At 70.3% G+C, this 55,885-nt stretch carries 52 protein-coding genes (1 of these 52 cut by a window edge); 33 read left to right on the top strand and 19 right to left on the bottom strand.

The genetic code is table 11. The features are described from left to right. Positions 1 to 85 precede the first annotated feature (85 nt). Positions 86 to 2,044, top strand: coding sequence for a BTAD domain-containing putative transcriptional regulator (locus AB0I66_RS10280; RefSeq protein ID WP_363207321.1), 1,959 nt, complete (start codon positions 86 to 88; stop codon positions 2,042 to 2,044). 3 nt (positions 2,045 to 2,047) lie between these two features. On the opposite strand, the gene AB0I66_RS10275 is transcribed toward AB0I66_RS10280, so the two are convergent. The 3 genes from AB0I66_RS10275 to AB0I66_RS10265 form a co-directional block, all read right to left on the bottom strand. Then, positions 2,048 to 2,473 carry a MarR family winged helix-turn-helix transcriptional regulator gene (locus AB0I66_RS10275; RefSeq protein WP_363207320.1) on the bottom strand — a complete coding sequence of 142 codons (426 nt, stop codon included), beginning with the start codon at positions 2,471 to 2,473 and terminating at the stop codon, positions 2,048 to 2,050. A 64-nt stretch (positions 2,474 to 2,537) separates the two neighbouring features. After that, a complete protein-coding gene (locus tag AB0I66_RS10270) occupies positions 2,538 to 3,500 on the bottom strand; it encodes an electron transfer flavoprotein subunit alpha/FixB family protein (protein WP_363207319.1) in 963 nt (320 codons plus the stop codon). 78 nt (positions 3,501 to 3,578) lie between these two features. Beyond that, positions 3,579 to 4,364 (bottom strand): electron transfer flavoprotein subunit beta/FixA family protein, encoded by a 786-nt coding sequence (locus tag AB0I66_RS10265; RefSeq protein ID WP_363207318.1) that lies wholly within the window; start codon positions 4,362 to 4,364, stop codon positions 3,579 to 3,581. A gap of 109 nt (positions 4,365 to 4,473) precedes the next feature. Here AB0I66_RS10265 and AB0I66_RS10260 point away from each other — a divergent pair, with 109 nt between their 5' ends. After that, entirely contained in the window at positions 4,474 to 5,184 is a 711-nt protein-coding gene (locus tag AB0I66_RS10260; protein ID WP_363207317.1) for a TetR family transcriptional regulator, read from the top strand. 204 nt (positions 5,185 to 5,388) lie between these two features. After that, on the top strand, positions 5,389 to 5,718 hold the full coding sequence (locus tag AB0I66_RS10255; RefSeq protein WP_363207869.1) for a zinc ribbon domain-containing protein: 330 nt from the start codon (positions 5,389 to 5,391) through the stop codon (positions 5,716 to 5,718). Between the two features lie 25 nt (positions 5,719 to 5,743). Here the strand turns inward: AB0I66_RS10255 and AB0I66_RS10250 are convergent, their stop codons facing one another. The 3 genes from AB0I66_RS10250 to AB0I66_RS10240 form a co-directional block, all read right to left on the bottom strand. Beyond that, entirely contained in the window at positions 5,744 to 7,279 is a 1,536-nt protein-coding gene (locus tag AB0I66_RS10250; RefSeq protein ID WP_363207316.1) for an AMP-binding protein, read from the bottom strand. Between the two features lie 74 nt (positions 7,280 to 7,353). Then, positions 7,354 to 8,760, bottom strand: a complete 1,407-nt coding sequence (locus tag AB0I66_RS10245) for a cysteine desulfurase (RefSeq protein ID WP_363207315.1) — start codon at positions 8,758 to 8,760, stop codon at positions 7,354 to 7,356. Continuing rightward, positions 8,747 to 10,135, bottom strand: a complete 1,389-nt coding sequence (locus AB0I66_RS10240; RefSeq protein ID WP_363207314.1) for a family 2B encapsulin nanocompartment shell protein — start codon at positions 10,133 to 10,135, stop codon at positions 8,747 to 8,749. The genes AB0I66_RS10245 and AB0I66_RS10240 overlap by 14 nt, the downstream gene beginning before the upstream one ends. 334 nt (positions 10,136 to 10,469) lie before the next feature. On the opposite strand from AB0I66_RS10240, the gene AB0I66_RS10235 reads away from it, so the two are divergent. After that, complete coding sequence (locus tag AB0I66_RS10235) at positions 10,470 to 11,336, top strand: GNAT family N-acetyltransferase (protein WP_363207313.1); 867 nt, start codon at positions 10,470 to 10,472, stop codon at positions 11,334 to 11,336. A gap of 84 nt (positions 11,337 to 11,420) precedes the next feature. Here AB0I66_RS10235 and bglX read toward each other — a convergent pair whose 3' ends face one another. Next, the gene (gene bglX, locus AB0I66_RS10230; RefSeq protein WP_363207312.1) at positions 11,421 to 13,712 is read right to left on the bottom strand and encodes a beta-glucosidase BglX; all 2,292 of its coding nucleotides are present in this window, start codon (positions 13,710 to 13,712) and stop codon (positions 11,421 to 11,423) included. 199 nt (positions 13,713 to 13,911) lie between these two features. Here bglX and AB0I66_RS10225 point away from each other — a divergent pair, with 199 nt between their 5' ends. Further along, on the top strand, positions 13,912 to 15,786 hold the full coding sequence (locus AB0I66_RS10225; RefSeq protein ID WP_363207868.1) for an ABC transporter ATP-binding protein: 1,875 nt from the start codon (positions 13,912 to 13,914) through the stop codon (positions 15,784 to 15,786). Between the two features lie 208 nt (positions 15,787 to 15,994). Here the strand turns inward: AB0I66_RS10225 and AB0I66_RS10220 are convergent, their stop codons facing one another. Further along, entirely contained in the window at positions 15,995 to 16,390 is a 396-nt protein-coding gene (locus AB0I66_RS10220; RefSeq protein ID WP_363207311.1) for a hypothetical protein, read from the bottom strand. Between the two features lie 62 nt (positions 16,391 to 16,452). Then, complete coding sequence (locus AB0I66_RS10215; RefSeq protein ID WP_363207310.1) at positions 16,453 to 16,905, bottom strand: hypothetical protein; 453 nt, start codon at positions 16,903 to 16,905, stop codon at positions 16,453 to 16,455. A gap of 295 nt (positions 16,906 to 17,200) precedes the next feature. Here AB0I66_RS10215 and AB0I66_RS10210 point away from each other — a divergent pair, with 295 nt between their 5' ends. The 9 genes from AB0I66_RS10210 to AB0I66_RS10170 all read left to right on the top strand — a co-directional run bounded on the left by AB0I66_RS10210 (position 17,201) and on the right by AB0I66_RS10170 (position 23,119). Next, a complete protein-coding gene (locus AB0I66_RS10210) occupies positions 17,201 to 18,037 on the top strand; it encodes a helix-turn-helix domain-containing protein (RefSeq protein WP_363207309.1) in 837 nt (278 codons plus the stop codon). 247 nt (positions 18,038 to 18,284) lie between these two features. After that, entirely contained in the window at positions 18,285 to 19,040 is a 756-nt protein-coding gene (locus tag AB0I66_RS10205; protein WP_363207867.1) for an ABC transporter substrate-binding protein, read from the top strand. A 41-nt stretch (positions 19,041 to 19,081) separates the two neighbouring features. Further along, on the top strand, positions 19,082 to 19,867 hold the full coding sequence (locus AB0I66_RS10200; protein ID WP_363207308.1) for an amino acid ABC transporter permease: 786 nt from the start codon (positions 19,082 to 19,084) through the stop codon (positions 19,865 to 19,867). Positions 19,868 to 19,872: 5 nt separating this feature from the next. Further along, a complete protein-coding gene (locus tag AB0I66_RS10195) occupies positions 19,873 to 20,706 on the top strand; it encodes an amino acid ABC transporter ATP-binding protein (protein WP_363207307.1) in 834 nt (277 codons plus the stop codon). Between the two features lie 138 nt (positions 20,707 to 20,844). Next, positions 20,845 to 21,264 carry an aspartate 1-decarboxylase gene (gene panD / locus AB0I66_RS10190; RefSeq protein WP_363207306.1) on the top strand — a complete coding sequence of 140 codons (420 nt, stop codon included), beginning with the start codon at positions 20,845 to 20,847 and terminating at the stop codon, positions 21,262 to 21,264. Between the two features lie 44 nt (positions 21,265 to 21,308). Next, complete coding sequence (locus AB0I66_RS10185) at positions 21,309 to 21,659, top strand: GNAT family N-acetyltransferase (protein ID WP_363207305.1); 351 nt, start codon at positions 21,309 to 21,311, stop codon at positions 21,657 to 21,659. After that, the gene (locus AB0I66_RS10180) at positions 21,656 to 22,312 is read left to right on the top strand and encodes an aspartate/glutamate racemase family protein (protein ID WP_363207304.1); all 657 of its coding nucleotides are present in this window, start codon (positions 21,656 to 21,658) and stop codon (positions 22,310 to 22,312) included. The genes AB0I66_RS10185 and AB0I66_RS10180 overlap by 4 nt, the downstream gene beginning before the upstream one ends. Before the next feature lie 71 nt (positions 22,313 to 22,383). Then, complete coding sequence (locus AB0I66_RS10175; protein ID WP_363207303.1) at positions 22,384 to 22,824, top strand: nitroreductase family deazaflavin-dependent oxidoreductase; 441 nt, start codon at positions 22,384 to 22,386, stop codon at positions 22,822 to 22,824. Positions 22,825 to 22,924: 100 nt separating this feature from the next. Further along, positions 22,925 to 23,119 carry a hypothetical protein gene (locus tag AB0I66_RS10170; protein ID WP_363207302.1) on the top strand — a complete coding sequence of 65 codons (195 nt, stop codon included), beginning with the start codon at positions 22,925 to 22,927 and terminating at the stop codon, positions 23,117 to 23,119. A gap of 75 nt (positions 23,120 to 23,194) precedes the next feature. On the opposite strand, the gene gndA is transcribed toward AB0I66_RS10170, so the two are convergent. Beyond that, positions 23,195 to 24,637, bottom strand: coding sequence for an NADP-dependent phosphogluconate dehydrogenase (gene gndA / locus AB0I66_RS10165; RefSeq protein WP_363207301.1), 1,443 nt, complete (start codon positions 24,635 to 24,637; stop codon positions 23,195 to 23,197). 98 nt (positions 24,638 to 24,735) lie between these two features. On the opposite strand from gndA, the gene AB0I66_RS10160 reads away from it, so the two are divergent. Both AB0I66_RS10160 and AB0I66_RS10155 read left to right on the top strand, forming a co-directional pair. After that, positions 24,736 to 25,707: an acetylxylan esterase gene (locus AB0I66_RS10160; protein ID WP_363207300.1), complete on the top strand. Its 972-nt coding sequence runs from the start codon at positions 24,736 to 24,738 to the stop codon at positions 25,705 to 25,707. A gap of 115 nt (positions 25,708 to 25,822) precedes the next feature. After that, entirely contained in the window at positions 25,823 to 27,022 is a 1,200-nt protein-coding gene (locus tag AB0I66_RS10155; protein WP_363207299.1) for a transglycosylase family protein, read from the top strand. Positions 27,023 to 27,052: 30 nt separating this feature from the next. Here AB0I66_RS10155 and AB0I66_RS10150 read toward each other — a convergent pair whose 3' ends face one another. Continuing rightward, positions 27,053 to 28,075, bottom strand: a complete 1,023-nt coding sequence (locus tag AB0I66_RS10150; protein WP_363207298.1) for a DMT family transporter — start codon at positions 28,073 to 28,075, stop codon at positions 27,053 to 27,055. A 263-nt stretch (positions 28,076 to 28,338) separates the two neighbouring features. Here AB0I66_RS10150 and AB0I66_RS10145 point away from each other — a divergent pair, with 263 nt between their 5' ends. The 4 genes from AB0I66_RS10145 to glgC are packed head-to-tail and all read left to right on the top strand — an operon-like array spanning position 28,339 to position 32,289. Next, positions 28,339 to 29,076, top strand: a complete 738-nt coding sequence (locus tag AB0I66_RS10145) for a class I SAM-dependent methyltransferase (protein WP_363207297.1) — start codon at positions 28,339 to 28,341, stop codon at positions 29,074 to 29,076. A gap of 11 nt (positions 29,077 to 29,087) precedes the next feature. Beyond that, complete coding sequence (locus AB0I66_RS10140; protein ID WP_363207296.1) at positions 29,088 to 29,828, top strand: (2Fe-2S)-binding protein; 741 nt, start codon at positions 29,088 to 29,090, stop codon at positions 29,826 to 29,828. A 51-nt stretch (positions 29,829 to 29,879) separates the two neighbouring features. Beyond that, positions 29,880 to 31,046: a glycogen synthase gene (gene glgA / locus AB0I66_RS10135; protein ID WP_363207295.1), complete on the top strand. Its 1,167-nt coding sequence runs from the start codon at positions 29,880 to 29,882 to the stop codon at positions 31,044 to 31,046. A gap of 22 nt (positions 31,047 to 31,068) precedes the next feature. Continuing rightward, complete coding sequence (gene glgC, locus AB0I66_RS10130) at positions 31,069 to 32,289, top strand: glucose-1-phosphate adenylyltransferase (protein ID WP_363207294.1); 1,221 nt, start codon at positions 31,069 to 31,071, stop codon at positions 32,287 to 32,289. A gap of 20 nt (positions 32,290 to 32,309) precedes the next feature. Here the strand turns inward: glgC and AB0I66_RS10125 are convergent, their stop codons facing one another. The 5 genes from AB0I66_RS10125 to AB0I66_RS10105 form a co-directional block, all read right to left on the bottom strand. After that, positions 32,310 to 33,299 (bottom strand): ABC transporter permease, encoded by a 990-nt coding sequence (locus AB0I66_RS10125; RefSeq protein ID WP_363207866.1) that lies wholly within the window; start codon positions 33,297 to 33,299, stop codon positions 32,310 to 32,312. Between the two features lie 29 nt (positions 33,300 to 33,328). Further along, positions 33,329 to 34,303, bottom strand: coding sequence for an ABC transporter permease (locus AB0I66_RS10120; protein WP_363207293.1), 975 nt, complete (start codon positions 34,301 to 34,303; stop codon positions 33,329 to 33,331). After that, positions 34,296 to 35,825: a sugar ABC transporter ATP-binding protein gene (locus AB0I66_RS10115; RefSeq protein WP_363207292.1), complete on the bottom strand. Its 1,530-nt coding sequence runs from the start codon at positions 35,823 to 35,825 to the stop codon at positions 34,296 to 34,298. The genes AB0I66_RS10120 and AB0I66_RS10115 overlap by 8 nt, the downstream gene beginning before the upstream one ends. Before the next feature lies 1 nt (position 35,826). Further along, positions 35,827 to 36,924 (bottom strand): ABC transporter substrate-binding protein, encoded by a 1,098-nt coding sequence (locus AB0I66_RS10110; RefSeq protein WP_363207291.1) that lies wholly within the window; start codon positions 36,922 to 36,924, stop codon positions 35,827 to 35,829. Positions 36,925 to 37,079: 155 nt separating this feature from the next. Beyond that, the gene (locus AB0I66_RS10105; RefSeq protein ID WP_363207290.1) at positions 37,080 to 38,093 is read right to left on the bottom strand and encodes a LacI family DNA-binding transcriptional regulator; all 1,014 of its coding nucleotides are present in this window, start codon (positions 38,091 to 38,093) and stop codon (positions 37,080 to 37,082) included. Positions 38,094 to 38,287: 194 nt separating this feature from the next. Between AB0I66_RS10105 and AB0I66_RS10100 the strand changes: the two genes are divergently transcribed. The 5 genes from AB0I66_RS10100 to AB0I66_RS10080 all read left to right on the top strand — a co-directional run bounded on the left by AB0I66_RS10100 (position 38,288) and on the right by AB0I66_RS10080 (position 47,297). Continuing rightward, a complete protein-coding gene (locus AB0I66_RS10100) occupies positions 38,288 to 40,906 on the top strand; it encodes a PA14 domain-containing protein (protein WP_363207289.1) in 2,619 nt (872 codons plus the stop codon). A 67-nt stretch (positions 40,907 to 40,973) separates the two neighbouring features. After that, positions 40,974 to 41,678, top strand: a complete 705-nt coding sequence (locus AB0I66_RS10095) for a hypothetical protein (protein WP_363207288.1) — start codon at positions 40,974 to 40,976, stop codon at positions 41,676 to 41,678. A gap of 110 nt (positions 41,679 to 41,788) precedes the next feature. Beyond that, on the top strand, positions 41,789 to 44,131 hold the full coding sequence (locus AB0I66_RS10090) for a GH92 family glycosyl hydrolase (RefSeq protein WP_363207287.1): 2,343 nt from the start codon (positions 41,789 to 41,791) through the stop codon (positions 44,129 to 44,131). Positions 44,132 to 44,335: 204 nt separating this feature from the next. Next, positions 44,336 to 45,709 (top strand): wax ester/triacylglycerol synthase family O-acyltransferase, encoded by a 1,374-nt coding sequence (locus AB0I66_RS10085; RefSeq protein WP_363207286.1) that lies wholly within the window; start codon positions 44,336 to 44,338, stop codon positions 45,707 to 45,709. A 70-nt stretch (positions 45,710 to 45,779) separates the two neighbouring features. Further along, complete coding sequence (locus AB0I66_RS10080) at positions 45,780 to 47,297, top strand: SDR family NAD(P)-dependent oxidoreductase (protein WP_363207285.1); 1,518 nt, start codon at positions 45,780 to 45,782, stop codon at positions 47,295 to 47,297. Positions 47,298 to 47,313: 16 nt separating this feature from the next. On the opposite strand, the gene AB0I66_RS10075 is transcribed toward AB0I66_RS10080, so the two are convergent. Beyond that, positions 47,314 to 48,150, bottom strand: a complete 837-nt coding sequence (locus tag AB0I66_RS10075; protein WP_363207284.1) for an SDR family oxidoreductase — start codon at positions 48,148 to 48,150, stop codon at positions 47,314 to 47,316. Between the two features lie 307 nt (positions 48,151 to 48,457). Between AB0I66_RS10075 and AB0I66_RS10070 the strand changes: the two genes are divergently transcribed. The 8 genes from AB0I66_RS10070 (at position 48,458) to AB0I66_RS10035 (ending at position 55,146) form a co-directional block, all read left to right on the top strand. After that, positions 48,458 to 48,631 (top strand): hypothetical protein, encoded by a 174-nt coding sequence (locus AB0I66_RS10070; protein ID WP_363207283.1) that lies wholly within the window; start codon positions 48,458 to 48,460, stop codon positions 48,629 to 48,631. A 117-nt stretch (positions 48,632 to 48,748) separates the two neighbouring features. Next, positions 48,749 to 49,735: a YihY/virulence factor BrkB family protein gene (locus AB0I66_RS10065; protein ID WP_363207282.1), complete on the top strand. Its 987-nt coding sequence runs from the start codon at positions 48,749 to 48,751 to the stop codon at positions 49,733 to 49,735. Positions 49,736 to 49,904: 169 nt separating this feature from the next. Beyond that, on the top strand, positions 49,905 to 50,276 hold the full coding sequence (locus AB0I66_RS10060; protein WP_363207865.1) for a phage holin family protein: 372 nt from the start codon (positions 49,905 to 49,907) through the stop codon (positions 50,274 to 50,276). Next, entirely contained in the window at positions 50,273 to 50,710 is a 438-nt protein-coding gene (locus tag AB0I66_RS10055; RefSeq protein WP_363207281.1) for a DUF3618 domain-containing protein, read from the top strand. Before AB0I66_RS10060 ends, AB0I66_RS10055 begins: the two co-directional genes overlap by 4 nt. Continuing rightward, a complete protein-coding gene (locus AB0I66_RS10050) occupies positions 50,707 to 50,973 on the top strand; it encodes a DUF4235 domain-containing protein (RefSeq protein ID WP_363207280.1) in 267 nt (88 codons plus the stop codon). The genes AB0I66_RS10055 and AB0I66_RS10050 overlap by 4 nt, the downstream gene beginning before the upstream one ends. Positions 50,974 to 51,083: 110 nt before the next feature. Beyond that, complete coding sequence (locus tag AB0I66_RS10045; protein WP_363207279.1) at positions 51,084 to 52,994, top strand: family 20 glycosylhydrolase; 1,911 nt, start codon at positions 51,084 to 51,086, stop codon at positions 52,992 to 52,994. A gap of 39 nt (positions 52,995 to 53,033) precedes the next feature. Next, complete coding sequence (locus AB0I66_RS10040; RefSeq protein ID WP_363207278.1) at positions 53,034 to 54,674, top strand: alpha-L-fucosidase; 1,641 nt, start codon at positions 53,034 to 53,036, stop codon at positions 54,672 to 54,674. Positions 54,675 to 54,747: 73 nt separating this feature from the next. Further along, on the top strand, positions 54,748 to 55,146 hold the full coding sequence (locus AB0I66_RS10035; protein WP_363207277.1) for a nuclear transport factor 2 family protein: 399 nt from the start codon (positions 54,748 to 54,750) through the stop codon (positions 55,144 to 55,146). Here the strand turns inward: AB0I66_RS10035 and AB0I66_RS10030 are convergent. Both AB0I66_RS10030 and AB0I66_RS10025 read right to left on the bottom strand, forming a co-directional pair. Further along, on the bottom strand, positions 55,143 to 55,604 hold the full coding sequence (locus tag AB0I66_RS10030; protein ID WP_363207276.1) for a hypothetical protein: 462 nt from the start codon (positions 55,602 to 55,604) through the stop codon (positions 55,143 to 55,145). The two genes, AB0I66_RS10035 and AB0I66_RS10030, sit on opposite strands and share 4 nt — an antisense overlap. 63 nt (positions 55,605 to 55,667) lie before the next feature. Further along, on the bottom strand, positions 55,668 to 55,885 hold the final stretch of the coding sequence (locus AB0I66_RS10025; RefSeq protein ID WP_363207275.1) for a LacI family DNA-binding transcriptional regulator. It continues 799 nt past the right edge of the window; the window shows 218 of its 1,017 coding nt (coding positions 800-1,017); its start codon lies beyond the right edge, outside the window; the stop codon is at positions 55,668 to 55,670.

The raw sequence follows: 55,885 nt of genomic DNA, 5'->3' as shown, positions 1-55,885 counted from the left end.
TGCCGGGCGTCGATGAGCATCCGATGAGCGCGCTACCGTGACCAGGGGCGATGCCCACGGGAACAGGTGGAAAGGCTGGTCAGGCGTGCAGGTCACGTTCGGGGTGCTCGGGCCGGTGGCGGCCTGGGACGGCGCCGGGGGAGCCGTCGCGCTGAAGGGTCCGCGGCACCGCGCGGTGCTGGCCCGGCTGATCGTCGCGCGCCGCCGCGTCGTCCCGGTCGCCCGGCTGGTCGAAGACCTGTGGGAGGACCCGCCCCAGGACGCGGTCGGCACCGTACGCACCTTCGTTGCCGCGCTGCGCCGAGCCCTGGAACCCGGGCGCCCGCCCCGCACGCCCGCCCGGCTCCTCGTCACCGAGGGCCCGGGGTACGCCCTGCGCGCCGAGCCCGCCACGGTGGACGCCTGGCGCTTCGAGCAAGCGGTGACCGACGCGGCGAACCTGCCGCCGCGGGAGGCCGTCGACCGCCTCGCGGAGGCGCTCGGGTGGTGGCGCGGCCCCGCCTACGCCGAGTTCACCGAAGAAGCCTGGGCCCGCGCCGAGCGCTCCCGCCTGGGCGAGCTGCGCCTGCACGCCGTCGAACGCCGGGCCGCGGCACGGCTCGACCTGGGACGCGCCGCCGACGCGGTGCCCGACCTCGACGCGCACGTGGCCGAGCACCCGTGGCGCGAGGACGCCTGGCGGCTCCTCGCCCTCGCGCTCTACCGCACCGGCCGCCAGGGCGACGCGCTCGCGGTCCTGCGCCGGGCCCGCGCGCTCCTGGTCGAGCAACTGGGCGTGGACCCCGGCCCCGCGCTGCGCCGCCTGGAGGCGGACATCCTCGGCCAGGCCCGCCACCTCGACCCCGAGCCGTCCCGGACCGGTGGCGCGGCGGAACAGGTGTGGGCGCGGGCCACCACCGCCTACGACCGGACCGTGGCGTCCGGCGCCCGTGCCCGACTGGACTCGACGGTGAGCCTGCTGCGCAACCTGGCGGTCACCGGGGGCGGCGGCCTCGAAGCCGCGCGCGAGCACCGCGTGGCGGCCGTCGAGGCGGCGGAGGAACTGGGCGACGCGGAACTCACCGCCCGCGTGATCGGCGCGTACGACGTCCCGGCGATCTGGACCCGGGTCGACGACCCGCGCCAGGCCGCGCAGGTCGTCGCGGCGGCCGAACGCACCCTGGCCGCGCTCCGGCCCGACGCGCACCCGGCGGCGCGGGCCCGCCTGCTCGCCACGATCGCCCTGGAGTCGCGCGGCACCAGATCGGCGCGCGGGCCCCAGGCCGCCCGGCAGGCCGAGGAGATCGCCCGCCGGCTCGACGACCCCGGACTCCTCGCGTTCGCCCTCAACGGCCTGTTCATGCAGAGCTTCCACCGCACGGGCCTCGCCGCGGACCGGGACACGATCGGCGCCGAACTCATCGCCCTGTCCACCCGGCACGGGCTCGCCACCTACGAGGTCCTCGGCCACCTCATCCGGCTCCAGGCCCGCAGCGCGCTCGCGGACTTCCCGGCCGCCGACGCCCACGCGGCGGCAGCGGATCTCCTGTCGGACCGTCATGAACTGCCGCTGGTAGGGGTGTTCACGCAGTGGTACGCGGCGCTGCGGCTGGCCGCGACAGGTCAGACCCCGGCAGCCGAGGCCGCCTACCGCGAAGCTGCCGGGCGACTGGACGGTTCGGGCATGCCTGGCCTTGAGCGCGGACTCCTGCCGCTCGCGCTGCTGTGCCTGGACCAGGGGCAAGGCGCCGGCGCGGACTGGGGCCCGTACGAACCCTGGGCCCGCCCTCTGGTGCTGCTGTCACAGGACCGTCGCGGCGAGGCGGCCGAGGTGTTGCGCCGCATCCCGGACCCGCCCCGCGATCTGCTGCAGGAAGCGCTGTGGTGCCTGGCGGGGCGAGCGGCGATCGCCTTGGACGAGAGGGAGACGATGGAACGCGCTCATGCCGAACTCATCCCAGCGGCAGGCGAGTTGGCGGGAGCGGGCAGCGGTCTGCTCACCCTGGGCCCGGTCGCACGGCACCTTGAGGACCTGGCCTCGGCTCTCCGCCGTCGTCGCGGGTGAACCTCAAGAGCCCTGCGCGCCCTGGACGTTGGCCACCATCGCGCGCAGTACCTTCAGCGCGGCCACGTACTCCTCGTCGCTGATGCCCTCGTGCACCACGGCGCGCAGCACCGTCATCACCTCGCGCAGCCGGAGCCTGGCCGCCTCGCCCGCGTCGGTGAGGTGCAGGCGCTGCCCGTCGTCGGCCTTGAGCCAGCCGCGGTGCAGCAACTGGTCGACGACGCGCGAGATGTCGTGGGGCCCGTCCGCGAGCGGGGTCAGCTGACCGGCCACTTCCTCGCGACTCGGCGCCGTGGAGCCGCCGTTGACGCGGTTGAGCACCCAGTACTGGGGCTGTGTGACGTCCATGCGGGCCAGCGTGTCGCGCAGATGCCGGGTCACCGCGTCGTGGGCCAGGCTGCTCCAGTAGCCGATGGGATCCCGGCACATGGGCCGCACAGAGTTCAGCCCGGCGGCGCGGTGTCCGCGCGGCCGGGCTGAAGTGCGAACAGGCTCAGCCCTTGCGGGTGTTGACCTCTTCGGTGAGGGCGGGGACGACGTCGAAGAGGTCGCCGACCACGCCGTAGTCGACCAGGTCGAAGATCGGGGCCTCGGCGTCCTTGTTGATCGCTACGATCGTCTTGGAGGTCTGCATGCCCGCCCGGTGCTGGATCGCACCGGAGATGCCCGAGGCGATGTACAGCTGCGGCGACACGGACTTGCCGGTCTGGCCCACCTGGTTGGAGTGCGGATACCAGCCCGCGTCCACCGCAGCACGCGAGGCGCCCACCGCCGCACCCAGCGAGTCCGCCAGGGACTCGATGAGGTGGAAGTTGTCCGCGCCGTTCACACCACGCCCGCCGGAGACCACGATGGCGGCCTCGGTCAGCTCCGGACGCCCCGTCGACTCCCGCGGCGTACGCGCGGTCACCTTGGTGCCGGTGGCCTGCGCCGAGAACGACACCTCAAGGGCCTCCACGGTACCGGCGGCCGGGGCGGCCTCCACCGCGGCACTGTTGGGCTTGACCGTGATGACCGGCGTGCCGGTCGAGACCCGCGACTTGGTGCTGTAGGACGCGGCGAACGCCGACTGCGTGGCCACCGGACCCTCCGCGGAGGCCTCCAGGTCCACGGCGTCGGTGATGATGCCGCCCTTGATGCGCAGCGCCAGACGCGCCGCGATCTCCTTGCCCTCCGCCGAGGAAGGCACCAGCACGGCGGCCGGGGACACCGCGTCGTAGGCGGCCTGCAGCGCATCCACCTTCGGCACCACCAGGTAATCGGCGAGCTCGGCGGCATCATGGGTCAGCACCTTGACGGCGCCGTGCTCGGCCAGCGCGGCCGCGGTCTCCGCCGCGCCATTGCCAAGCGCGACGGCGACGGGCTCGCCGATGCGGCGGGCCAGCGTCAGCAGCTCCAGGGTGGGCTTGCGGACGGCACCGTCCACGTGGTCGACATAGACGAGAACTTCAGCCATGAGACTTCTTCTCTCCTGCACATACGAGAAAGGGGGGGCGGATTTCAGGGGCTCGGCTTCACCCAGAGCCCTGCGGGGCTAGATGAACTTCTGGCCCGCGAGGAACTCAGCGAGCTGCTTGCCGCCCTCGCCCTCGTCCTTGACGATCGTGCCCGCGGTCCGGGCCGGACGCGCGGTGGCCGACTCGACCTTCGTCCAGGCACCCTCCAGACCGACCTCGTCGGCCTCCAGGTCCAGATCGGAGAGGTCCCAGGCCTCCACCGGCTTCTTCTTCGCGGCCATGATGCCCTTGAAGGACGGGTAGCGCGCCTCACCCGACTGGTCGGTCACCGACACCACCGCCGGCAGCGAAGCCTCCAGCTGCTCAGAGGCCGCATCCCCATCACGACGACCCGTGACCACACCATCCGCCACCGACACCTCCGACAGCAGGGTGACCTGCGGAACACCCAGACGCTCCGCCAGCAGCGCCGGCACCACACCCATGGTGCCGTCGGTGGACGCCATGCCCGAGATCACCAGGTCATAGCCGGCCTTCTCGATCGCCTTGGCCAGCACCAACGACGTCCCCAGCGCATCCGTGCCGTGCAGATCATCGTCCTCGACATGGATGGCCTTGTCCGCACCCATCGACAACGCCTTGCGCAGCGCGTCCTTCGCGTCCTCCGGACCCACCGTCAGCACGGTGATCTCCGCGTCGTCCGCCTCGTCCGCGATCTGCAACGCCTGCTCGACCGCATACTCGTCCAGCTCCGACAGCAGGCCGTCCACGTCATCCCGGTCGACGGTCAGGTCATCGGCGAAGTGCCGGTCGCCGGTGGCGTCAGGCACGTACTTCACGGTGACAACGATCCTCAAGCTCACGCCGGCTCTCCTACCTGGGTGTGGTTCGTTATGATGACGGTATGGCACTCAGTACCCTCTGTAAAGGTACGTAGTGCCAGACAGGCCCTCACGATGCTACGTTCCCCGCATGACTGAGGCGCGCGGACCAGCGAAGAAGGCCCCCATGCGGGAGGTGCTCGCCAAGGCGGCGTTCCAGCTGTTCCTGGAGAGGGGCTTCGAGCAGACCACGGTGGACGACATCGTGGCGCGTGCCGGGGTCGGGCGCCGTTCCTTCTTCCGGTACTTCCCGTCCAAAGAGGACGCGGTCTTCCCCGACCACGAGAGCTGCCTGGCCGACATGACGGCCTTCCTCGAGGCGGCCGACGGCGCCGATCCGGTGGACGCCGTGTGCGACGCGGCCCGGATCGTGCTGCGGATGTACGCCACGAACCCCGAGTTCTCCGTGCAGCGCTACCGCCTCACGCAAGAGGTCCCCGGTCTGCGTACGTACGAGCTCTCCGTGGTGCGCCGCTACGAACGCACCATGGCCGGCTACCTCCGCGGCCGATACGCCGACGCCGAGGACGGCTCCCTGCGCGCCGAGGTGATCGCCGCCGCCGTGGTCGCCGCGCACAACAACGCCCTGCGCTCCTGGCTGCGTTCGGGCGGCGACGGTGACGCCGAGGCGGCCGTGGACCACGCGCTCGAGCTCGTACGGGACGGGTGGGGGAGCGGCTCCACGGACGGGGACGGAGCGGCTGACGGCGACGATGAGGAGGTCGTCGTCATGGTGGTCTCCAAGCGTGCCCCCATGTGGCGGGTGGTCCAGCGCGTCGAGTCGGCCCTCGGTCAGGACTGAGCGAGCACTCGTTCGGCGGCGGAGTTCCGCGAGAACGAGCAAGTAGCACTCAGTACCTTTACCGATTGGCACTCAGTGCCATATGGTGCGGATGCGTCGACGCCGAGCGCGGCGCATCCGAGCCGAGTGCAGGTCAATGCAGGGGGTCGAGACGTGTCCCAGCAGGAATTGAGCATCGCGCCTACAGAGCACGAGCGAACCGGCATGATCTACCAGCGCTGCCGATGGTGCGGCACCGCGTCCTTCCGGCGCATGCTGTGTCCGGTGTGCGCGTCCAGTGATCTGGAGTCCGAGCGCAGCGACGGCGAGGGCGTCGTCGTCCAGTCCAGCGTGGTCAACCGCTACACCGGCACCGCGCGCAACGAGTCCCTCGTCCGCTTTCCCGAGGGCTTCGTCTTCCGCTGCCGTGTCGTGGGTGCCTCGCCGCATCTGGTGTGGGTCGGCGCGCGCGTGCGGCCCGTGGCCGGGTCCGGTCCGGAGACCGGGGAGGCCGTCTTCGAGCTCTGCGAGACGAACGCGAGCGCCGACTGGTAGTGCCGCACAGCCGGAGTGCCGGGGATCAGTTGACGCCGCGCTCGTGGCCCTCCCAATAGGGCCCGCGCAGCTTGTACTTCTGGAGTTTTCCGGTGGCCGTGCGGGCCAGTTCTCCGCGGAACTCCACCGACGTCGGCGCCTTGAACCCGGCGAGGTGCTCCTTGCAGTGCCGGATGAGCTCCTCCTCGGTGGCCTGTGCGCCGGGGGCGAGCACGACCAGGGCCTTGATGGTCTCGCCCCACTTCTCGTCAGGCACCCCGATGACCGCGACCTCGGCGACCGCGGCATGGCTGAACAGGACGTCCTCCACCTCGATCGACGAGACGTTCTCACCGCCGGTGATAATGACGTCCTTCTTGCGGTCGCTGATCGTCAGATGGCCGTCCGCGCCGATCGTCCCGCCGTCGCCCGTGTGGAACCAGCCGCCCTCCAGGGCCCGCGCGGTCTCCTCCGGCTGCTCCCAGTAGCCCTCCAGGATCACGTTCGAGCGGGCGAGGACCTCGCCCTCCTCCGAGGTGCGCAGCGTGACGCCCAGGGCGGGGGCACCGGCCTGGACCAGCTTCTCCGCGCGCTGCTGCGAGGTGAGGCCGTCCCATTCGGCGCGGGTGCGGTTGATGGTGAGCAGGGGTGAGGTCTCGGTGAGGCCGTAGATCTGGATGAACTCCCAGCCGAGCTCCGATTCGACCTGCTCGACCGTCTTGGTGGGCGGCGGAGCCCCCGCGACGATGATGCGCACCCGGTCCCGTCCCGGGATCTCGCCTTCCCACGTCCGCGCCGCGGCGAGCACCGCGTTGACCACGGCGGGCGCCGCGCACATCACCGTGACGCCGTGCTCGGCCACCCGGCGCAGGATCTCCGCGCCGTCCACCTTGCGCAGCACGATCTGGCGCGCGCCCATGCCGGCCATCGCGAACGGCATGCCCCAGCCGTTCGCGTGGAACATCGGCAGGGTGTGCAGATAGACGTCCCTGTCCGTGACCCCGGCGTGCAGCGCGAACGTCAGGGCGTTCACCCAGATGTTGCGGTGCGTGATCTGAACGCCCTTGGGGCGCGCGGTCGTTCCGCTGGTGAAGTTGATGGTCGCGGTGGCGTTCTCGTCGTGCTGCCAGGGCTCGGGCTCGGTGTCGAAGCGGTACAGCTGCTTGTCGGCCTCCGCTCCCAGCGTGTAGCGGTGCTTGCAGGTCACCCCGGAGAGGCGGTCCTCCAGCTCGGGGTCGACCAGCAGGACGCTCGCGCCCGACCGGCCGACGATGTACCCCACTTCCTCGGCCGACAGACGGAAGTTGACCGGCACGAGGACCCTGCCGTGGCCGCTGACGCCGAAGAACGACGTCAGCAGCCGGGCGCTGTTGGGCGAGACCACCGCCACCCGTGCGCCGTGCGGCACCCCGAGCGCGTCGAGCCCGGCGGCCTGGGCCCGCGCCAGCTCACCCACGCGCCGGTAGGTGAGCCCTTCCCAGGGCTCGGCCGGCTGATCGGGTTCGTCGACGATGCCGACCCGGTCCCCGTAGACGGCCGTGGCGCGGTCCAGAAAATCAAGGGCCCCGAACGGGACGAACATCCTGGCCTCCAGAAGCTCAGTCGATGTACGCCGCCTATCCGACCACGCCCCGACGGAAACCGGACACCCCGACGCTAGGTTGCTTGGAGCCGTCGCAAGGACGCCACCAGCTGGTCCACCTCCTCGGACGTGTTGTAGAGCGCGAGCGAGGCACGGGCGGCCGACTCCAGGCCGTAGTGGGCGAGCGCGGGCTGGGCGCAGTGGTGGCCCGCGCGGACGGCGATCCCGTCGCGGTCGAGCCAGTCCGCGATGCCCGCCGGATCGTGGCCCGCGAGGGTGAACGTGAGGACCGCGATGCGCTCGGGCGCCGAACCGAGGACTTCAAGCCCTGGCACGGTGGCCAGGGCCTGCTGCGCGTACGTCATGAGCGCGGTCTCGTACGCGGCGACGGCGTTCCGGTCGAAGGACGTGAACCAGTTCAGTGCGGCGAGGAGGCCGACGACGCCCGAGATGTGGCCCGTGCCCGCTTCCAGGAGGTGCGGGACCGGCGCGAACGTGGTCCGTGTGAAGTCGACCGACTCGATCATGTTGCCGCCGCCCTGCCACGGCCGCATGCCCTGCAGGATCTCCGGCTTGGCGTAGAGCGCGCCGATGCCGGTCGGGGCGAAGAGCTTGTGCCCCGAGAAAGCGTAGAAGTCGGCGTCCAGATCGCTTACGTCGACCGGGAAGTGCGCGACGGCCTGCGCCCCGTCCACCAGGACCTTGGCGTCGTACCGGTGCGCGAGAGCGGTCATCTCCTTCACGGGCGGGACGGTACCGAGGACGTTCGACGCGTGGCTGACGGCGACGAGTTGGGTGCGGGACGAGAGGAGGTCGGCGTAGGCGTCCTGGTCGATCGCACCCTCGGGAGTGAGGGGGATCGGGACGACCCGGGCCCGCGTCTCCTTCGCGATCAACTGCCAGGGCACGATGTCGGAGTGGTGTTCCAGGGTGGCCACCAGAATGTCGTCCCCGGGTCCGAGGTTGGCCCGTCCCCAGCTCTGGGCCACCAGATTGATCGCCTCGGTCGTGCCGCGCACGAAGACGATGTCATCCGGCGACCCCGCCCCGAGGAACCCGGCGACCGCGGCCCGCCCCGCCTCGTACAGCTGGGTCGCCTCGCGCGCCATGGTGTGCGCGCCGCGGTGGATGTTGGAGTTCGCGGCGCCGTAGAAGGCGCCGAGTGCCTCGATGACCTGGCGCGGTTTCTGCGTGGTGGCGCCGTTGTCGAGCCAGACGAGGGGGTGGCCGTTGACGGTGCGGTGCAGGATCGGGATGTCCTGGCGGGCCGCCTCGGGCGAGAACCCCGGGGGTTGCAGCTGCGGGAGGGCGCCCGGCGCAGGGGCCAGGTCCGCGGGCGCCGTGTCCGTGCGGGCCACATCCGCGGGGGCCGCGTCCGGGAGCCCTGGCACGCCCGCCCCGAGTGTCGTCCCCAGGTCGCCCGCCCCGAGCGTCGTCCCCGGGACGCCCATCCCCAGCGTCGTGAGGTCAGGAATAGTCATGGTAGTTGGACACCTCGACGTTCTGCAGGACGGCGATGGCGTCCTCGACCAGGACCGCGGTGTTGAAGTACGCCGTCATCAGGTACGACGTGATGCCCTTCTGGTCGACGCCCATGTTCCGCATGGACAGGCCCGGTTCGACCTCGTCGGGGACGCCCGAAGGCCGCAGCCCCACCACGCCCTGCTCGGCCTCGCCCGTCCGCATCAGCAGAATCTCGGTGGTGCCGAGGCCGGGGCCCAGCCCGCCCGAGAAGCGCACCTTGTCCGACGGGAGCAGCGGAACACCGCGCCAGGTCAGGAGCGGACTTCCGTAACGGGTGTCCGTCACCGGGGGCACGCCACGCCGCGTGCACTCGCGGCCGAAGGCGGCGATCGCCCTCGGGTGGGCGAGGAAGAAGCCGGGCTGCTTCCAGACCCGCGTCAGGAGCTCGTCCAGGTCGTCGGGGGTGGGGGCGCCGGTGCGTGCCTGGACCCGCTGGCCGGCGGAGACGTTGTGGAACAGGCCGTGCTCCGGGTGGTTCAGGAGCGAGGCCTCCTGCCGTTCCCGCAGCGCCGCGATGGTCAGGTTCGACTGCGCGCGGGTCTGGTCGATGGGCCCGTTGTAGAGGTCGGCGACCCGGGTGTGCACGCGGAGCACCGTCTGCGCGAGCGTCATGTGGTACTCGCGGGGCGCGTCCTCGTAGTCGACGAACGTCCCCGGCAGGTCCGGCTCGCCGACGTGCCCGGCGGTCAGATCCACCGGCACCTCGGCGCCGGGCGTCATGGCGTCCCCGTCGCAGTACGCGGTGATCGCGCCGCCCAGGGCCTCGTCCCGGTCGGCGAGCGCCGCCAGCGCGCTGCGGTCCGCGCAGAGCGCGAGGCCGGGGGTGAGCGCCTTGACGCGGTACGGCATCGACTCGGACCTGGACCACGCGCCGAGGTCGAAGAACTGGCCGTCGCCGATGACTTCGAGCAGCGCGTCCTCGCCGTACCGCCCGGTCATCCGCTTCTCGGCCCTGCCGTGCACGACCACCCACAGCCGGTCGGCGGGGTCGCCCTCCTGGGCGAGCACCTGCCCGGCATCGAAGGTGACCTCGGTGAAGGCGCCCGCCAGCTCCGCGAGCAGCGCGTCGTCGGCGTCACGGAGATAGGCGATCTCGCGTAAGTCGCCGGGCACGACACGCTGCGAGCCGCTCTCCTCGTACGTGGTGACGCGGTCGTCGCCGAGCACGAACGTCCTGCGCCGGTTCACCCGGTAGGTGCCCGACTCGACGTCCACCCAGGGCAGGGCGCGCAGGAGATAGCGCGGGGTGATGCCGCGCATCTGGGGGGTGGTCTTGGTGGTCGTCGCCAGTTGCCGTGCGGCATCCGGACCGAGTGCGAGCCGGTCGTTCACTGGAACCTCCTGGAAGACGGTCTTTCGCGGCTGCCGCGAGGGCATCGGCGCCGATCGTCTTCGGGGTCGTTCCATGACCGCAAGTGGCTGTATATGAGGGCTAGTTGAGAAAAGGCCGGAAATGACCGGACAGTCGGTCGCGCACCCCTTGAACCACCATCCCAGGGCTTCTCCGGGTAATCGCTCCACACCGGATATCGGGCTCAAATCATCCCGATACCGGACCCAAGCACCCCTGAAAGGAGCGCTTATGACTCGGGTATCGGGGTGAGGAGCCGGGAAGGATGGTTCCGGTGCGAGGGGTGGTCCCCTCCGTTTCATGAAGGGTGCAGCGATGACAGATTCGGTCCCTGGGCGGCTCACCGTCTCGCGGGCGACGCTCGACGACTGGCAGGTCGTCAGCGGGTGGGCGGCGGACGAGGGCTGGAATCCGGGCCTGCGGGACGCCCCCTCCTTCTTCGCGCAGGACCCCGAGGGCTTCTTCGTCGGCCGCCTCGCCGACGAACCGGGCGAGCCGGTCTCCGCGATCTCGGTCGTGAACTACGACGAGCTGTACGCCTTCCTGGGGTTCTACCTCGTACGCCCGGACCAGCGAGGACGCGGTTACGGCCTCGCCACCTGGCGGGCGGCGCTCGCCCACGCGGGCAAGCGCACCATCGGCCTCGACGGCGTGGTCGCCCAGCAGGACAACTACCGCCGTTCGGGCTTCGAGCTCGCCCACCGCACCATCCGGTACGTGGGCTCCCTGCCCGGAGGCGGCCCGCGCCCCGCCCGGGTCCTGCCGGTCGAGGCCGCAGGGCTGCGCGCGATCACCGCGTACGACGCCGCGAGTTACCCCGCCGACCGCCCGCGCTTCCTGGAGTCCTGGCTGACGGCTCCCGGGCACCGCGCCCTCGCCCGGATCGTCGACGGCACCATCACCGGATACGGCGTGCTGCGTCCGGCTCACGGTGCCTTGCGCGTCGGGCCGCTGTTCGCGGACACGCGCGCCGACGCGGAGGAGCTCTTCGACGCGCTGACGGCCGAGGTGGACGACACCCCCGTGGTCATCGACGTCCCCGAGACCCAGCCGCACGCTGTCGCCCTCGCCGAGGCCCGCGGCATGAAGCCCACGTTCCCGACCGCCCGTATGTACACGGGACCGGTGCGGGAAATGGCGGCGGAGCGCGTCTTCGGCGTCACCACGCTCGAACTCGGCTGACTCAGCTGGCTCGGCCGGCTCAGCTGACTCGGCTGGCCCGTGCGGGGCCGGGCCCTCCTTGGGTCCGGCCCCCCTCCGCGGTCGCTACGTGATCGTCAGCCTCTTCTTCGCCTCGGCCTCCGAGCTGGTGCCGACGTAGAGGTCCACCGCGCCCTCCTCGACACGGAACTCGCCGTCCGGTGCGTTCGTCCAGAACCCGAGGTCCTCGGCGGCGAGCCGGAAGCGGACGGTCGTGGATCTGCCCGCCTTCAGCGTCACCCTGCGAAAGCCGCGCAGCTTGCGCACCGGCTGCGCGATGCTCGCCGCGACGTCGTGGACGTACAGCTGGACGACCTCGTCGCCCGTGCGCTCACCCGTGTTGCGGACGGTGACCGCGACCTCCAGGGTGTCGCCTTCGCGCAGCGCCCGCGCCGGCACGCGCTCGCGGCTCAGCTTCGGCTCGCCGAGCTCGAAGGACGTGTAGGAGAGCCCGTGGCCGAAGGCGAACTGCGGGGTCGGGGGCAGGTCGAGGTACTTGGACGTGTACTTGTTGTCCGCGCTGTACGGGCGGCCCGTCGACTCGTGGTTGTAGTGCACGGGGATCTGGCCGACCGTCCGCGGGAACGACACGGGCAGCTTGCCGCCCGGGTTGACCTCGCCGAACAGCACGTCGGCGATGGCGTTGCCCGCCTCAAGTCCCGGGTGCCAGGCCTCGAGGACGGCCGGTGCCGACTTAAGCCAGCCGCCGACGGTCAGCGGGCGGCCGTTGACCAAAACCACCACGAACGGCTTGCCCGTCCCGGCGATCGCCTCGATCAGCTTCTCCTGCGCGCCCGGCAGGCTGATGTCGCCGCGCGCCGCGGCCTCGCCGCTCATCGCCGGAGCCTCGCCGACCACGACGACGGTGACGTCCGCCTTCTTGGCCGCGGTGACCGCCGCCGGGATGCCGCCGATGTCCTCGCCCTCGGGGTCCACGCCCTTCGCGTACGTCACCTTCGCCCGCGGAGCCGCGGCCCGCACCGCGGCGAGAACCTTGCCCGAGGGGAACTTCTTCGCCGCGCCGGGGAACGTCCACGTGCCGAGCAGGTCGTCGGAGTCGCCGAACGGGCCGACGACCGCGATCGACCCGACGGACTTCTTGAGCGGCAGCGCCTTGCCCTCGTTCTTCAGGAGCACCATCGAACGGGTGGCGGTCTCGCGGGCCGCCTCGCGGGCCTTCGCGGACGGCTCGTCGATGGCGGCGCCCTCGTCGACGTACGGATGGTCGAAGAGCCCGAGGGCGCACTTCAGGCGCAGGATCCGCGTGACCGCCTCGTCGAGGCGCCGCTCGCTGATCCTGCCGCCGCGCAGCAGCTTCTTGCCGTGCTCGGCCAGGTCCGTGCTGGCCATCTCCATGTCGACGCCGGCGTTCAGCGCGAGGCGGGCCGCGTCGGCGCCGTCCTCGGCGAAGCCGTGCGCGACAAGTTCGTCGATGCCGTTCCAGTCGCTGACGACGAAGCCGTCGAAGCCCCACTCCTTGTACAGGATGTCGGTGAGCGTGTGGGGGTTGCCGTGGGCCGGCACGCCGCTGACGGTGTTGAAGGAGGCCATCACCGTGGCCACGCCCGCGTCCAACGCGGCCTTGAACGGCGGCAGATAGTGGTTGCGAAGGCGCGACTCCGACACGTCGACCGTGTTGTAGTCCCGGCCGCCCTCGGCACCGCCGTACGCGACGAAGTGCTTGGCGCAGGCGGCGACGCGGTCCTTGGCGTCGAGTCCTGAACCCTTCGCCCCCTGGTAGCCCTCGACCTTGGCCACCGCGAACGCCGTCGTGAGGTACGGGTCCTCGCCGCAGCCCTCGGCGATCCGGCCCCAGCGCGGCTCGTGCGTGACGTCCATCATCGGCGAGAACGTCCAGTGCACGCCGTTCGAGCGGGACTCCTTCGCCGACACCTCGGCGTCCCGCCGGGCGACCTCCGGGTCGAAGCTCGACGCCTGGGCGAGGGGGATCGGGAACGTGGTCCACAGGCCATGGATGACGTCGAGTCCGAAGAGCAGCGGAATGCCGAGCCGGGACTCCTCCACCGCGATGCGCTGCAAAGCGTTGCTGCTCTTGGCGCCAAAGATGTTCAGGACCGAACCGAGCCGTCCGGCGCGAGCGGCGTCCTCGACGTCCTTGGTCTCGCTGCCGCCGGGGCCCGTGCTGACCGACCAGGGGAGCTGCTGCAACTGCCCCAGCTTCTCTTCGACGGTCATACGCGCGAGCAGTTTCTCGATCTGCGGGTCGAGGGGTCTCGTGGGGCTCGGGCGGCGTGGCGCGGCCTGGGCGATCCCGGCGCCGGCGGCGGTGAAGCCGCCTCCCGCGACGGCCGTGCCGCCGATCGCGGACAGCAGAGTACGCCTTCGTAGCTCACGCATGTGTTCGCCTTCTCGCATCAGGAAGTCGACAACCTCTGTGATGGCCACAAGAGTTGAAGCGAAAGTACGTTCCTGTTACACACGGGTCAAGGGATGTGGCAGGGACGCGCGGGAGGCTCGTCCGGAGGCCTCATTCGGGTGTCTCACCCGCAACGCTTGACCTCAAGGAAACTTGAGGTTCTACGTTCTTCCCATGAGCATGGAAACGACAGCCTGGACCCAGCTGCAGAGCGTCATGCACGCCGAGCAGGACCGCCGTCCCTTCGCCCGCGCCACCCTGCGCCGCATCGGGACCTTCGCCCGTCCGCACAAGCGCCGCATCGTCTACTTCGTCCTCCTGAGCATCGTCACCGCGCTGCTCGCGGTGGCGACCCCCGTCCTCGCCGGCAGCGTCGTGGACGTGATCGTCAAGGACGGCGATTCCTCGCTGGTCGTCCGGTACGCACTGCTCATCGCCGCCATCGCCGTCGCCGAGGCCGCTTTCGGACTGCTCGGCCGCTGGCTGTCGGCGAACCTGGGGGAGGGTCTCATCCTCGATCTGCGGACGGCCGTCTTCGACCACGTACAGCGCATGCCCGTCGCCTTCTTCACCCGCACCCGCACCGGCGCGCTCGTCAGCCGCCTGAACAACGACGTGATCGGCGCCCAGCGCGCGTTCAGCAACACGCTCTCCGGAGTCGTCGCCAACGTGGTCACGCTGCTCCTGACCCTGGCCGTCATGCTCAAGCTCTCCTGGCAGATCACGCTCCTCGCGCTCATCCTGCTCCCCGTCTTCATCGTGCCCGCCCGCCGCATGGGCTCCCGGATGGCCAAGCTCCAGCGCGAGGCCGCCCACCACAACGCCGCGATGGGCACCCGCATGACCGAGCGTTTCTCCGCTCCGGGCGCCACCCTCATCAAGCTCTTCGGACGACCCGGCGCCGAGTCGGAGGAGTTCGCCACGCGGGCCCGGCGGGTACGGGACATCGGTGTCCGCACGGCCATGGCGCAGTCCACCTTCATCACCGCGCTCACCCTGGTCTCCGCCCTCGCCCTGGCCCTCGTCTACGGCCTCGGCGGCTACTTCGCCCTGAACGGCACCCTGGAGGCCGGCGCGATCGTCTCCCTGGCCCTGCTCCTGACCCGCCTCTACGCGCCGCTCACCTCCCTGGCGGGAGCGCGGGTCGAGGTCATGAGCGCGCTCGTCAGCTTCGAGCGGGTCTTCGAGGTCCTCGACCTGAAGCCGCTGATCGACGAGAAGCCGGACGCCCGAGAGGTCCCCGCGGGCCCGGTGGCGGTGGAGTTCGACGACGTCCGCTTCGGCTACCCGTCCGCCGACAAGGTCTCCCTGGCCTCCCTCGAAGAGGTCGCGTCCCTCGACACCCGGGGCGGCGAAGAAGTCCTGCACGGCCTCTCCTTCCGCGCCGAGCCGGGCCAGACCGTCGCACTCGTCGGCTCGTCCGGCGCGGGCAAGTCGACCATCGCGCAACTGCTTCCCCGCCTGTACGACACGGACGGCGGGGCCGTGCGCATCGGCGGAGTCGACGTCCGAGACCTCTCCGCGGCCTCGATGCGCCGCACGCTCGGCATGGTCACGCAGGACGGCCACCTCTTCCACGAGTCGGTCCGCGCCAACCTGCTGCTCGTCCGCCCCGAGGCCACCGAGGACGACCTGTGGGACGTCCTGCGCAGGGCCCGCCTCGAAGACCTCGTACGCTCCCTGCCCGACGGTCTCGACACCGTGGTCGGCGAGCGCGGCTACCGGCTCTCCGGCGGCGAGCGCCAGCGCATGACCATCGCCCGGCTGCTGCTTGCCCAGCAGCGGGTGGTCATCCTCGACGAGGCCACGGCGCACCTCGACAACACCTCGGAGGCCGCGGTGCAGGAGGCGCTCGCCGAGGCCCTGGAGGGCCGCACCGCCATCGTCATCGCGCACCGGCTCTCGACGGTGCGGTCCGCCGACCAGATCCTCGTCGTCGAGGCCGGACGGATCGTGGAGCGCGGGACGCACGAGGAACTGCTCGCGGCGGAAGGCCGGTACGCGGAGCTCTACCGCACCCAGTTCGCGCACAAGCCGGTGCAGGTGGCGGCGTAGAACACGCGGAAAGGGCGCCGGGCCAGAGGGAGTTGCCCCTCTGGCCCGGCGCCCTTTCTTCGTGGGCCGCTGGTTTCTAGTGCCGCGTGGCAGAGGTGCGCCGCAGGCCGCGAAGCCCGTGCCGCTCGCCGTGCGTGCAGGGCGCCGTGGAGGCCTTTCTCGTTCCCCCTACGGCGCTGAGGGTCTTGCGCCCGGCTTGTCGGGTGGGTCAGGGCCGGTTGTACCGCTCGCACGCGAGTGCCGTGTTCGCCTCAAGGCAAATCTCGACGGACGCCACCCCGCCGGGCGCATCAGCAACAAACTCGTGCCTGAACTGGTAGGTCACGTTGCACCGAGTGCTGCTGCTCACCGTGTCGAGCACGTTGCCAGAAGCACCGTACGTGCGGAACCACACCCTGCCGCAGCCGACGGCCCGGTGTGTTCCGGTGGCCCCGACCGAGCGGTCGCGCCAAGTCAGGGTGCCGCGGACGGAGCTGGCACCGACCGTGACGTCGAAAGAGGTGCTCGGGTAGGGGGCGGTCTGCGCGCCGGCGGCGGGAGCGCCCAGCAAGGCGCCGGCGGTCAGCACGATGGAACCGAGGCCGGCGGCGAGGCGAGTCTTCATGCGATCTCCAGGATGGAAACTGCTCTCCGGGACGGAACTGCTCTCCGGGACGGAAACCGGTACTAGTGCAGGCCGTCGATGCAGTAGCCGGCGCGGTAACAGGTCTGGCCCTTGAGGTAGTTCTGGTTTTCGTCGGTCATGTAGACCCAGATGTTGTCGGACCCGCCGACGACGTTCGCGGCAAGGGCGAAGTCCGCCGGCCCGGATCGATTGCACCAAGTGCTGCTGCTCTTGAAGTCCAGCGAGGTGCTGCCGGCGAACGCCCGCGCGTAGACCCGCCGACAGTTGCTGGCCTTGAACGATCCGTCGATACTGACCGACCGGTTGGACCAGCTGGCCGTGCCTTTGTAGTAGCTCGCCCCATACTCGATCGAGATGGTGGCGGCAGCGGCGCCGACGGCGGTCGCGGGTGTCGCCGCGAAGGCCATCCCTGCAATCGACAAGGCCGCGGTCACGGCCACGCCCGCCTTCCTCGTGCGGCTCTTCGTCTTCGATGCGTCCTTCGACCTCACCATGACAACCACTCCCTCAGGCAGTGAACGTTGCTGCCGCTGTTCGGCGAGACGACTCCACCACGCGGGGACCGCAGGCCGGAAAGCATTTGAGCCCGTTCAAATCCATCGCGACGGCTGCTAGCTTCGGGCGGTGCTCACCCTGCGTGTAGACGCCAACACAATGGCCAGGGCGCGGTTGGCGCCTTCCCCTGCCTCGGAATCCATTGCGTGGTTGAGACTCACCGCCGCGTCGGCACGGCACCCGGTCTTCGGAGATCCCGGACCACTCGCCCGCGCATCACTTGCCCACCCGGACGTGGCCCTGCTGGCAGACCTGTTGCCGCAGAACGGCGACACCTACAGGCCTGACCTGCTCACCCCTCAGCCAGGAACGGACGCACAGCGCCGCGACCTGATCGACGAGCAGATCGCGCACATCGAGGCCGTGGCGCAGGACGACCTCGAAACCCAGGTCTTCACCCACACCCGGACCCACTGGAACAGGCCGCTTCTTGCCACCACCCGCCGGATCGCGGAGTCGGGGCGGATGCAGCGCCGTCTCGCCAACGGTCTCGCCCGGTTCTGGCGCGATACGTTGGCCGAGGGCTGGCCCGAACTGCGCTCGATCATCCATCGGGACATCGCCCACCGCGCGACAACCATCGCCACCCACGGCGTCGGCCGGACGCTCGGAGCACTCCACCCCGACATGTCCTGGGCAGGCGACGCGATCACCCTCGCCAAGCCGTGGGACGCCGAAGTCGATTTAGTGGGAGGGGACTTGGTCCTCACTCCCAGTGTGCTCAGCCCGCACGCCGTCATCATCCAGGCCGACACCCCCGGGCAGTTCGTCTTCTACTACCCCGCCGAGCGGATCGGAGCCGACCGGGATCGCAGGTCCGGAAAGATCGCGCAAGTGGTCGGCAACGCCCGAGCGGCCTTGCTGGCGGACCTGGAGACCGCCCGGTCCACCGCGGAACTCGCCGTCCGTTCCGGATACACCCCGGGCACCGTCTCCTACCACCTCAGCGCCCTGCATCGCGCACGCCTCGTCACCAAGGTCCGAGACGGGCGCTACGTGTTGTACCAGCGGACCACGCACGCGGCAGAACTTCTGGAAGAAGCCCACTGCGGCACTCGACGCTCCTCGTAAGTGACGCCTCACGCACAGAAGTTGATGCGGTGGAGATCGAGTGTGTTACCCATACGCAATCCCCAGGGCGGGACAAGAGCCCTGGCCGGTGGCAGGATGCACCGCAGCTTGCGCAGCACACAGCGCTGTTGATCTCACTCGCGCCCTGGTTCGAGCCTGCCCTGGAGGTCCTGTGTCCGCTCGTCCCCCGAAGTCCGTTCGTTCCCCGGTGGCTGCGATAGCCCTGACCGCTGTCGTCGGCCTGGTGATGGCGGGCTGCACCAGCACCAAGTCCGACAGCGACGGCGACAAGGGCGCCTCGGGGATCAAGCTCGTCTCGTCCGGCAAGATCAAGACCTGCACGCATCTGCCCTATCCGCCGTTCCAGTCGAAGAAGGACGGCAAGATCGTCGGCTTCGACGTGGATCTGGTCGACCTGGTCGCCAAGGAACTGGACGTCGAGCAGGAGATCGTCAACACCCCCTTCGAAGGCATCGAAACCGGCCAGGACTTCAACATCCGCAAGTGCGACCTGGCCGCGGCGGGCATGACGATCACCGACGAGCGCGACAAGGTCATGGACTTCTCGGACCCCTACTTCAACGCCACCCAGGCGCTGATCACCAAGAAGGGGCAGCCCTACAAGACCTTCGAGGATCTCAAGGGCAAGAAGCTCGGCTACCAGAAGGCCACCACCGGCGGCATCTACGCCAAGAAGGAGAGCAAGGGCCTCGACGTGGAGCTCGTGGAGTACGAGGACGTCGGCTTGCTGCTCACGGCGGTCAAGGCCGGCAAGGTCGACGCGGGCATCAACGACAACGGCGTGCTCTTCGAATACATCAAGGACAACCCGGACACCGAGGTGACCGCGGAGTTCGACACCGGTGAGAAGTACGGAATCGGCTTCCGCACGGGCAACGACTCACTGCGCAAGAAGGTCAACGGGGTCCTCAAGGAGGCCCGGAGCGACGGCAGTTACGACAAGATCTACAAGAAGTGGTTCGGCACCACTCCGCAGAGCTGACCTCACGCATTCACACGGCTGACCAGAGGAGTTCTGCACGTATGACCATGTCCCGACGGCGCCGGGCACGGCTGTTCCGCGGCATCCAGTACGCCGTGCTGTTCATCGCCATGGCCGTGATCGCGCTGGTGGCCGACTGGGGGACACTGCGCCAGGCGTTCTTCGACGTGGAGATCGCCAAGGCGCTGTTCCCCGAGGTGATCACCACCGCGCTGGTCAACACCGCCTACTACACGCTGCTCGGCTTCGGCTTCGGCCTGGGGCTCGGCATCGTCCTCGCGCTGATGCGGCTGTCCACGGTGCCTCCGTACCGCTGGATCGCGATCGCCTACATCGAGTTCTTCCGCGGCATTCCCTCCCTGCTCGTGTTCATCGCGCTCGGCTTCGGTGTGCCGCTGGCCTTCGAGGTCGCGCTCGACATGGACGTCACGGTGATGCTGTCCCTGGGCCTGGTGGGCGCCGCCTACATGGCCGAGACGATCCGCGCGGGCATTCTGGCGGTGCCCAAGGGGCAGACGGAGGCAGCCCGTTCGCTGGGCATGTCTCCGGGGCGTGCGATGGTGTCGATCGTGATGCCGCAGGCGTTCCGGATCGTGCTGCCGCCGCTGACCAACGAGCTGATCCTGCTCACCAAGGACTCCTCACTGGTGTATCTGCTCGGCCTCTCGCTCGGCCAGTTCGAACTGGCCAACTTCGGCCGGGACGCGCTGAACGAGCACAAGAGCCTGACCCCGATCCTGATCGCCGGACTGCTGTATCTCGTCATCACCCTCCCGCTCGGCCATCTGGTGCGGCGGCTCGAGGCCCGTACGGCGAAAGCCAGGTGAGCACCATGAAGTTGGACAAGGCACCCGACGCGCCCGCACCTGCGGGCCAGGCGATCGAGGTGCGCGAGCTGCGCAAGTCGTTCGGTGATCTGGAGGTGCTCAAGGGCATCGACCTCACGGTCGGGCGCGGTGACGTGGTCTGTGTCATCGGCCCTTCGGGCTCCGGCAAGTCGACCCTGCTGCGCTGCGTCAATCTCCTGGAAGAGCCCACGTCGGGCAAGGTGACGGTGGCCGGCACGGAGGTCACCGACCCCGATGTGGACATCGATCGCGTACGCCGTCGAATCGGCATGGTCTTCCAGTCCTTCAACCTCTTCCCGCACCTCACGGCGCTGGAGAACCTGACCATCGCGCAGCGCCGTGTGCTGCGGCGCGGCAAGGAGGAGGCGGAGCGCATCGCGCGGGACAACCTCGCGCGGGTGGGCCTCGTCGGCAAGGAGCAGTCCTATCCGGCGCAGCTCTCCGGCGGCCAGCAGCAGCGCGTCGCGATCGCTCGGGCGCTGTCCATGGACCCAGAGCTGATGCTCTTCGACGAGCCGACCTCCGCGCTCGACCCCGAGCTGGTCGGGGACGTGCTCGCGGTGATGCGCTCGCTCGCCCAGGAGGGGATGACGATGCTGGTCGTCACCCATGAGATGAGCTTCGCGCGCGAGGTCGCCGACCGGGTGGTCTTCATGGACGACGGAGTGATCGTGGAGGAGGGCACGCCCGACCGTGTGGTGGGCGACCCGCAGCACGAGCGGACCCGGACGTTCCTGGCGCGCGTACTCGATCCCGCGGCGGCGGAGGTGGGCGAGGTCCCGGACACAGGACCGCACGAGAAGCGCGTGGACCGCTGAGCGCACCTCGGAACACCGGAACGTGAGGGCTGCCACGATGTCGAGGAAAGTCTTCGGGGCGAAGACGTGCCGATGTACAGTGAAGAACGCCCTTGACCTGCACAAAGCAGGCAGGGAGCCACCTTCCGGGAGTGCCTCATGCTGCGCACCATGTTCAAGTCCAAGATCCACCGAGCCACGGTGACCCAGGCCGACCTGCACTACGTGGGCTCCGTCACCATCGACGCCGATCTTCTCGACGCCGCCGACCTGCTGCCCGGCGAGCTCGTGCACATCGTCGACATCACCAATGGCGCCCGCCTGGAGACGTACACCATCGAGGGTGAACGCGGCAGCGGCGTCATCGGCATCAACGGAGCGGCCGCGCACCTCGTGCACCCCGGCGATAGGGTGATCATCATCAGTTACGCGCAGGTCGACGACGCGGAAGCCCGCACCCTGCGGCCCAAGGTCGTGCACGTCGACGGCGCGGACAACCGCATCGTGGCCCTCGGTGACGACGCGGCCGCACCGGTGCCCGGCGCCGACGACATGGCGCGCAGCCCGCAGGCGGTGTGAGACCGGCGCGGCCCGCAGGCCGCGCCCGCCCTCCAGGAGAGCCCATGAGCAGCAGTGGAATCGAGATCCGCGACGACCGGGCGCGCGGCGTCCTAGAGGCGCGCATCGGCGGTGAAGTCGTGGGCCAGATCGTCTACTTCACGCTGGAGGCGCCCGAGTCCGCCCTGGTGCCGGTGCACACCGAAGTCGTGCCCGCCCATGAGGGCGAGGGCATCGCGGGATCGCTGGCCAGGGAGCTGTACGCGCTGGCGGCGCGGGACGGCGTCGCCGTCGCGCCCCTGTGCCCGTACGTCGTGAAGTGGGCCGAGCGGCACCCCGATGAGGCGCCCGTCGCCTCGGGGGCGCTGGTCAGCGCCGCCCTGGACAAGGTGAAGTCGGACCCCGCCGCGTGGTGAGCGCCACGCTCGCCCTGCTGCACACCTCGCCCGTGCACGTGCCCGTCTTCGAGGGGCTGCGGGACCAGGACCACCCGGGGCTCGCGCTGCGGCACCTCGTGCACGAGGACCTGCTCGCGCGGGCCCGCGTCGAGGGGCCCGACGCGGTGGCCGACGACGTCCAGGAACTCCTTGTGCGGGCCGTCGCCGAAGGGGCGGACCTCGTGCTCTGCACCTGCTCGACGATCGGCGCCGTCACCGAGGCCCGCGCCGCCGCCGTCGGCGTCCCCCTCGTGCGCGTCGACCGGCCGATGGCGGCCGCCGCCGTGGCCGCGGGGCGGTCCGTGGCCGTCGTCGCCACCCTGAAGAGCACCCTGGGGCCGACCCGTGCCCTGGTCGAGGAGGAGGCCGCCCGCGCCGGGCGGCCCGTCGACGTCACCGAGGTGTGGGTGGACGGCGCCTGGGAGAGGTTCGAGGCCGGGGACAAGGAAGGTCACGTACGTCTGATCGTGGATGCCGTCGACGCCCTGCACGGCGTCGACTCCGTCGTCCTCGCGCAGGCGTCGATGGCGGACGCGGCGGACCGCGCCGCTCTCCCCGTACCGGTCATCTCCAGCCCGCGCCCCGGCCTGCGCGAGGCCGTTCTCCGGTGTGGTGTCGGCACCAAGTCGTAGGCTGACGGCGGGAGATGGTGATCGTTCAGCCTCCCCTCCACACCTCACACGCACGCTTCACGGGAGCGGACATGGCGCAGCAGGACGAAGAGGCCGTGATCAGTCCAACCGGCTGGGTGGCCAAGCAGGCCCGCCTCTACGAGGAGTCGGGCGGCACGAAGGGCACCGGGGTGCAGGGCGTCCCCTGCCTCCTGCTCGACTACCGCGGACGGCGCACGGGCCAGTTGCGCCGCACCGTGCTCATCTACGGCCGCGACGGCGACGACTACCTCGTCGTGGCCTCGAACGGCGGCGCCGACGAACACCCCCTGTGGTACCGCAACGTCGTCGACGCGCCCGACGTACGCCTGCGCGTCGGCACCGAGGAGCGGTTCGCCGCCCGCGCCGAGACCCTGTCGGCCGAGGACAAGGCCAGGGTCTGGCCGAGCCTCGTCGAGTTGTTCCCCCTTTACGCGGACTACCAGGCCAAGACGGATCGCGACATCCCCGTCGTGCGGCTCAGCCGCACCTGACCGAGGTCGGACGGCGCGGGGACGCGTGGACTCGGCAGGCGTGGGCACGCGAGGCGGGAGAGAGTGGACACGACCGATCTCCGACCCCGATGGAGGAGACATGACCGTCCCGTATCCCGACCCCGTGCCGCCGAGCCCGATCCCCGACCCGAACGGGCCGAATCCGCTTCCGGAACCCGAACGGCCCACGCCGGGCCCGGGCCCCGGCCCCGTGCCGCGCCCCACGCCGGATCCGCCGCCGACCCCGCTCCCGCCGCCGGGACCGGAGCCGGAGACGGAACCGAAGCCGGTCTGACGGCAGGCAGGGAACAGGCAGGCAGAGAACAGGCACACAGGGAACAGGCAGGGAGACCGCCGGAGTGGACAGGCCCTAGGCCTGCACCTCCGAGCGGTCCCCGCCCCACAGCGTGTGGAACGAACCCTCTCGGTCCGTACGCCGGTAGGTGTGCGCCCCGAAGAAGTCCCGCTGCCCCTGTGTGAGCGCGGCCGGCAGCCGGGCCGCGCGCAGCGCGTCGTAGTACGCGAGGGCCGCCGAGAAGCCCGGCGTGGGGACACCCTGCCGGGTGGCCGCGACCAGGACCGCGCGCCAGTCGTCCTGGGCCGCGCCGATCTCCTGCGCGAACGTCTTGTCCGACAGCAGGCTCGGCAGATCCGCGCGCGTGTCGTACGCGGCGCGGATGCGGTCCAGGAAAGCGGCGCGGATGATGCAGCCGCCGCGCCAGATGGCGGCGACCGCGCCCAGGTCGATGTCCCAGCCGTACTCCTCGCTGCCCGCGGCGACCTCATGGAAGCCCTGCGTGTACGACACGATCTTCGAGGCGTACAGCGCCTGCTCGACCTGGTCGGCGAAGGCGGCCGCCTCCGCCTCGTCCAGTGGGCGGGCGGTCGGCCCCGCCAAGTCCTTGGACGCCGCCCGCAGTTCGGAGTGGCCGGAAAGCGACCGTGCGAACACCGCCTCCGCGATCCCCGACACCGGGACGCCCAGATCGAGGGCGATCTGCACCGTCCAGCGGCCGGTGCCCTTCTGCTCGGCCTGGTCCTGGACCACGTCCACGAACGGCTCACCCGTCGCGGCGTCCACGTGCTTGAGGACCTCCGCCGTGATCTCGATCAGGTAGGAGTCGAGGCGGCCGGTGTTCCAGGTGCGGAAGATGTCCGCGATCTGGGCGGGGGAGTAGCCCGCCACATCGCGCAGGAGCTGATACGCCTCGGCGATCAACTGCATGTCCGCGTACTCGATGCCGTTGTGCACCATCTTCACGAAGTGCCCCGCGCCGTCCGGGCCGACGTGGGTGACGCACGGCGAACCGTCCTTCGCCTTCGCCGAGATCTTCTCCAGCATCGGGCCCAGCGAGGCGTACGACTCAGCGGAGCCGCCCGGCATGATGCTCGGGCCGAGCAGTGCGCCCTCCTCGCCGCCGGAGACGCCCGTGCCGACGAAGTGGATGTCCCGCTCGCGCAGTTCACGCTCGCGGCGCCGCGTGTCCGCGAAGTGCGCGTTGCCCCCGTCGATGATCATGTCGCCCGGCTCCATGAGCGGCGCGAACTCCTTGATGACGGCGTCCGTGGGCTCGCCGGCTTTCACCATGATCACGAGGCGGCGCGGGCGTTCGAGCGCCGCCACGAACTCCTTGGCGGTCTCGGTGGCGATGAACTCGCCCTCGTCGCCGAACTCCTCGACCAGCGCGTGCGTCTTGGCCGCCGTGCGGTTGTGCAGGGCGACGGTGTAGCCGTTGCGTGCGAAGTTGCGGGCCAGATTGCGCCCCATGACCGCGAGGCCGGTGACACCGATCTGGGCTGACGTGCTGCTCATGCCGTGACTCCTGAGGTGGAAGTGCCGGAGGTGTTCGCCAGTATTGCCCCGCGGCGTAGCGTGACATTCCGACACTGTGTCCGACGGAGGAGCCGCCCGTGCCCCATTTCGACATGCCGCTCGACGAACTGCGCCGCTACCGGCCCGAGGTGACCGAGCCCGAGGACTTCGACGCGTTCTGGGAGAAGACCCTTTCGGCCGCACGCGAGCACGACCTGGACGCCCGCTTCACTCCCGTCGACGCGCACCTGAACACGGTCGACGTCTTCGACGTGACGTTCGCCGGGTTCGGCGGCCACCCGGTCAAGGGCTGGCTGATACTGCCCGCCGGGACGACCGAGCCGCTGCCCGCCGTCGTCGAGTACATCGGATACGGCGGCGGCCGCGGCCTCCCGCACGAGCGGCTGCTGTGGTCGGCCGCGGGCTTCGCGCACTTCGTGATGGACACCCGGGGTCAGGGCAGCGGCGGTTCGGCGGGCGACACCCCCGACCCGGTCGGCAGCGGGCCCGCCTACCCCGGCTACATGACGCGCGGCATCGAGGACCCCCACGAGTACTACTACCGGCGCGTCTTCACCGACGGCGTACGGGCGGTCGAGGCGGCCCGCGCGCATCCGCTGGTGGACTCCTCGCGGATCGCGGCGGTCGGCGGCAGCCAGGGCGGCGGCATCACCCTCGCCGTCGGCGGACTCGTCCCGGATCTGGCGGCGATCGCGGCCGACGTGCCGTTCCTGTGCGATTTCCCGCGCGCCACGACCCTCACCGACCGGCCGCCCTACCGGGAGATCGCGCTCTACATGAAGGCGAAGCGCGGCGTCGAGGAGCGCGTCTTCCGTACGCTCTCCTACTTCGACGGCGTGCACTTCGCGGCACGCGGCACGGCGCCCGCGCTCTTCTCGGCGGCTTTGGAGGACATGACGTGCCCGCCGTCCACTGTCTTCGCCGCCCACAACGCCTACGCGGGAGCGGAACGTTCGATGGAGGTGTACTCCTTCAACGATCATGAGGGCGGTGGCCCCTACCAGCAAAGTGTCCAACTCCAGTGGCTCCCGGAGCACTTGAAGGGCTGACCGGTGGTGCGTTCCCTCGGTCGCGCGCCCTTGTCACGCCTCGGTCGGAGCGGCTAACTTGCCGCCTTGTCGTGTGTCCGACGTGACTGTGATGTGTGTGACTGAGGGAGCTCTCATGGCCGTACGCGGTCGGCACCGCCGGTACCAGCCGAACCGGATCAACCGAGCTTCGCTGACCGTCACGGCGGGCGGCGCCGGGATGGCGCTGCCGCTGATCGGCACGGGCACGGCGGAGGCCGCCGACGTCGACACCTGGAACAAGGTCGCCGCCTGCGAGTCCACCAGCAACTGGAGCATCAACACCGGCAACGGCTACTACGGCGGCCTCCAGTTCAAGCAGTCCACCTGGGAGGCGTACGGCGGCACCGCCTACGCCCCGCGCGCCGACCGCGCCACCAAGCACCAGCAGATAGCCGTCGCCGAGAAGGTCCTCAAGGCACAGGGGCCGCAGGCCTGGCCGGTCTGCTCGGAGCGGGCAGGCCTGACGCGGGGCGGTGACGCGCCCGACATCACGCCGATGAGCGCGCCCAAGAAGGCCGCGCCGAAAGCCCCGCAGCGCGAGGTCAAGGACGTCAAGCCGGAGGTGACCCCGCAGTCCACCGCGGGCCGCGGCCAGATGTACACCGTCGTCCGCGGCGACACGCTCTCCGGGATCGCCGGCGAGCGCCGGGTGAGCGGCGGCTGGCGGCAGTTGTACGAGGCCAACCGCTCGACGATCGGCGCCGACCCCGACCTGATCACGCCCGGCCAGCGGCTCGCGATGCAGGCGCAGAAGAAGGGCCAGAAGGCGGAGGCCGCGCCGAAGCCGCGTACGCAGCCCAAGCAGCGGGCCGAGCCCAAGGCCGAGCCTAAGCCGAAGCCCCAGGCCCAGAAGGCCGAGCCGAAGAAGGCGAAGCCCGCCCAGGCCACGCAGGGCATGTCCGCCCCCGTGGCCGCCTCGCCCAGCACCCCCTACCGCGCCGCGGGCGGCTCCTGGTCGAAGGGCTACCACACGGGTGTGGACTTCCCCGTGGCCACCGGCACCTCGGTGAAGGCCGTCGCCGCGGGCACGGTCGTGTCATCCGGCTGGGGCGGCTCGTACGGCTACGAAGTGGTGATCCGGCACGGCGACGGCAAGTACTCCCAGTACGGCCATCTCTCGGCGCTCACCGTGAAGGCCGGGCAGAAGGTGGGCGCCGGTCAGCGCATCGCGCGCTCGGGGTCCACGGGCAACAGCACGGGCCCGCACCTGCACTTCGAGATCCGTACAGGACCGGGCTTTGGCTCCGACGTCGACCCACTGGCGTATCTGCGGGCGGGCGGCGTCCGGATCTGACGCGGCGGCCGCAAGGCCGCCGCGCGGGCCTCAGGAGCCGATGCGTTCGCGGCCGTGGCCATGGCGGAACAGCACCCGCCGGTGCGGTCCGGACGCGGGCTGGGACGGCACGGCGGGCAGCTCGTGCGCCCGCTCATCGGGCTGCTCCTCGTGCGCCACGGCGTCCGTCGCCACAGGGCCGCCCTTGGCGACCTGGACCGTCGAGGCCGCGGCACCCTGCGCCGCCCCGATCCGCTCCGTGGTCAGCAGGATCAGACCGCCGGCCGCGACGACCCCGAAGCCCAGCGCGACGGCCGTGCCCGCGGAGCCGTAGCGGAACGATTCGCCGAAGAGCGTGAGACCCACCGCGGCCGCCACCACGGGGTTCACGACCGTCACGGTCGACAGCGGAGCCGCGAGGCCCGCGCCGCGGTAGGAGGCCTGCGAGATCAGGACACCGGCACCGGCCAGGACAGCGATCACGGCGAGGCTCGGCACCTGCTCCGTCAGCGAGATGCCGGCGTCCAGATCCACCGCCACGGTCTTGGTGAACACCGAGGCGATGCCGAAGGCGACGCCCGCCGCGCTGGCGAGCAGCACACTGCGCACCACCGGGTGACGGTGCACCGCGTGCGCCACGACCATGAGCGTCACCACGGCGCCCGCGGTCATCAGCGCCACCATGACCCGCTCGGTGCCGTCCAGGGACTGCACGTCCGCCGACTGCGTCAGCGAGAGCAGCCCGGCCAGACCCACCGTCGCCATGATCGCCCCGCGCCACGCGGTGGCCCCCGCCTTGCGGCGCACGAAGAGCGCGGCCATCGGCAGCGCGAAGACGATGGTGAGGGCGCCGAGCGGCTGCACCAGGCTCAGCGGCCCGTACGCGAGCGCCACCACGTGCAGCAGCGCACCCAGGCCGTTCAGCGCGATGGCGACCCACCAGGCACCGCGGCGCAGCGGTGCGTACCGCCGCTCCGGCATGCTGACGGCGACGCGCTCCTGCAGAATGGCCCCGCCCGCGTACGCCACGGCGGAGACGAGGGAGAGCAGCACGGCGAGCGTGAGGGCACTCATGAGGTGCTCCACGGCTTGCGTTGCGCCCCCTGGTGGGCCCGGGGCGTCCGGCGCGGCGAACGGTCGGCTTCCATACACACCACGATCTCGCGAATTTGGCTCCACGTCGTCGTACCTCAGCAGGCATTGGGTCCTACTACCGATGGAGTACGACCCGGGAGATGTCCTCCCCCGGGTGGGTTACGCGACAGTTCGGTGGATCATCCGAAATCTCGAAAATTCTTGCTGGACCATATCCTCGGTCCTCGTGGAAAGGGGTCCGGATGCACCGGAACATACGCAGCGTCGACGACGTCCTGAAGCTCATGGACGGCCTGTTCGCGCCGGAGGCCGACCGTTGGACCGCCGACGCGGCGAGCTGGTGGGACGGCTTCTACACCGACCGCGACCGGCCGGTGCCGTTCTTCGTGGCGAAGCCGGACGAGAACCTGGCCTCGTACGTCGAGCGAGGGCTCGTCACCCAGGGGCGCGCCCTCGATCTGGGCTGCGGTCCCGGCCGCAATTCCCTGTACCTGGCCTCCCTGGGGTTCCAGGTGGACGCCGTCGACCTCTCCCCGGCAGCCGTGGACTGGGCCGAGGAGCGGGCCCGCGAGGCCGGGGCCGACATCCGCTTCCACCGCGGCGACGCCTTCGCGCTCACCGACAGCGCACTGCGCGGCCCCTACGACCTGATCCATGACTCGGGCTGCTTCCACCACCTGCCGCCCCACCGCCGCATCAGCTATCTCTCCCTGGTCGAGCGCGCCCTGGCCCCCGGCGGCCACCTCGCCCTCACCGCCTTCGCCGCCGGTGAAGCGGGTTCCGGCTCCGAACTGCCCGACGCGGACTTCTACCGCGCGTCCGGACTCCAGGGCGGCCTCGCCTACACGCCGGAGTCCCTGCGCTGGATCTTCTCCGACCTGACGGAGGTCGAGCTGCGCCGCATGCGCGACGAGCCCGCCGACTCCCCGCGCTTCGGCGAGCCGTTCCTGTGGACGGCACTGTTCCGGCGGGACGCCTAAGCTCTGCTGCCGTGACTGCCCCTCTCGACCTGACCGAAGTCGGCTCCGTCGGCGGATTCTTCGCCCTGCGCACGGGCGCACCGCCCGCAGGGCCCCAAGTGACGCCCCTGGCACCGCTGTACGCGGGGGACGACGGACCCCTCGCGTTCCGCGTCGACAAGGTCGCCGCCAAGCTCGGGGCGCCCGACGCGCGCGTCGCGGTGTCCGTGGCGCAGCTGGGCCTCGCGGCGCGCCTGTGGTCCGTGACGCTCGGCTCGGCCGCGCTGCACGGCGAGGTGCCGGACCTCGATCCGGGGCAGCTGCACTGGGACGCGGACGGCAGCTCTCCCGATGACCTGTGGCTGACCGAGCTGCGGACGCGGCCGGGTGACGCCGCGAACATCCGGGACATCGTGCAGCACGCCCATCTGGCACCGCTGGCCGACGCCTTGCGCACGCGGTACCGGGTCTCCGCACCCCTGCTGTGGGGCAACGCGGGCTCCGCGCTCGCCGGCGCGGCCCGCGAACTGGACACCTGGGCGCGCCGCACCGGACGTACCGAAGCGGGGGAGCGGGCACAGGCCCTGGCCGCCGAGCTCTTCGACCACCCTGACCTGCGCGGCACCGGGACACTGCGCGGCACGGCCTTTCGCCGCCGCAGCTGCTGTCTCTACTACCGGTGCCCGGGCGGCGGCCTGTGCGGGGACTGCTGCTTCGACCGGCCGCCCCGGAGGTCCGTGCGGGCCTCTTCCCCACCGGGCGCTTCTGGGTGACCATGAGGGGGCGGACGACCGGCGGCTGGGGTGGACGGACGGAGGTTCTGCGTGCGAGTAGGACTGCTCACCCGGGAATTTCCCCCGGATGTCTACGGCGGAGCGGGCGTCCATGTCGAGTTCCTCGCACGGGAGTTAGAGGCCCTCGTCGACGTCGACGTGCACTGCTGGGGTGACGGCGCGGCCGGCGACGGCCCCACGCGCCATCAGGCCTGGGACTTGCTCGACGACGCCAACGACGCCCTGCGCACCTTCTCCGTGGACCTCTCCATGGCGGCGGCTCTCACGGGCTGCGACCTCGTCCACTCCCACACCTGGTACGCCAACCTCGCGGGCCACATCGGGAAGCTCCTGTACGGCATCCCGCACGTCATGACCGCGCACTCCCTGGAGCCGCTGCGCCCGTGGAAGGCCGAGCAACTGGGCGGCGGGTACGCCCTGTCCGGCTGGGCCGAGCGCACCGCCGTCGAGTCCGCCGACGCCGTGATCGCCGTATCGCGAGGCATGCGGACCGACATCCTCACCTGCTATCCCGGCATCGACCCGGCGAAGGTGCGCGTCGTCCACAACGGCATCGACACCGCCCTGTACCGCCCGGTTCCCGGCACGGACGTCCTCGAACACCTGGGGATCGACCCCCAGCGGCCGTACGTCCTGTTCGTCGGACGCATCACCCGGCAGAAGGGGGTGCCTCATCTGCTGCGCGCCGCAAAGGAGCTGGACCCGGCCGCGCAGCTGGTGCTCTGTGCCGGAGCGCCCGACACCCCGCAGATCGACGCCGAGTTCCGCACCCTCTTCGAGGAGCTGAGCGGTGCCCGCGGGGGAGTCCACTGGATCCCGGAGATGCTGCCGCGCGAGCAGATCATCCAACTCCTCACGCATGCGCGCGTGTTCGTCTGCCCGTCGGTGTACGAGCCGCTCGGCATCGTGAACCTGGAGGCGATGGCCTGTGGCACCCCGGTCGTGGCATCGGACGTCGGCGGCATCCCCGAGGTCGTCGCCGACAAAAGCACGGGCCTCCTCGTCCCGTACGAGGAGAAGGAGCCGGCAGCCTTCGAGGCGCGGCTCGCGGAGGCCCTGAACGAACTGGTCACCGATCCGCGCGCCGCGACCCGCATGGGCGCCGCCGGACGTGACCGGGCCGTCAGGGAGTTCGGCTGGGACGCGGTCGCGCGCCACACGACCCGCGTGTACGAGGAGTTACTCGAGTCCAAGTGATCCCAGTTAAGGGGGCGGCGCGATGCGCGGTGGACCTTCGGTGCTCGGAATCGTCCTGGCGGGCGGTGAGGGCAAGCGCCTGCAACCCCTCACGGCCGACCGGGCCAAACCAGCGGTCACGTTCGGCGGCACCTACCGCCTCGTCGACTTCGTGCTCTCCAATCTCGTCAACGGCGACGTCATGCGGATCTGTGTGCTGACCCAGTACAAGTCGCACTCCCTGGACCGGCACGTGACCACCACCTGGCGGATGTCCAGCCTCCTCGGCAACTACGTCACCCCGGTACCGGCGCAGCAACGCCTCGGCCCGCGCTGGTACTTGGGCAGCGCCGACGCGATCCTGCAGTCCCTCAACCTCGTCCACGACGAACAGCCGGACTACATCGCGGTGTTCGGGGCCGACCACGTCTACCGCATGGACCCGCGCCAGATGCTCAACCAGCACTTCGAGAGCGGCGCCGGGGTCACGGTCGCGGGGATCAAGGTGCCGCGCTCGGAGGCGTCCTCCTTCGGCATCATCACGCCCGCGCGGGACGGCACCCGCGTCGACCGCTTCCTGGAGAAGCCCACCGACCCGCCGGGGCTGCCGGGATCGCCCAACGAGGTGTTCGCCTCTATGGGCAACTACATCTTCACCACGAAGACCCTCGTCGACGCGATCCAGCAGGACGCCGAGGACGACAACTCCAAGCACGACATGGGCGGTTCGATCCTGCCGATGCTCACCGAGCGCGGCCTGGCCCAGGTCTACGACTTCGACGACAACCACGTGCCGGGGGAGACCGCGCGCGACCACGGCTACTGGCGTGACGTCGGCACGCTCGACGCGTACTACGAAGCGCACATGGACCTGATCTCCGACCAGCCGGTCTTCAACCTGGACAACCGCCGCTGGCCGATCTACACGCATCCGGGCGGCCTGCCGCCCGCCAAGTTCTGCGCGGCGGGCATCGCGAGCGAGTCCATCGTCAGCCCCGGCTGCGTCATCCGGGGGCAGGTGACGCGCTCCGTGCTCTCACCGGGCGTGACGATCGAGGACGGGGCGGTCGTGCAGGGCTCGGTGCTCCACGACAACGTACGCGTGGGCAGGGGAGCGGTGGTGCGGGGCGCTGTCCTGGACAAGAACGTGGACGTCCCGCCCGGGGCGACGATCGGCGTCAACCCCGAGCGGGACGAGGAGCTCTACACGGTGTCGAAGGGTGGCGTGATCGCGCTGGGGAAGGGGCAGATCGTCCCCATGTAGCCGCCCCCGCGTCCGTGCGACTACAGCACTCGGCGACGGCGCCCCAGCCACGTCTGCGCGATCACCACGAGGGCCAGGAAGGCGCCGCTGACCACTTGTTGGTAGGCGGAGTCGAGCGAGCCGATCTGGTTGATGACGTTCTGGATGACCTTCAGGAGCAGTACGCCGACGAGTGATCCGCTGATGAAGCCGAATCCGCCGGTCAGCAGGGTGCCGCCGATGACGACCGCGGAGATCGCCTCCAGTTCCATGCCCGAGCCGAGGATGGTGACGCCCGACACCAGCCAGGCCGCGTTGAGCGCGCCCGCGAGGCCCGCGCACAGGCCGGAGAGGGTGTAGACGGTGACCTTGGTGCGGGCCACGGGGGCGCCCATGAGGGCCGCCGCGTCCTCGTTGCCGCCGACCGCGTACACATACTGGCCGAAGCGGCTGCGGCGCAGGACCACGGCGCCGACGACGAAGAGGGCGAGGGTGATCCAGACCGGGGCCCCGATGCCGAGGAACTTGCCCTGGCCGAGCGTCGCGAAGAACGAGTCCTTGTCGACGAGGTAGGTCTTGGAGCCCTCGTCGGTGATGGAAAGCAGGATGCCGCGCGCGCCCAGCATCGCGGCCAGCGTCACGATGAAGGGCGCCAGCCGTGAGCGGGCGATGAGGAGGCCGTTGACGAGCCCGATGAGTCCGCACACGGACAGCGGCAGGAGCAGCGCCACCGCCGTCCCGTACTGCGATCCCCAGGCCGCCAGGACGCCGCCGAGGGCGAACAGGGACCCGACGGAGAGGTCGATGCCGCCGGTGATGATCACGAAGGTCATGCCGAGGGCGACGACCGCGAGGAAGGCGGAGGAGACCGCCATGTTCTCCAGGTTGTCGGCGGTCAGGAACGTGTCGAAGCTGAGCGAGGCCGCGATGACGGCGACCACCAGGGTGACCAGGGCGCCGTGCTGCTGGGCGAGTGCGCTGACGCGCTCGGAGCGGCTTGCTCCGGTCTCCTCGTCCTCGGGCTTCTTCATGGGCTTGGCCTCGGATAGGACGGTGCCGGTCACCGCTTGCCCCTCTCCCGTGCCGCGTAGACGGCGAGAATGATCACTACCGCCTGGGCGATCTGTGTCCAGGAGGGCGGCAGATCGTGCTTGATGAGCGTGGCGGTGAGCAGCTGGATCAGTACGGCGCCCGCGACGGTGCCACCGATCCGTACGCGCCCGCCGCTGAGCGGAGTGCCGCCGACCACGACGGCGGTGATCGCGGACAGTTCCATCAGGTTGCCGAGCGAGGTCGGGTCGCTGGCGGTCAGGCGGGCCGTCGCCAGCACGCCCGCGATGGCGGCGAGCACGCCGGAGCAGACGTACACGAGGATCAGGACGCGGCGCACGGGGAGTCCCGCGAGGCGCGCGGCCGGGCGGCTGTCGCCGATGGCGAGGAGCTGTCGCCCGAAGGTGGTGCGCCGGACGACGAAGGCCACGATGAGCGCGAGGGCCGCGGCGATCAGGACGAGGTAGGGGATGCCGAGGAAGTCACCGGAGCCGAGGGACGCCATGGTCGGGTCGCGGACGTCCTTGAGCTGGGGGAGCAGCACAAGGGCGAGTCCGCGGCCCGCGACCATCAGCGCCAGCGTCGCGACGATGGGCTGGACGCCGATGAACGCGATGAGGGAGCCGTTCGCGACGCCGATGACCGCGCCGCCGATGAGCGCGACGATGAGCGCGATCCATGTCCCGTAGCCCAGGTAGAGGGAGAGCAGGGACGTGGAGAGCGCCATCACCGAACCCACGGAGAGGTCCACGCCCTCACTGCCGATCGCCAGGGCCATGCCCAGGGCCACGATGAGGACGGGGGCGACCTGGACGGCCTGGGTGCGGAAGTTCTCGGCGGACAGGAAGTGCGGGGTGAGGGCGATGTTCAGGATCAGGAGGACGGCCACGCCCAGGTAGACGCCGTAGTTCTGGAGGAGGCCGAGGATGCGGTCGCGGTCGGCGTGGGCTTTCGCGCCGACGGCGTCCGTGGCGAGGTCAGTCATGGTGGTCTCCGGAGCCTCCGGTGGTGGCTATCGCTCGCATGAGGGCGTCCTCCGTGACCTTGGAGCCCGTCAATTCCTCGATCACCGCGCCGTCCTTGAGGACGATGACCCGGTCGGAGCCTTCGATGAGTTCCTCCATGTCGGAGGAGATGAGGAGCACCGCGAGGCCGTCGTCGGCCAGTTCGTCGATCAGCTTCTGGACTTCGGCCTTCGCGCCGATGTCGATGCCGCGGGTGGGCTCGTCGAGGAGGAGGACCTTCGGGTTCATCGCCAGCCAGCGGGCCAGCAGGACCTTCTGCTGGTTGCCGCCGGACAGTTCGCCCACCTTCTGGTGGGGACCAGACGCCTTGATGCGCAGCCGCTTCATGAACGTGTCCACGATCTTGTCGATCGCCGCCTCGTTCACCAGGCCGAGGCGGGAGAGGCGCGGGAGGGCGGCGAGTGCGATGTTCTCGCGGACGGAGAGGCCGGGGACGATTCCCTCGGCCTTGCGGTCCTCGGGGAGCAGGCTGATGCCGGCGCGGATGGCGGCGGGCGGCGAGCCGGTGCGGACCGCGTCGCCCGCCACCATCACACGTCCGGAGTCGGGCGGCAGCGCTCCCGCGATGGCCTTGGCCGTCTCGCTGCGCCCCGAGCCGAGCAGGCCGCCCAGGCCCACCACTTCGCCGGGCCGGATCTCGACGGAGACACCGTGCAGGTGGTGGCGCATCGTCAGATCACGTGCCTGAAGCACTGGTTCGGCCTTCGGGGCGTGTTCCCCGGAGAACTTGGTGACTCCCTCCTCGCGTACTTCCCCGACCTCGCGCCCCAGCATCAGCGAGACGAGGCGCAGCCTGTCGAGTTCCGCGATGGGGCCCGTGTGCACCAGCTTGCCGTCGCGCAGCACGGTGACCGTGTCGCACACCTCGTAGAGCTCCTCCAGGCGGTGGCTGACGTAGATCACCGCGATCCCGCGGTCCCGCAGCATGCGGATGACGCCGAACAGGGTCTGGACCTCGCGGGGTTCGAGCGACGACGTCGGTTCGTCCATGATGACGACCTGCGCGTCGACCGAGACCGCTCGGGCCAGGGCCACCATCTGCTGCGTGCCGACGCCCAGTTCACGCAGCGGGCGGCGCACGTCCACGCGGATGCCGAGCCGCCGCAGGGCCTCGTCAGCCTCGCGGTGCATGCGGCGGAAGTCGATGAGGCCGAGCCGGCCGCGGGGCTCGCGGCCGAGGAAGAGATTGCGGGCCACGCTCATCAGGGGGACGAGGTTGACCTCCTGGTAGATGGTGGAGATGCCCGCGTGCTGTGCCTCGAGTGGCGTGGCGAACGTGACCTGTCGCTCGTTGTACGTGAGTGCGCCGGCGTCCGGTGCGTACACGCCCGTCAGGACTTTGATCAGCGTGGACTTGCCCGCGCCGTTCTCGCCGATCAGGGCGTGCACCTCACCGGCGCGTGCGGTGAAGTCGACCCCGTCCAGGGCCCGTACGCCCGGGAACGTCTTGCTGAGGCCGGTGACCGAGAGGACGTCGGACATCTCAGTACGCCTTGCCGAGGTCCGCCTTGGCGTTGTCCTTCGTGTACGCGCTGTCCTTGATGACGATGTCCTGCGAGACCTTCGTGCCCTTGGTGAAGGTGTCCAGGGTCTGGAAGGCCAGCGGGCCGAAGCGCGGGTTCGACTCGATGACGCCGTCGATCCAGCCGTCGACGATGCCCTGCACGGCGTTGCGGGTTCCGTCGACCGTCACGATCTTCACGTCACCGGCCTTCTTGCCCGCGCCCTTGAGGGCGTTGACCGCGCCGAGGCCCATCTCGTCGTTCTCGGCGTAGATCCCCTTGATGTCCGGCTTGGACTGGATGAGGTTCTCGGTGACCGACTGGCCCTTCTCGCGGGCGAACTCGCCCGTCTGCTTGAAGACGATCTTCAGGTCGGGGGCCTTCTCCTTGACGCGGTCCTCGAAGCCCTTGGTGCGCTCGGTGGTGACGTTGTTGCCCGCGGAGCCGAGCAGGATCGCGACCTTGCCCTTGCCGCCCGTGGCCTTGATCATCTGGTCGGCCGCGCGCTTGCCCTGCTCGACGAAGTCGGAGCCGATGAAGCTGACGTAGTCCTTGCAGGCCTTGGCGTTGATCTTGCGGTCGATGGTGATGATCGGGATGTGCTTGGCGGAGGCCGAGCGCAGCACGGGCTCCCAGCCGTCGGAGTTCAGCGGTGCGATGACTAGGAGGTCCGCGCCCTTGGCGATGAGGTCCTGGACGTCGCTGATCTGCTTGGAGAACTGCGACTGGGCGTTGGCGGTGAGGAGCTTGACGCCGCGCTTCTTCGCCTCGGCCTTGATGGACGCCGTCTCCGCGATGCGGAAGGGGTTGGCCTCCTTCTCGGACTGGGAGAAGCCGACGGTGGCGCTCTTGAGGTCGAGCTTCTTGCCGCCGTAGGCGTCTATCGCGCAGGTCGGGCCGCTGCCCTCGCTCGGTTCCGAGACGACCTGGCCGGAATCGCCCTGGTCCTTCGACGCGGAGCTCTTGTCGCCGTCGTCCTCGGACTTGGCGCATCCGGTGGCGAGCGCGAGGCTCGCGGCGAGGCCGGCGGCGAGGAGGGTCCTGGCTGAGATGCGGCTAAGGCGTGTGGTCGGCTTCATGGAGTCCCCAAAACGGCGCGGCCCCGGCGCTGAGAGCGCTCACGGGAGGATCGGCTCTTACGGTCAACTCGGCGGTACGGGGAGCTTTTTACATCGTTGAAAGGAGGCTGTAAACCCTCCGCGCACAGGGAGCCCTCAGCTGACGACTCGCCAGTTCAGCGTCGTCCCAGCGTGCTTTCCCGCTCCACCAGGCGGAATTCGGCGGTGAGTTCACGCCCCTCGGACGTTCCCGAACCCTCCAGACTGCGCAGCAGCGAGGCCACCGCGAGCCGGGCGATGGCCTGTTTGTCCGGTGAGACCGTGGTCAGCGTGACCGCCCCGAACTGTCCCTCGGCGATGTCGTCGAAGCCGACCACCGCCACGTCCCACGGCACCCGCAGACCGCGTTCGTGCAGCACCCGCATGGCACCGATCGCCACCAGGTCGTTGTACGCGAACACCGCGTCCGGCCGCACCCCCGCGTCCAGCATCCGCGCCATCGCCTTCGCCCCGTCCCAGCGGTTCCAGCCGCCGACCGGGCCCACCAGGCTGTCCGGCGCGGCTATCCCCGCCTGCGTCAACTCCTCGCGCCAGCCCTGGAGCCGGAGGTTCGCCGGGCGGTTCGCGGAGTCCGTGCGGGCGCCGAGATAGGCGATGCGGGAGCGGCCGCGGCCGATGAGGTGGCGTACCGCGGCGCGAGCCGCGGCCACGTTGTCGATCGCGATGTGGTCGTAGGGCAGGTCGTACTGCCGCTCGCCGAGCAGCACCAGCGGCACGTCGTCCTCGCGGCCGAGCAGGTCGGCCGACTCCAGCTCCAGCGGGCTCATGATCAGACCGTCGATCACCCGGGCCCGGAAACCCTGGCTGACCAGGACCTCCTGCTCGCGGTCGCCGCGGGTGTGGTCGAGCAGGACGGTGAAGTCGTGCTCGGCGGCCGCGTCGATGACCGCGCCCGCCAGTTCGGCGAAGTACGGGTTGCCCAGCTCGGGGACGGCGAGCGCGATGATGCCCGTACGCCCTTTTCGAAGGTGACGTGCCGTCAAGTTCGGGCGGTAGCCCAGCTCGTCGATCGCCTCCTGCACGCGCGCCCGCATCGCCGGGGTGACGTGCTGATATTTGTTCACCACGTTCGAGACGGTCTTGATGGAGACGCCCGCGCGCTCCGCGACGTCCTTGAGGCTAACCCGCACGTGCAGCTCCCTGCGTCGAGGTGCACCCCTGTGCCGGGGTGTTTGTCATGGCCCTGGACAGCGCGCCGGAGAGCGTGCTGTCATGCCAACTGCCGTTCCTTCCAACGTTGTACAGATTCGTTGTACAGACTGCGGCGGTCAGCCGCCACCCCCTTCCTCAGCCTTCAAGCACCGCTTCGAGCTACGGAGGATCTGTGCGCCCCACCCGACCCGGACGCGTCAGGCAGCGACTGATTTTGCTGCTCACCGTCGCCCTCGCCTTCGCCGGTCTCACCGCGGTCCCCGCCGCGACGGCCGCCGACGAACCCCCCGAGATCCACGGCCTGAAGGGCGAGTACTACACCCAGTCCGCCCCCGGTGCCTTCGACTTCCACGAGCTCAAGGCCACCGGCTTCGATCAGAAGATCGACTTCGACAACCTCGACCCGCGCCTGGCCTTCGCCACCGGCAAGGCCGACGACGCCACCGTCCGCTGGACCGGCAAGGTCGTCCCGGAGAAGACCGGCTCCCACACCTTCTCCATGATCGGCGACAACGGCTTCCGGCTCTGGGTCGACGGCAAGCTCGCCATCGACCACTGGGTCGACGACTGGGACAAGGAACAGACCGCCAAGCCGCTCGAGTTGGAGGCCGGCAAGGCCTACGACATCAAGGTCGAGTACTTCGAGCACTACGGCGGCTCCAACCTCCACCTGCGCTGGACCGAGCCCGGCGGCACGAAGAAGGCCGTCCCGCAGTCGGCCTTCCGCCTCCCCGACGGCTTCGAGTACGACGGCGCCACCTCCGCCACCGTCCTCAAGGACGGCCGCACCCTGAAGCTGGACTTCGCCCAGAAGCTCGGCGTGCCCCCGAACGGCCTCGCGGACCACATCGAGGCGGTCATCGGCGGCGCCAAGTGGCCCATCGGCACGATCAAGGCCGACCCCGAGGACCCGCGCGCGCTCCTCGTGGGCCTCAAGGAACCCGTCGTGGGCAACAAGACGGGCACCGCCAAGGGCACCGCCGACATCCGCTACGACGGCAAGGGTGGCCTGGCGGGCGACGACGGCAAGGAGGTCGCCGCCTTCTGGAGCAGCGGCCCCAACCACTCCGAGCACCAGCTGCGCACCAAGTTCGCCGACGACGTGAAGCCGGGCAACGTGCTCCCCGAGTACCCGCGCCCCCAGCTGACCCGCGACGCCTGGCGCAACCTCAACGGCACCTGGCAGTTCGCCTCGGCCAAGGCCGGCGAAGCGCCCCCGTTCGGCAAGCAGCTCGGCGAGAAGATCCTCGTCCCCTACCCCGTGGAGTCCCAGCTCTCCGGCCTGGAACGGCACGAGGACCGCATGTGGTACCGCAGGACCTTCACCGTCCCGCAGAACTGGAAGGTCGGCGAAGGCAAGCGCCTCAAGCTCAACTTCGGCGCGGTCGACTGGCAGTCCGAGGTCTTCGTGAACGGCAAGAAGGTCGCCGAACACAAGGGCGGCTACGACAAGTTCAGCGCCGACATCACGGACGCGCTGAAGCCGGGCAGGACACAGGAACTGATCGTCGGCGTCTATGACCCGACCGACTCCAAGGACGGCGAGAACCCGCCCGTCGGCAAGCAGCGCCTCGACCCCAGCGGCATCTGGTACACCCCGTCGTCCGGCATCTGGCAGACGGTGTGGATGGAGCCGGTGGCCGCCGACCACGCCGACTCGCTGAAGATCACGCCCGACGTGGCCACCAAGCAGGTCACCGTCGAGCCCAAGGGCGTACGCGACGGAGTGCCGGTCAGGGCGGTCGCGTACGAGGGCAAGAAGAAGGTCGCGGAGGCGAGCGGACGAACGGGCAGCCCGCTCAAGCTGAAGATCGCCGACCCGCGTCTCTGGTCGCCGGACAAGCCCTTCCTCTACGACCTGAAGGTGACCGTCGGCCGCGACACCGTCAAGAGCTACTTCGGGATGCGGACCATCGCCGTGGAGAAGGTGAACGGCACCCCGCGCACCATGCTCAACGGCAAGCCCGCCTTCCTGATGGCCACGCTCGACCAGGGCTTCTGGCCGGACGGTCTGCACACGGCGCCGACCGACGAGGCGCTCGCGTACGACCTGAAGATGCACAAGGAGATGGGCTTCAACTCCGTGCGCAAGCACATCAAGGTGGAGCCCGACCGCTGGTTCTACTGGGCGGACAAGCTGGGCCTGATGGTCTGGCAGGACATGCCGTCGATGGACGCGGGCCGTAACCCGGGCACGGCAGCCCGGGCCCAGTACGAGTCCGAGATGAAGCAGATGATCGACGAGCACTGGAACCACCCGTCGATCGTCATGTGGGTCACCTTCAACGAGGGCTGGGGCCAGTACGACGAGGGCCGCATCGCCACCCAGGCCAAGTCCTGGGACCCGACCCGCCTGGTCAACGGCATGTCGGGCCTCAACCTCGGGCGCGACGGCGGCACCGGCGACATCATGGACGAGCACGGCTACCCGAGCCCGGCCCTGCCGCCCAAGCCCGACGGCGAACGGGCGCTGATCAACGGCGAGTACGGCGGTCTCGGACTCGCGGTGCCGGGCCATGCCTGGTCCGTCCAGCAGAGTTACGTCGACGTGGACCCGGCGACGTACACCGAGGACTACCTCACCAAGCTGAACGAGGTCCGTGCGCTCGCCTGCAAGGGCGGAAACGGCGCCGTCTACACCCAGATCTCGGATGTGGAGGGCGAGTTGAACGGTCTGCTGACGTACGACCGCAGGGTCGTCAAGCCCGACGTGAAGCGGCTCAAGGCAGCACATGAGGCCTTGATCGGCGACGCGTCGCGGCCCGACCCGGCGGGGTGCCCGGCTTCCTGACCCGCAGCGCTCGACCTGGAGCGCTTATCCCGTGGACGCGGCCCCTCCCACTTGGCACGATCAGCTCGTGATCATCGCGAGCGAGTGGGCAGGGGCCGCGGCCCGCAACAATGCCGAGTGGTGCGACGCGGTCTGCCGCGCGCACGGGGTGCCGGGGGAGTTCGGGGCCGGGGTGTGGAGCAGCGCGCGGCGGACGCCGCCGCTGTATCCGGACGCCGTCTCGCTCACCCCCGGCATCTCGGCGGCCGACCTGGTGGCCCGGATCGACACGGCGTCACCGGGCTGCTCCGTCAAGGACAGCTTCGCCTGCCTGGACCTGGAGCCGTGGGGCTTCGAGGTGCTGTTCGAGGCCCAATGGATTCACCGGTCGGCGGGTGAGGCTCCCGTGGGGCATCCCGGCGTCAGCTGGGAGCCGCTCGAGAGTGCCGATGTGCTGCCCGTGTGGGAGAGCGCCTGGAACGACGGCGACGAGAGCGATGGCCTGTTCCGGCCCGAACTGCTCGACGGCAACTCGACGTTCCTGGCCGCGCGTTCAGAGGGGCGGATCGTGGCGGGAGCCGTCGCGAGCCGCAGCGCGTCGGTGGTCGGTGTCTCCAACCTGTTCACCTCGGCCGACGAGGAGTCCGCCTGGGCCGGCTGCCTCGCCGAGGTCGCCCGGCTCTGGCCGGGCCTTCCGGTCGTCGGATACGAGAGCGGCGACAGTCTCGAAGCCGCCGTCCGCCAGGGGTTCAGCCCGATAGGACCGCTGCGGGTCTGGCTGCGGACCGGCTGAGCGGAGCGGCCCCCTCGCTGTCTCCCACCCCTTGACGCACACGACGCGTTCCCCGAAGAATGATCGCGTTCCGCGCTGTGACAACGTTGTCCAAGGAGGCGTTCCCACCCATGAGATGGACCCAACGGCTACGCGGTATGGGGGTGGCGGTGGCCGCGGCCACGCTCCTCGGGGGAGCCCTCGACATACCGGCGGCGCAGGCCGCCCCGGCGGCGGACGGCCGCCTCACCGACCTGGTCAACCCGTTCATCGGCACCGAGAACGAGGGCAACACATACCCCGGTGCGGCCGTGCCCTTCGGCATGGTGCAGTTCTCGCCCGACACCGGCCACAACACCGGCTACGACCACTCCGACACCCACATCCGCGGCTTCTCGACCGTCCATCTCTCGGGCGTCGGCTGCGGACTCGGCGGTGACCTGCCGGTGCTTCCCACCACGGGTGACGTCAAGGAGACGGACTACGCGAAGTACGCGGCGGAGTTCAGTCACGACGACGAGAAGGCGAGCCCCGGCTCGTACCAAGTGGGCCTGAAGTCCGGCATCGAGGCCGAGCTGACCGCCACCAAGCGCACCGGCGTGCAGCGCTACACCTTCCCCGCCACCGACAAGGCCAATGTCCTGCTCAACGCGGGGCAGTCGCTTCACAAGACGGGCAGCACCAAGGTCGAGATCGTCGACAGCCGCACGGTCCGCACGGCGATCACCGGCAGCGGCTTCTGCCAGGACACCAAGCCGTACACCGTCTACACGATCACCAAGTTCGACCGCCCCTTCACCACCTCGGGCACCTGGAAGGGCGACACCGTCACCGCGGGCTCCAAGTCGTCGTCGGCGGGCGAGGAGCGCAACGGCGCGTACGTCCGCTTCGACACCTCCAAGGACCGCACCGTCGAGGCGACCACCGCCCTGTCGTACGTCGACGCCAAGGGGGCCGCGCTCAACCTCCGTGCCGAGGGCGGGCGTTCGTACGACCGTGTCGCCAAGGCCGCGCAGGCCGCGTGGGAGGACCGGCTCGACGACGTGCAGGCGCAGGGCGGCAGCGAGACCGTGCGCCGCACCTTCTACTCGTCCCTCTACCGCTCGTTCCTCGCGCCGAACATCGGCAGCGACGTCGACGGCCGCTACACGGGCTGGGACCAGAAGACCCACCGCGCCAAAGGCTTCACGTACTACCAGAACTGGTCGTTGTGGGACACCTACCGCACCCAGGCGCAGCTCCTCGCCCTGCTCGCGCCGCACGAGTCCCGTGACATGGCGCTCTCCGTCCTGAAGATCGACGAGGAGAGCGGCTGGCTGCCCAAGTGGGGCTACGGCACGGTCGAGACGAACATCATGACCGGCGACCCCGTCACCCCCTTCCTCACCAACGCCTATCAGCAGGGTCTGCTCAAGGGGCACGAGGAGGAGGCGTACCGCGCGCTGAAGAAGAACGCGGACGGTGTGCCGCCCGCCGACTCGGCGCCCGTGGGCCGCGAGGCCAACAAGGAGTATCTGAGCGAGGGCTTCGCGCCGTACATCAAGGGCCGCCCGCACGCCAAGCCCGGCGACTCGGACTACGACCACGGTGCTTCCGCGACGCTGGAGTACGCGCTCTCGGACGCGATGCTCGGGCAGATGGCCGGCGACCTCGGACACAAGGCCGACGCCAAGCGGTACGCGGAGCGTGCGCAGAACTACCGGAAGATCTTCGACCCCTCGACCGGATTCTTCCGGGCGCGGGACGCGGCGGGCGCCTTCACCGGCCCCGCCGACCCGGCCAAGAGCGAGGGCTTCCACGAGGGCACGTCCTGGCAGTACCAGTGGCTCGTCCCGCAGGACCTGCCCGGCATGGTCGGTCTCATCGGCGGCAAGCAGGCCACCAACGACCGTCTCGACTCCTTCTTCGCCTACGAGGAGCTCCTGAAGGACCCGGCGAAGACCGCGCGCGAGGTGTGGGTCAACGGCCCGTACGACTACTACAACGCCGACAAGTACAACCCGCAGAACGAGCCCGACCTCATCGCCCCGTACACCTACCTGTCGACGGGCCAGCCGTGGAAGACGACCGACGTGGTGCACGCCGCGCTCACCCTCTTCACGGACACCCCGACCGGCATGACCGGGAACGATGACCTCGGCACCATGTCCGCCTGGAACGTGCTGTCCTCGATCGGTGTCTTCCCGGTCCAGCCCGGCACGGACACATGGGGCCTGTCGACGCCCGTCTTCGAGCGCGTCGACCTGAAGCTCGACCGCCGCTACTACCCGAAGGGCCGTCTCACGGTGAAGGCGCCGGGCACCTCGGACACCGACCGGTACATCCAGTCGGCGCGCACGGACGGCGCCGACTACGGCAAGACGTACCTGACGACCGACGACATCCGTGACACCCGCGAGATCACCTTCACGGTGGGCGACAAGCCCTCGGAGTGGGGCACGTCGCAGGATGCCGCGCCGCCCGCACTGAAGTGACGTACCCCGCCCCTGCCGAAGTGACGTAACCGATACGCCACTTGCGCACCATCAGGCCCGCCTCTCCCAGAGAGGCGGGCCTTAATCTGTTGTTAACTGTGCGTAGCTTGATCGTACTTGACCGTAGTCGCGCAACGGCGATTGACTGCACACTCATGCCGCCCCCCGCATCGTCCTCGACGCGAGAGCAGACCGTTGAACCCGTTGAAAGCGCAGACCGCTGAGTCCTCCGACCTGCTCGCACCTCTCGACCTCGCCTTCTGGAACATCGAGTCCGCCGCACACCCCATGCACCTGGGAGCGCTCGGCGTCTTCGAGGCCGACTCACCGGACGCCGCCGAGCGCGCCGCCCGGCTCCTGGCCGAACGCGCGGCCGCCGTGCCCGGACTGCGGCTGCGGATCCGCCCGGTCTGGCTGCCGGTCGGCGGGGCCGTCCGCGCCACCGCCCCCGCCTTCGACCCGCTGGACCACGTCCGCCTCGCCGAGCCCGCGCAGGACTTCCACACGGCGGCGGGCGCGCTCATGCAGCGCCCCCTGGAGCGCGAGCGGCCGCCGTGGGAGGCGCATGTGCTGCCGGGCGGCGACGGCACCTCCTTCGCCGTCCTCTTCAAGTTCCACCACGCCCTCGCCGACGGGCTGCGCGCCCTGATGCTCGCGGCGGCCGTCATGGACCCCACGGAGCTGCCCGCGGCCCGTCCGGCGCCCGCCGGGCCCGAGACCTCCCGGTGGTCCTGGCTGCCCGACCCGCGCAAGCTGCCGGGCCTGGTCCGCGACACCGTCGGCGACGTGGGGCAGGCCCTGGACATCGGTTCGTCCGTCGCCCGCGCCACCTGGGGCGTACGGTCATCGGCCGCCCTCACGTCGCAGGCCACCGGCACGCGGCGCACCGCGGGGGTGCTGCTCGACCTGGACGACGTGCACCGCGTGCGCAAGACCGTGGGCGGCACCGTCAACGACGTCCTGATCGCCGTGGTCGCGGGAGCGCTGCGCCGCTGGCTCGACGAGCGCGGCGACGGCAGCGAGGGGGTGGAGCCGCGCGCCCTCGTCCCGGTCTCCCGGCGCAGGCCGCGCTCCGCGCAGCCGCCGGGCAACCGGCTCTCCGGGTATCTGGTCCGCCTCCCGGTCGGTGATCCGGACCCGGTCGCGCGGCTGCGGGCGGTGCGGGCCGCCATGGACCGCAACAAAGAGGCGGGTCCCGGCCGCGGCGCCGGTGCCGTCGCCCTGCTCGCCGATCATCTGCCGCCGCTCGGCCACCGCATCGGCGGCCCCGTCGTCGCGCAGGCCGCCCGGCTGCTCTTCGACATCCTGGTGACCAGCGTCCCGCTGCCCAGCCTCGGCCTGCGGCTCGGCGGCTGCCCGCTCACCGCCGTCTACCCCTTCGCGCCGCTGGCCCAGGGGCAGGCACTGGCCGTCGCGGTGTCGACGTTCCGGGGCCGGGTGCACTTCGGTCTGGTCGCGGACGCGGCCGCCGTACCCGACCTGGACGTTCTCGCGCGCGGCGTGCGGGAGGAACTCGCGGGGCTCGTCGAAGCGTGCGTAAACCGTCCGCGTTTGGTAGAGGGGCCCGTCGCTACGTAAAGTTCTCTTCTTTGGAGCTTCCGCGGTCACCCAGACGAGCCGCGGCATGAGTGACGCGAGGACAGCGGCGATGACGGTGACAGAGGACAGCCCGGGGGCCGGCGGTCCGGCCGAGCCCCAGGAGGCCGGGTCGGTCTCCTTCGGCCCCGGCATCGACCCCGACCGCCTCGCCACGTGCCTCAGCGTGCTCGACGAGCTCGACAAGCTGGACGTCGACCACCCCGACGCGATCGCCGTGCGCCGCGCCACGGCCGGTGTCTACCGGACCGTGAAACAGCGCCGCCGTCAGGAGCGCCGGGCCGCGAAGACCGCGCACGACAAGGCCGTCACCGAGGCCACCGCCACCGGCTCCGCCGAGCGCATCGACGACGAGACCGAGGGTCTGCTGCCCTCCTCGCAGACCGAGGAGGGCAGGATCGCGGGGATACTCCAGCGCCCCCGCTCCTGCTACACCTGCAAGACCCGGTACGTGGAAGTCGACTACTTCTACCACCAGCTCTGCCAGGACTGCGCGGCCCTGAACCGCTCCAAGCGCGACGCCCGCACCGACCTCACCGGCAAGCGCGCCCTGCTCACCGGCGGCCGCGCCAAGATCGGCATGTACATCGCGCTTCGTCTCCTGCGCGACGGCGCCCACACCACCATCACCACGCGCTTCCCCAAGGACGCCATCCGTCGGTTCAAGGCGATGGACGACTCGGCCGACTGGCTGCACCGCCTGGAGGTCGTCGGCATCGACCTGCGTGACCCGGCGCAGTCCGTCGCGCTCGCCGAGCAGCTCGCGGCGGCGGGCCCCCTCGACATCCTGATCAACAACGCGACGCAGACCGTACGCCGCCTGCCCTCCGCGTACGCCGCCCTGGTCGACGGCGAAGGCGCGCCGCTGCCCGCGGGGGAGCTGCCCGCCCACTCCGTCATCGGCGCCTTCAACTCCGGCGCGGTGGACGGCCTGGCCGCGCTGCCCGTCGGCACCAGCGGCCTGGACGCCCAGCAGGTCGCCGACCTCGCCCTCGTCGCGGGCAACGCCAGCATCGCCCGGCACCTCGACGGCACCGCCATCGACGCGGGCGGCCTCGTCCCGGACGTCGTCGACAGCAACACCTGGGTGCAGACCATCGAGCAGATCTCCCCGGTGGAGCTCCTCGAGACGCAGCTGTGCAACTACACCTCGCCGTTCATCCTGATCAGCGCGCTGCGTTCGGCCATGGCCGACGCCGCGAAGAAGGCATCGAGCGGCCGCTCGTACGTCGTCAACGTCTCGGCGATGGAGGGCGTCTTCGGCCGCGGCTACAAGGGCGCGGGTCACCCGAACACGAACGCGGCAAAGGCCGCGATGAACATGGTGACGCGCACCAGCGCCCAGGAGATGTTCCAGACCGACGGCATCCTCATGACGTCGATCGACACCGGCTGGATCACCGACGAGCGCCCGCACTACGACAAGCTGCGGCTGGCCGACGAGGGCTTCCACGCCCCGCTCGACCTGATCGACGGCGCGGCCCGGGTCTACGACCCGATCGTGCGGGGCGAGGCGGGCGAGGACCTGTTCGGCATCTTCCTGAAGGACTACGCCCCCGGCAAGTGGTAGCCGCGCGCGGGCGGTGTCACGCCTGGTCCGTGGCCTCGCCCACCGTCGCCGCCCGCAGCCGCTCGTGCACGGCGTACGGGGCCGTCGTCCCCGCGGCGGCCCGCACCCGCGTGCCGCCGTCGACGAGGACGTCCGCGCCCGTCACCCATTCGGCCGCGTCCGACACCAGCCATGCCACGGCACGCGCCACGTCCTCCGGTTCGCCGATGCGCCCGAGCGGCAGGCTCGCGGCGAGCTGCTCCTCGGCGCCGTCCCACACGAAGCGGGCCATCTCGGTGCGGATCAGGCCGGGGGAGACGGAGTTGACCCGCACCAAGGGCGCCAGTTCGCCCGCGAGCTGGGCGGTCAGGTGCAGGAGCGCCGCCTTGCTGGTGCCGTACGCGCCCACGTTCGGGCCCACGTGGGACGCGCCCTCGGTGCAGATGTTCACCACCGTCCCGCCGTGCTCGCTCATCCAGGCCCGCCAGGCGAGCTGCGTCAGGCGCAGCGCGGCCTCGACGTTCACGGTGAACGCTGCACGCCACCGGGTGAGGTCGACGTCCATCAGCGCGCCGTAGGGGGCGTTCGTCGCGGCGTTGTTCACCAGGACGTCGAGCCGCCCGAACTCCTGGACCGCGAGCGCCACGCAGGCCTGCGCCCGACCGGAATCAGCCACGCCGCCCGCGCATCCCACGGCTTGGGCGCCGTGCGCGCGCAGCCGGTCCACCGCCGCCTCCAGCGCGTCCGGCTCGCGGGCGGTCAGGACGAGGCGGTGTCCCGACTCGGCGAGTGCCCGCGCGACGGCGAAACCGATCCCTCGCGAGGCCCCGGTCACCAGGGCCACCGCGCCGTCCCTTGCCTGGGCGGAAATCATCTGCGTACGGTCCCATGGAGGCCTGGAAAGGCCCATGGGCTCGACCCGTTGAGAATTTTTCGGCTCGCGGGCCACCCCCACACCGGGATCAACTGTCCGAAATACACTCCTTCGGCGGACCCCATAGAGCGCGGGCGCGCTCATTTGGTTAATGTGAGGCGAACGGACGGTCTCCAGGGGATCCACAAGCACCCCTCGGCCGCCCCGGGACAGGCTCGCCACCGTGGCCGCGATCCCGCCTGAACAACGGCGCCACCGCGACCGAACAGCTCTTGTCCTTCCGTTACGCGACACAAAGGAGTGCGCGGTGACACCAGATCTGACGAAGCAGGAAAAGCGACCGGCGGAGCGCGGCAGGGAGCGGGCCGGCAGACCCCGCAAGCTGAGCAACCTGGACTCGTGGGCGAAAGCGGCCCCGATCCGCCTTGCCGGCTACGAGGACGACCTCGCCGAGCCGCACATCCTCCCGGGTATCGACTGATCCGACCGCTTTCGCCGCGCGCCCCCCGCTCACCCGGCCGGGGGCGCGCGGCGTTGTCCACGCAGGTGGGTCGCCCCGTTCGCGCATGGCCCGGCCGTTGCGGGTCATCCGGGGAGTATGGACGGAACATCGGATGCAGAGCGCGACGTGGACCGCGCGCCGGAAGAGCCCACGCAGCTGCCCAAGCGGTCCTGGAAGGCGGTGCTCAAGGGCGTCGTCAAGGAGTTCCAGGACGACGAGCTGACGGACCGGGCCGCGGCACTGACCTACTACGGGGTGCTGTCGCTGTTTCCGACGCTCCTGGTGCTTGTCTCCCTGCTCGGCGTGGTCGGCAAGTCGGCGATCGACTGGCTTCTGGAGAACCTGGAGAAGCTCGCGCCCGGTTCGGCGCGGGACATCATCGGCGATGCCGTGAAACAGCTGGAGGGCCAGGGCGGCGTCGGCTCGCTGATGGCGGTGGTCGGCATCGTGCTGGCCGTGTGGGCGTCGTCCGGGTACGTGGGCGCGTTCATCCGCACCGCCAACGCCGTCTACGACATGCCCGAGGGCCGGCCCGTGTGGAAGGTGCTCCCGGTCAGGGTGGGCGTGACGGTGGTGCTCCTCCTGCTCGCGGTCGTCAGCGCGGTCATCGTGGTGTTCACCGGGGGTCTGGCCCGCACCGTGGGCTCGACCCTGGGGATCGGGGACGCGGCGCTGACGGCGTGGTCCATCGCGAAGTGGCCGGTGCTCGTCGTGCTGGTGACCTCCATGATCGCGCTGCTGTTCTGGGCGACGCCGAACGTGAAGGGCCGGGGCTTCAAGTGGATCACCCCCGGCAGCGTGATCGCCCTGGTGATCTGGTTGATCGCCTCGGCGGGATTCGCGTTCTACGTGGGGAACTTCAGCTCCTACAACAAGACCTACGGCGCGCTGGCCGGAGTGATCATTTTTCTGGTGTGGCTGTGGATCAGCAACATCGCGATCCTGCTCGGCCTGGAGTTTGACGCGGAGCTTTCCCGGCAGCGTGCCATAGCCGGTGGGCTGCCCCCCGAGGAGGAGCCCTACGTACCGCCACGCGACACCCGCGCGTGGGACGAACAGGACCGCCGCCGCGTGGACGAGTGACGACGCGGGACGGCTGGGACCGACGACCGCGGCCCCTGACCATGTGCCGATGCCGGAGATCGGGGTACTCGGCCGCTGAACAGACAGGAGGTTGATGACGATGGCCCAGACAGGCCCGCACACCACCGGCCGTGACAGCGCCGGCCAGACCGCCCCCCACAACGAGCCGGTGGGCGACCTCGTCCAGCGCGCCTCACAGCAGCTGACGGAGCTGGTGCGCGGCGAGATGCGCGTGGCACAGGCGGAGATGAAGGAGAAGACCAAGCGCTACGGCAAAGGCAGCGGGTTGTTCGGCGGAGCCGGTCTCGTCGGCTTCCTGACCCTGCAGGCGCTGGTCGCCACCGCGATCGCGGGGCTCGCCGTGCCGCTTCCGGTGTGGGCCGCGGCGCTGATCGTCACCGCCGTCCTCGGTCTGATCGCCGCGGTACTGGCCATGACCGGCAAGAAGGAGGTCGGCCGAGCGGCACCGCCGATCCCCGAGCAGGCGATCGACGGCGTGAAGGCCGATGTCGCAGAGATCAAGGAGAGTGCACAGCGATGAACCAGCCCGACGACAAGCACACCGCGGACCCCGGGGAGCTGCGCGCCAAGGTCGAGCAGACCCGGCAGGACCTGGGAGAGACGGTCGAGGCACTGGCGGCCAAGACGGACGTCAAGGCCCGCGCGCAGGAGAAGGCGGTCGCGATCAAGGGGCAGACCGCCACCAAGGCCGCCGAGCTGGGCGAGCAGGCCAAGGCCAAGGCGTCCGAGGCCGCCCATGTGCTGCAGGACAAGGTGCCCGACCAGGTCAAGGACAAGGCCGTCGCCGCCACCGGGCAGGTGAAGGCCGTGGCCGGTCAGGCCAATGAGGTGTGGCACGACAAGGCGCCCGAGCAGGTCCGCAACCGCCGTACCGCCTTCCTCGCGGGTGGCGCGTCACTGGTGGTCGCGTACATGGTGATGCGGCGCAAGCGGAAGCACGGGGGCGGACGGTGAAGGCCTCGAAGATCGCGTACAAGCCGGTCGGGATGGCGCTCGGCGCGCTCGCCGGTGTGGCCGCGGGCGGGCTGTTCAAACAGGCGTGGAAGGTGATCGGCCACGACGAGGACGCGCCCGACGCCACCGACGAGGACCGGAGCTGGGGCGAGATCCTGCTCGCGGCGACGCTGCAGGGCGCGATCTTCGCCATGGTCAAGGCGGCTGTCGACCGTGGCGGCGCTGTCGCGACGCGTCGGCTGACGGGTGCCTGGCCCGGCTGACGAGGGTCAGCATTCATCCGATGGGTCGGTGCAGGGCAGCGCAAATGTCCAAGTCCCCGCTGCGGGCAATGCATTGACACCCTCTGTGGGCGCTTGAATCATCGGATGTCATGACTGACATGCGCATGATCCTCGCGCCGAGCCGTGCGCCACGCCGCGCACGGCTCCGCGGACTGCGGGGCGCCGCGGTGGCCCTGCTGCTGCTCGCGGCACCGGTCCCGGCGGCCCAGGCCGCCGGGACCTCACAGCCCGCCGCGGACCCGCCCCGCACCGTCCCCGCCCTGGCCGACTGGACGCCGGGGAAGGGGAGTTATGCCTACGGGCCTGACACCCGGCTCGTCGCGCACGGGCGTGCGGCACGCGAAGTCGCCCGTACCCTCGCCGACGATCTGCGCGCCGCGGGCGAGGGCCGCGTGCCGGTCACCGGCGGCGCCCCGCGCGACGGCGACATCGTGATCGACGTGGCTCCCGCGCGCAAGACGCTCGGCGCCGAGGGGTACGACCTCCGCGCGGGCAGCCGCCTGGAGATCACCGGCAAGACGGAGACCGGCGCCTTCTACGGCACCCGCACCCTCCTCCAACTCCTGGCCCAGAGCGACCGTGTGCCGGCCGGACGCACCGTGGACGTGCCGCGGTACAAGGAACGCGGGGTGGGCGTCTGCGCCTGCTACATCCACATCTCCACGCCCTGGCTGGAGAACCTCGTACGCGACATGGCGTACAACAAGCAGAACCAGCTGCTCCTCGAACTCAAGGTGAAGAGCGACGAGCACCCCGAGGCCAACAGCTGGGGCTACTACACCAAGAGCGAGATACGCCGCATCGTCGCCCTCGGCGAGAAGTACCACGTCACGATCATCCCGGAGATCAACTCGCCCGGCCACATGGACCCTTGGCTGGAGAAGCGCACCGATCTCCAGCTCACCGACTCCGACGGAAAGCCGCAGCCCTCGCGCCTCGACATCACCAAGGACGAGGCCTTCGCGTACTACACGAGCCTCATCGACGAGTACGCCGAGGTGTTCCCCGCGAAGTCCTGGCACATGGGCGCCGACGAGTACATGCTCGGCTCCGACTTCGCCAAGTACCCCCACATCCTCGAATACGCGAAGAAGAAGTACGGTGAGAAGGCGACCCCGCAGGACGCCTTCGTCGACTTCATCAACCGGGTGCACGCGTACACGAAGGGCAAGGGCAAGCAGCTGCGCATCTGGAACGACGGCCTGACCGGCGCGAACACGGTGCCGGTCGCGGCGGGGACGAGCGTGGAGCACTGGCTCGACGTGAAGACGAAGCCGAGCGAACTCATCGCCCGGGGCTACCCGTTGCAGAATGCCGCCTACGCGCTCTACCTCGTGCGCGGCGGCTTCCACACCGACACCAAGGCGCTCTACGACCAGGCGTGGGACCCGCGCAGCTTCGAGGGCGAGAAGCTCGCGACGAGCGACGGCATCACCGGGGCGAAGATCAGCCTGTGGCCGGACAACGGCCGGGGCGAGACCGAGAACGAGGTCGCGGCCTCCATGGCCATGCCGCTCAGCCATGTCGCCCAGGTCACCTGGGGTTCCGCAAACCCCGACCCGACGTACGCCGACTTCACCGCGCGCGCCAAGTCCGTCGGCCACGCGCCCGGTTGGCGTGACCTGACGAAGGTTCCGGTGGCGGACGGAACGTACACCCTGCGGGACACCAAGGGGCATGCGGAACCCGCCGCCTACGCCGTCGAGCGCACCGCCGACGGCTACGTCACGCTGAAGTCCACGGCGGACGGCACCTGCCTGGAGACCCGGAGCGGGAAGCTCACCCTCAACGTGCCCCTTGAGCCCGGCAGTTCGGTCACGCGGGAGACATGTGACGCGGCGAACACCCTGCAGCGCTGGCAACTGGAGAAGGCGAAGGACGGCTACCGGCTGACGAACGCCATCACCCAGATGTCCGTGTACGTCACCGACGACGGGCGGCTCCAGCAGTACCCGGCGGATCAACAGGCCCCGGCCACCTGGACCTTGACCGCGCGCTGATCCCAGTACCCCGGCATCCGACAGGGAGACCGCACCCCCATGACTGTCAGCAGACGTCTCTTCGTGACCGCCGCCGTCACCACGGCGGTCGCCGCTTCGAGCACATCCCTCGCCCTCGCGGCGCCCGGCCCCACCGGCACCCCCGCCGTTCCGAAGCCGCCCTACCGCATCCCGATCAGCCCCGAGGACTCCGCGGACGAAGTCGTCGCCAAAGCCTCCCGAGTCAGGCCCACGGAACGGCAGATCGCCTGGCAGCGGCTGGAACAGACCGCGTTCCTGCACTTCGGGGTCAACACCTTCACCGGCCTCGAATGGGGCACGGGCGACGAGGACCCCGACGTCTTCCAGCCGTCCGGCCTCGACACCGACCAGTGGGCGCGGGCCCTGCGCGACGGCGGATTCAAGCTTGCCATCCTCACCGTCAAGCACCACGACGGCTTCGTGCTCTACCCCTCGCGCTACACCAAGCACAGTGTGGTGAGCAGCAGTTGGCGGGACGGCAAGGGCGATGTGCTGCGCTCGTTCGCCGACTCGCTGCGACGCCACGGGATCAAGGTGGGCGTCTACATCTCACCCGCCGACGAGAACCAGTACCTGCACGGCGTCTACGCCAACGGCAGCGCCCGCTCACGGCGCACCATCCCCACGCCGGTGGAGGGCGACGACCGGGCGGACGCCGCCGCCGTGGAGTCGTTCACGCTCGACGCGACCGACTACGGCGCGCACATGCTCAACCAGCTGTACGAGGTCCTGACCGAGTACGGGCCCATCGACGAGGTGTGGTTCGACGGCGCGCAGGGACGCATCCCGCCGGAGAAGGTCGAGACGTACGACTGGGACAGCTGGTACGCGATCATCCGCGCCCTGGCCCCGGACGCGACGGTCGCCGTACGCGGCCCCGACGTCCGGTGGGTCGGCAACGAAGGCGGACTGGCGCGCGAGAACGAGTGGAGCGTCGTGCCCGTCAAGGACTCGGGGAACGGCAGCATCGACTACGCCCTGAAGTACGACGCCCCCGACCAGGGCAGCCGCCAGGCACTCGCCGAGGCGAGGGAGGTCGCCCAGTACGTCCAGTGGTGGCCGGCGGAGTGCGACGTGTCGATCAGGCCGGGGTGGTTCTACCACGAGGACGAACAGCCCAAGTCCGTCGAGCAGTTGACGGACATCTGGTTCCGCTCGGTGGGCCGCAACTCCGTGCTGCTCCTCAACATCCCGCCGGACCAAAGGGGCCTGCTCCCCGAGGCGGACGTGGCGCGGCTGCGGGAGTTCCGCGAGCGGGTCGGGCGCGAACTGCCCGAGGACCTCGCGCGGAACGCACGGGCCCGGGGTGACGGCCGCCGCCCGTCGCGGGCGGTCGACGGCGACCCGGACACGGCGTGGGCGTGCCCCGCGCCCTCCCGGGGGACGCTCACCGTCGACCTGGGGGAGGCGCGCGAAGTCGACCGTATTCGGCTGGGGGAGGAGATCCGGCAGGGGCAGCAGCTGGAGCACGCGGTGATCGAGGCGCGGGTCTCCGGCGGCTCCGGATGGACCCTCGTGACCGAGGTGGACACGGTGGGGGCGAGCCGGGTCCTGACCCTTGCCACGCCGGTACGGGCACGGGAGTGGCGGCTGCGGGTGACGGGGTCGCGCGGGGCGGTACGCCTGGCGGAGTTCGGCCTGTACCGGTCGCGGGTGTAGGGGGCTTCTGGTGTAGCGGGCTTCTCCACAAGCCCCAAGTGGGCCGGGCCGCCGCGGTGTTACCGTCGCGGCCATGTCCAAGAACGAGATCGACGCCGTGACCGCCGAGTTCTTCGGCGCCTTCGACAATCGTGGTGGCCGGGCCGCCGATGTGGCCCGGATCCGCCGCCTGGTCCTTCCCGGGGGCGTGATCGTCTCGACCGGACCGAAGTTCACGGTCTACACGGTGGAGGAGTTCATCGAGCCGCGCGAACGACTCCTGGCGGACGGCCGGCTGACCGACTTCTCCGAGTGGGAGACATCCGAACGGACCGACATCGAGGGCGACATCGCCTCGCGCTTCGGCACGTACCGCAAGTCCGGGACGCTGGACGGCGAACCCTTCGAGGGGAGCGGGACCAAGACCATCCAGTTCGTCCGCACCCCGGAGGGCTGGCGGATCACGGCTTTCTCCTGGTACGACAAGGCTTAGGGCCATGCAACCCCTCCGTCCCGCACCGTCAGAGGGACCGGCACGTCCTCCTCGTGGAACCTGATCCAGCCGACATTGACCGCGCCGCCGGGCCGCTCGTGGTGGTCGACTGCCCTGCCCGCCAGCCAGACGAGCAGCTCGCCGACACGATCGAAGTCGTCCGGGTGGATCTCCTGGCGTGCGGTCAACGCCCGGCCTCCCGCGCGCGACAGCAACGCGGCGGTGAGGGCCCCGCCCACCTTCGAGGCCGCGTCGTGACACCCCAGGAGCGGCACAGGGTCGTCCTCGATCACCGGCTCACCCTCGTCGTTCTCCACCACGACCGGGAATGCGCGCACGATCGTCAGTGTCACCGGCCGGGGGCCCAGGCCGAGATGCCACCGGAGTTCGGCGATCTTCTCGTCGGAGACGTCCGCGCACAGGTCCAGCGCCACCGAGAGCTCGTAGATGTCAGCCATGCCCGGCACTGTAGGGCGGGGCGGGGCAGAACAGGCTTCCGGGGGTGGGGCCCGCGGAACCTGCTAGCCCCTGGCCACCCGCCCCGTGCTCTCCCGCTCGATGAGCGTGGGCAGCGGCACCTGGACCGTGGCCGCGGGGCCGTCGTCCAGGAGGGAGAGGAGTTCGCGCGCCGCCGTGCGCCCGAAGGACACCGTGTCGCGTGACAGGGCCGTGAGCCACGGGTGCACCATCCGGCACAGCGCCGAGTCCTCCCACGCGATCACCGACACGTCCCCCGGCA

Source organism: Streptomyces sp. NPDC050439, assembly GCF_040655335.1.
Classification (GTDB): domain Bacteria; phylum Actinomycetota; class Actinomycetes; order Streptomycetales; family Streptomycetaceae; genus Streptomyces.
The sequence above is the reverse complement of the archived record's forward strand: the minus strand, read 5'-3'. Positions and strand labels throughout refer to the sequence as shown.

What these genes read in the sequence shown, in the direction of transcription:
- AB0I66_RS10275 (WP_363207320.1), bottom strand. Translation starts at nt 2,473, where the DNA reads ATGTGCCGGGATCCCATCGGCTACTGGAGCAGCCTGGCCCACGACGCG.
- AB0I66_RS10155 (WP_363207299.1), top strand. Translation starts at nt 25,823, where the DNA reads ATGGCCGTACGCGGTCGGCACCGCCGGTACCAGCCGAACCGGATCAAC.
- AB0I66_RS10245 (WP_363207315.1), bottom strand. Translation starts at nt 8,760, where the DNA reads ATGACTATTCCTGACCTCACGACGCTGGGGATGGGCGTCCCGGGGACG.
- AB0I66_RS10040 (WP_363207278.1), top strand. Translation starts at nt 53,034, where the DNA reads ATGACTGTCAGCAGACGTCTCTTCGTGACCGCCGCCGTCACCACGGCG.
- AB0I66_RS10045 (WP_363207279.1), top strand. Translation starts at nt 51,084, where the DNA reads ATGACTGACATGCGCATGATCCTCGCGCCGAGCCGTGCGCCACGCCGC.
- AB0I66_RS10145 (WP_363207297.1), top strand. Translation starts at nt 28,339, where the DNA reads ATGCACCGGAACATACGCAGCGTCGACGACGTCCTGAAGCTCATGGAC.
- gndA (WP_363207301.1), bottom strand. Translation starts at nt 24,637, where the DNA reads ATGAGCAGCACGTCAGCCCAGATCGGTGTCACCGGCCTCGCGGTCATG.
- AB0I66_RS10235 (WP_363207313.1), top strand. Translation starts at nt 10,470, where the DNA reads ATGACAGATTCGGTCCCTGGGCGGCTCACCGTCTCGCGGGCGACGCTC.
- AB0I66_RS10065 (WP_363207282.1), top strand. Translation starts at nt 48,749, where the DNA reads ATGGACGGAACATCGGATGCAGAGCGCGACGTGGACCGCGCGCCGGAA.
- AB0I66_RS10090 (WP_363207287.1), top strand. Translation starts at nt 41,789, where the DNA reads ATGAGATGGACCCAACGGCTACGCGGTATGGGGGTGGCGGTGGCCGCG.
- AB0I66_RS10120 (WP_363207293.1), bottom strand. Translation starts at nt 34,303, where the DNA reads ATGACTGACCTCGCCACGGACGCCGTCGGCGCGAAAGCCCACGCCGAC.
- AB0I66_RS10200 (WP_363207308.1), top strand. Translation starts at nt 19,082, where the DNA reads ATGACCATGTCCCGACGGCGCCGGGCACGGCTGTTCCGCGGCATCCAG.
- glgC (WP_363207294.1), top strand. Translation starts at nt 31,069, where the DNA reads ATGCGCGGTGGACCTTCGGTGCTCGGAATCGTCCTGGCGGGCGGTGAG.
- panD (WP_363207306.1), top strand. Translation starts at nt 20,845, where the DNA reads ATGCTGCGCACCATGTTCAAGTCCAAGATCCACCGAGCCACGGTGACC.
- AB0I66_RS10220 (WP_363207311.1), bottom strand. Translation starts at nt 16,390, where the DNA reads ATGAAGACTCGCCTCGCCGCCGGCCTCGGTTCCATCGTGCTGACCGCC.
- AB0I66_RS10075 (WP_363207284.1), bottom strand. Translation starts at nt 48,150, where the DNA reads ATGATTTCCGCCCAGGCAAGGGACGGCGCGGTGGCCCTGGTGACCGGG.
- AB0I66_RS10215 (WP_363207310.1), bottom strand. Translation starts at nt 16,905, where the DNA reads ATGGTGAGGTCGAAGGACGCATCGAAGACGAAGAGCCGCACGAGGAAG.
- AB0I66_RS10255 (WP_363207869.1), top strand. Translation starts at nt 5,389, where the DNA reads ATGATCTACCAGCGCTGCCGATGGTGCGGCACCGCGTCCTTCCGGCGC.
- AB0I66_RS10110 (WP_363207291.1), bottom strand. Translation starts at nt 36,924, where the DNA reads ATGAAGCCGACCACACGCCTTAGCCGCATCTCAGCCAGGACCCTCCTC.
- AB0I66_RS10080 (WP_363207285.1), top strand. Translation starts at nt 45,780, where the DNA reads ATGACGGTGACAGAGGACAGCCCGGGGGCCGGCGGTCCGGCCGAGCCC.
- AB0I66_RS10205 (WP_363207867.1), top strand. Translation starts at nt 18,285, where the DNA reads ATGGCGGGCTGCACCAGCACCAAGTCCGACAGCGACGGCGACAAGGGC.
- AB0I66_RS10125 (WP_363207866.1), bottom strand. Translation starts at nt 33,299, where the DNA reads ATGAAGAAGCCCGAGGACGAGGAGACCGGAGCAAGCCGCTCCGAGCGC.
- AB0I66_RS10270 (WP_363207319.1), bottom strand. Translation starts at nt 3,500, where the DNA reads ATGGCTGAAGTTCTCGTCTATGTCGACCACGTGGACGGTGCCGTCCGC.
- AB0I66_RS10195 (WP_363207307.1), top strand. Translation starts at nt 19,873, where the DNA reads ATGAAGTTGGACAAGGCACCCGACGCGCCCGCACCTGCGGGCCAGGCG.
- AB0I66_RS10035 (WP_363207277.1), top strand. Translation starts at nt 54,748, where the DNA reads ATGTCCAAGAACGAGATCGACGCCGTGACCGCCGAGTTCTTCGGCGCC.
- AB0I66_RS10185 (WP_363207305.1), top strand. Translation starts at nt 21,309, where the DNA reads ATGAGCAGCAGTGGAATCGAGATCCGCGACGACCGGGCGCGCGGCGTC.
- AB0I66_RS10250 (WP_363207316.1), bottom strand. Translation starts at nt 7,279, where the DNA reads ATGTTCGTCCCGTTCGGGGCCCTTGATTTTCTGGACCGCGCCACGGCC.
- AB0I66_RS10030 (WP_363207276.1), bottom strand. Translation starts at nt 55,604, where the DNA reads ATGGCTGACATCTACGAGCTCTCGGTGGCGCTGGACCTGTGCGCGGAC.
- AB0I66_RS10055 (WP_363207281.1), top strand. Translation starts at nt 50,273, where the DNA reads ATGAACCAGCCCGACGACAAGCACACCGCGGACCCCGGGGAGCTGCGC.
- AB0I66_RS10150 (WP_363207298.1), bottom strand. Translation starts at nt 28,075, where the DNA reads ATGAGTGCCCTCACGCTCGCCGTGCTGCTCTCCCTCGTCTCCGCCGTG.
- AB0I66_RS10115 (WP_363207292.1), bottom strand. Translation starts at nt 35,825, where the DNA reads ATGTCCGACGTCCTCTCGGTCACCGGCCTCAGCAAGACGTTCCCGGGC.
- bglX (WP_363207312.1), bottom strand. Translation starts at nt 13,712, where the DNA reads ATGCGTGAGCTACGAAGGCGTACTCTGCTGTCCGCGATCGGCGGCACG.
- AB0I66_RS10225 (WP_363207868.1), top strand. Translation starts at nt 13,912, where the DNA reads ATGGAAACGACAGCCTGGACCCAGCTGCAGAGCGTCATGCACGCCGAG.
- AB0I66_RS10170 (WP_363207302.1), top strand. Translation starts at nt 22,925, where the DNA reads ATGACCGTCCCGTATCCCGACCCCGTGCCGCCGAGCCCGATCCCCGAC.
- AB0I66_RS10260 (WP_363207317.1), top strand. Translation starts at nt 4,474, where the DNA reads ATGACTGAGGCGCGCGGACCAGCGAAGAAGGCCCCCATGCGGGAGGTG.
- AB0I66_RS10175 (WP_363207303.1), top strand. Translation starts at nt 22,384, where the DNA reads ATGGCGCAGCAGGACGAAGAGGCCGTGATCAGTCCAACCGGCTGGGTG.